General features: G+C 69.3%; 45 protein-coding genes and 2 tRNA genes. 17 read left to right on the top strand and 30 right to left on the bottom strand.

The annotated features are described in order from the left end of the window. Both ABTZ43_RS01710 and ABTZ43_RS01705 read left to right on the top strand, forming a co-directional pair. Positions 1 to 726 (top strand): glycerophosphodiester phosphodiesterase family protein (locus ABTZ43_RS01710; protein WP_350537625.1); only part of this gene is annotated, 726 nt, incomplete at its 5' end. Positions 727 to 850: 124 nt separating this feature from the next. After that, positions 851 to 1,234, top strand: a complete 384-nt coding sequence (locus tag ABTZ43_RS01705) for an RNA polymerase-binding protein RbpA (protein ID WP_056417426.1) — start codon at positions 851 to 853, stop codon at positions 1,232 to 1,234. Here ABTZ43_RS01705 and lnt read toward each other — a convergent pair. The 9 genes from lnt to ABTZ43_RS01660 are packed head-to-tail and all read right to left on the bottom strand — an operon-like array spanning position 1,231 to position 10,946. Then, complete coding sequence (lnt, locus tag ABTZ43_RS01700) at positions 1,231 to 2,754, bottom strand: apolipoprotein N-acyltransferase (RefSeq protein ID WP_350537624.1); 1,524 nt, start codon at positions 2,752 to 2,754, stop codon at positions 1,231 to 1,233. The genes ABTZ43_RS01705 and lnt overlap by 4 nt on opposite strands. An 11-nt stretch (positions 2,755 to 2,765) precedes the next feature. Further along, entirely contained in the window at positions 2,766 to 5,243 is a 2,478-nt protein-coding gene (locus tag ABTZ43_RS01695; protein ID WP_350537623.1) for a DEAD/DEAH box helicase, read from the bottom strand. Then, entirely contained in the window at positions 5,240 to 5,998 is a 759-nt protein-coding gene (tatC, locus tag ABTZ43_RS01690) for a twin-arginine translocase subunit TatC (RefSeq protein ID WP_045255621.1), read from the bottom strand. The genes ABTZ43_RS01695 and tatC overlap by 4 nt, the downstream gene beginning before the upstream one ends. Positions 5,999 to 6,052: 54 nt before the next feature. Then, a complete protein-coding gene (gene tatA, locus ABTZ43_RS01685) occupies positions 6,053 to 6,310 on the bottom strand; it encodes a Sec-independent protein translocase subunit TatA (RefSeq protein WP_045255139.1) in 258 nt (85 codons plus the stop codon). A 27-nt stretch (positions 6,311 to 6,337) separates the two neighbouring features. Then, positions 6,338 to 7,327: a helix-turn-helix transcriptional regulator gene (locus ABTZ43_RS01680; RefSeq protein WP_149423062.1), complete on the bottom strand. Its 990-nt coding sequence runs from the start codon at positions 7,325 to 7,327 to the stop codon at positions 6,338 to 6,340. Next, complete coding sequence (locus tag ABTZ43_RS01675) at positions 7,324 to 8,319, bottom strand: helix-turn-helix transcriptional regulator (RefSeq protein WP_056417413.1); 996 nt, start codon at positions 8,317 to 8,319, stop codon at positions 7,324 to 7,326. The genes ABTZ43_RS01680 and ABTZ43_RS01675 overlap by 4 nt, the downstream gene beginning before the upstream one ends. After that, positions 8,319 to 9,236, bottom strand: a complete 918-nt coding sequence (locus ABTZ43_RS01670; protein ID WP_056419522.1) for a hypothetical protein — start codon at positions 9,234 to 9,236, stop codon at positions 8,319 to 8,321. Before ABTZ43_RS01670 ends, ABTZ43_RS01675 begins: the two co-directional genes overlap by 1 nt. Before the next feature lie 10 nt (positions 9,237 to 9,246). Next, positions 9,247 to 10,266 carry a tRNA (adenine-N1)-methyltransferase gene (locus ABTZ43_RS01665; protein ID WP_045255142.1) on the bottom strand — a complete coding sequence of 340 codons (1,020 nt, stop codon included), beginning with the start codon at positions 10,264 to 10,266 and terminating at the stop codon, positions 9,247 to 9,249. Continuing rightward, a complete protein-coding gene (locus ABTZ43_RS01660) occupies positions 10,263 to 10,946 on the bottom strand; it encodes an HAD family hydrolase (RefSeq protein ID WP_350537622.1) in 684 nt (227 codons plus the stop codon). Before ABTZ43_RS01660 ends, ABTZ43_RS01665 begins: the two co-directional genes overlap by 4 nt. Positions 10,947 to 11,037: 91 nt before the next feature. Here ABTZ43_RS01660 and ABTZ43_RS01655 point away from each other — a divergent pair, with 91 nt between their 5' ends. Next, the gene (locus tag ABTZ43_RS01655; protein WP_056417406.1) at positions 11,038 to 11,886 is read left to right on the top strand and encodes a PAC2 family protein; all 849 of its coding nucleotides are present in this window, start codon (positions 11,038 to 11,040) and stop codon (positions 11,884 to 11,886) included. 15 nt (positions 11,887 to 11,901) lie between these two features. Here the strand turns inward: ABTZ43_RS01655 and ABTZ43_RS01650 are convergent, their stop codons facing one another. Then, positions 11,902 to 12,726, bottom strand: coding sequence for an undecaprenyl-diphosphate phosphatase (locus tag ABTZ43_RS01650; protein ID WP_314094372.1), 825 nt, complete (start codon positions 12,724 to 12,726; stop codon positions 11,902 to 11,904). A 44-nt stretch (positions 12,727 to 12,770) separates the two neighbouring features. Further along, complete coding sequence (locus tag ABTZ43_RS01645; protein WP_350537621.1) at positions 12,771 to 14,066, bottom strand: M20/M25/M40 family metallo-hydrolase; 1,296 nt, start codon at positions 14,064 to 14,066, stop codon at positions 12,771 to 12,773. Positions 14,067 to 14,178: 112 nt separating this feature from the next. On the opposite strand from ABTZ43_RS01645, the gene ABTZ43_RS01640 reads away from it, so the two are divergent. Next, positions 14,179 to 14,261 (top strand) — tRNA-Leu (locus ABTZ43_RS01640). 140 nt (positions 14,262 to 14,401) lie between these two features. On the opposite strand, the gene ABTZ43_RS01635 is transcribed toward ABTZ43_RS01640, so the two are convergent. Next, positions 14,402 to 15,499, bottom strand: coding sequence for a VIT1/CCC1 transporter family protein (locus ABTZ43_RS01635; protein ID WP_350537620.1), 1,098 nt, complete (start codon positions 15,497 to 15,499; stop codon positions 14,402 to 14,404). A 153-nt stretch (positions 15,500 to 15,652) separates the two neighbouring features. Beyond that, positions 15,653 to 17,395 carry a DEAD/DEAH box helicase gene (locus tag ABTZ43_RS01630; RefSeq protein WP_149423069.1) on the bottom strand — a complete coding sequence of 581 codons (1,743 nt, stop codon included), beginning with the start codon at positions 17,393 to 17,395 and terminating at the stop codon, positions 15,653 to 15,655. Between the two features lie 146 nt (positions 17,396 to 17,541). Here ABTZ43_RS01630 and ABTZ43_RS01625 point away from each other — a divergent pair, with 146 nt between their 5' ends. Continuing rightward, positions 17,542 to 18,369, top strand: a complete 828-nt coding sequence (locus tag ABTZ43_RS01625) for an SGNH/GDSL hydrolase family protein (protein WP_056417394.1) — start codon at positions 17,542 to 17,544, stop codon at positions 18,367 to 18,369. Between the two features lie 17 nt (positions 18,370 to 18,386). Here ABTZ43_RS01625 and ABTZ43_RS01620 read toward each other — a convergent pair whose 3' ends face one another. After that, entirely contained in the window at positions 18,387 to 19,187 is an 801-nt protein-coding gene (locus ABTZ43_RS01620) for a TrmH family RNA methyltransferase (RefSeq protein WP_350537619.1), read from the bottom strand. A 99-nt stretch (positions 19,188 to 19,286) separates the two neighbouring features. On the opposite strand from ABTZ43_RS01620, the gene ABTZ43_RS01615 reads away from it, so the two are divergent. After that, positions 19,287 to 20,126 carry a Sir2 family NAD-dependent protein deacetylase gene (locus tag ABTZ43_RS01615; RefSeq protein ID WP_045255159.1) on the top strand — a complete coding sequence of 280 codons (840 nt, stop codon included), beginning with the start codon at positions 19,287 to 19,289 and terminating at the stop codon, positions 20,124 to 20,126. Beyond that, entirely contained in the window at positions 20,123 to 20,710 is a 588-nt protein-coding gene (locus ABTZ43_RS01610) for a histidine phosphatase family protein (RefSeq protein ID WP_056417361.1), read from the top strand. The genes ABTZ43_RS01615 and ABTZ43_RS01610 overlap by 4 nt, the downstream gene beginning before the upstream one ends. A gap of 52 nt (positions 20,711 to 20,762) precedes the next feature. Here the strand turns inward: ABTZ43_RS01610 and ABTZ43_RS01605 are convergent, their stop codons facing one another. Genes ABTZ43_RS01605 through ABTZ43_RS01585 form a run of 5 tightly spaced genes read right to left on the bottom strand, consistent with a single transcriptional unit; the run spans position 20,763 to position 26,741 of the window. Further along, the gene (locus ABTZ43_RS01605; RefSeq protein ID WP_149423072.1) at positions 20,763 to 21,569 is read right to left on the bottom strand and encodes an HpcH/HpaI aldolase/citrate lyase family protein; all 807 of its coding nucleotides are present in this window, start codon (positions 21,567 to 21,569) and stop codon (positions 20,763 to 20,765) included. After that, the gene (locus ABTZ43_RS01600) at positions 21,566 to 22,060 is read right to left on the bottom strand and encodes a MaoC family dehydratase (RefSeq protein ID WP_350537618.1); all 495 of its coding nucleotides are present in this window, start codon (positions 22,058 to 22,060) and stop codon (positions 21,566 to 21,568) included. Before ABTZ43_RS01600 ends, ABTZ43_RS01605 begins: the two co-directional genes overlap by 4 nt. Positions 22,061 to 22,069: 9 nt before the next feature. After that, positions 22,070 to 23,221 (bottom strand): acyl-CoA dehydrogenase family protein, encoded by a 1,152-nt coding sequence (locus ABTZ43_RS01595; RefSeq protein ID WP_350537617.1) that lies wholly within the window; start codon positions 23,219 to 23,221, stop codon positions 22,070 to 22,072. Then, positions 23,218 to 25,182 carry an ATP-binding protein gene (locus tag ABTZ43_RS01590; RefSeq protein ID WP_350537616.1) on the bottom strand — a complete coding sequence of 655 codons (1,965 nt, stop codon included), beginning with the start codon at positions 25,180 to 25,182 and terminating at the stop codon, positions 23,218 to 23,220. The genes ABTZ43_RS01595 and ABTZ43_RS01590 overlap by 4 nt, the downstream gene beginning before the upstream one ends. Before the next feature lie 5 nt (positions 25,183 to 25,187). Beyond that, a complete protein-coding gene (locus ABTZ43_RS01585) occupies positions 25,188 to 26,741 on the bottom strand; it encodes a carboxyl transferase domain-containing protein (RefSeq protein ID WP_350537627.1) in 1,554 nt (517 codons plus the stop codon). Positions 26,742 to 26,854: 113 nt separating this feature from the next. Here ABTZ43_RS01585 and ABTZ43_RS01580 point away from each other — a divergent pair, with 113 nt between their 5' ends. After that, complete coding sequence (locus ABTZ43_RS01580; protein ID WP_350537615.1) at positions 26,855 to 27,448, top strand: TetR/AcrR family transcriptional regulator; 594 nt, start codon at positions 26,855 to 26,857, stop codon at positions 27,446 to 27,448. Here ABTZ43_RS01580 and ABTZ43_RS01575 read toward each other — a convergent pair. From ABTZ43_RS01575 to pdhA, 3 genes are read right to left on the bottom strand one after another with little or no spacing between them, the layout of a single operon-like run. After that, positions 27,441 to 28,811, bottom strand: a complete 1,371-nt coding sequence (locus ABTZ43_RS01575) for a dihydrolipoamide acetyltransferase family protein (RefSeq protein ID WP_350537614.1) — start codon at positions 28,809 to 28,811, stop codon at positions 27,441 to 27,443. The genes ABTZ43_RS01580 and ABTZ43_RS01575 overlap by 8 nt on opposite strands. Continuing rightward, entirely contained in the window at positions 28,808 to 29,824 is a 1,017-nt protein-coding gene (locus ABTZ43_RS01570) for an alpha-ketoacid dehydrogenase subunit beta (RefSeq protein ID WP_253386053.1), read from the bottom strand. The genes ABTZ43_RS01575 and ABTZ43_RS01570 overlap by 4 nt, the downstream gene beginning before the upstream one ends. 2 nt (positions 29,825 to 29,826) lie before the next feature. After that, entirely contained in the window at positions 29,827 to 30,942 is a 1,116-nt protein-coding gene (pdhA, locus tag ABTZ43_RS01565; protein ID WP_149423077.1) for a pyruvate dehydrogenase (acetyl-transferring) E1 component subunit alpha, read from the bottom strand. Positions 30,943 to 31,111: 169 nt separating this feature from the next. Between pdhA and ABTZ43_RS01560 the strand changes: the two genes are divergently transcribed. Next, a complete protein-coding gene (locus ABTZ43_RS01560; RefSeq protein WP_056417336.1) occupies positions 31,112 to 31,585 on the top strand; it encodes an Lrp/AsnC family transcriptional regulator in 474 nt (157 codons plus the stop codon). Here the strand turns inward: ABTZ43_RS01560 and ABTZ43_RS01555 are convergent. After that, entirely contained in the window at positions 31,557 to 32,456 is a 900-nt protein-coding gene (locus ABTZ43_RS01555; protein WP_149423078.1) for an alpha/beta fold hydrolase, read from the bottom strand. The two genes, ABTZ43_RS01560 and ABTZ43_RS01555, sit on opposite strands and share 29 nt — an antisense overlap. Positions 32,457 to 32,535: 79 nt before the next feature. On the opposite strand from ABTZ43_RS01555, the gene ABTZ43_RS01550 reads away from it, so the two are divergent. The 6 genes from ABTZ43_RS01550 (at position 32,536) to ABTZ43_RS01525 (ending at position 36,999) form a co-directional block, all read left to right on the top strand. Next, positions 32,536 to 33,288, top strand: a complete 753-nt coding sequence (locus ABTZ43_RS01550; RefSeq protein ID WP_045255629.1) for an exonuclease domain-containing protein — start codon at positions 32,536 to 32,538, stop codon at positions 33,286 to 33,288. Further along, entirely contained in the window at positions 33,269 to 34,198 is a 930-nt protein-coding gene (locus ABTZ43_RS01545) for a helix-turn-helix transcriptional regulator (RefSeq protein WP_350537613.1), read from the top strand. The genes ABTZ43_RS01550 and ABTZ43_RS01545 overlap by 20 nt, the downstream gene beginning before the upstream one ends. 86 nt (positions 34,199 to 34,284) lie before the next feature. Further along, positions 34,285 to 34,608: a DUF7882 family protein gene (locus ABTZ43_RS01540; protein ID WP_350537612.1), complete on the top strand. Its 324-nt coding sequence runs from the start codon at positions 34,285 to 34,287 to the stop codon at positions 34,606 to 34,608. Between the two features lie 95 nt (positions 34,609 to 34,703). Further along, entirely contained in the window at positions 34,704 to 35,546 is an 843-nt protein-coding gene (locus ABTZ43_RS01535) for a glycosyltransferase family 2 protein (RefSeq protein WP_350537611.1), read from the top strand. After that, the gene (locus ABTZ43_RS01530) at positions 35,543 to 36,373 is read left to right on the top strand and encodes an endonuclease/exonuclease/phosphatase family protein (RefSeq protein ID WP_350537610.1); all 831 of its coding nucleotides are present in this window, start codon (positions 35,543 to 35,545) and stop codon (positions 36,371 to 36,373) included. Before ABTZ43_RS01535 ends, ABTZ43_RS01530 begins: the two co-directional genes overlap by 4 nt. Then, positions 36,370 to 36,999, top strand: coding sequence for a DUF2238 domain-containing protein (locus tag ABTZ43_RS01525; RefSeq protein ID WP_350537609.1), 630 nt, complete (start codon positions 36,370 to 36,372; stop codon positions 36,997 to 36,999). Before ABTZ43_RS01530 ends, ABTZ43_RS01525 begins: the two co-directional genes overlap by 4 nt. Here ABTZ43_RS01525 and ABTZ43_RS01520 read toward each other — a convergent pair. Next, positions 36,997 to 37,070, bottom strand: a tRNA-Ile gene (locus tag ABTZ43_RS01520). The two genes, ABTZ43_RS01525 and ABTZ43_RS01520, sit on opposite strands and share 3 nt — an antisense overlap. Positions 37,071 to 37,099: 29 nt before the next feature. Then, positions 37,100 to 37,636 (bottom strand): gamma carbonic anhydrase family protein, encoded by a 537-nt coding sequence (locus ABTZ43_RS01515; RefSeq protein WP_350537608.1) that lies wholly within the window; start codon positions 37,634 to 37,636, stop codon positions 37,100 to 37,102. 141 nt (positions 37,637 to 37,777) lie between these two features. Here ABTZ43_RS01515 and ABTZ43_RS01510 point away from each other — a divergent pair, with 141 nt between their 5' ends. After that, positions 37,778 to 38,263: a Dps family protein gene (locus ABTZ43_RS01510; protein ID WP_045255174.1), complete on the top strand. Its 486-nt coding sequence runs from the start codon at positions 37,778 to 37,780 to the stop codon at positions 38,261 to 38,263. Positions 38,264 to 38,346: 83 nt separating this feature from the next. Here the strand turns inward: ABTZ43_RS01510 and ABTZ43_RS01505 are convergent, their stop codons facing one another. Genes ABTZ43_RS01505 through ABTZ43_RS01485 form a run of 5 tightly spaced genes read right to left on the bottom strand, consistent with a single transcriptional unit; the run spans position 38,347 to position 43,242 of the window. Beyond that, positions 38,347 to 39,843, bottom strand: a complete 1,497-nt coding sequence (locus tag ABTZ43_RS01505) for an amidohydrolase (protein ID WP_350537607.1) — start codon at positions 39,841 to 39,843, stop codon at positions 38,347 to 38,349. Next, positions 39,840 to 40,481 (bottom strand): FMN-binding negative transcriptional regulator, encoded by a 642-nt coding sequence (locus tag ABTZ43_RS01500; RefSeq protein WP_350537606.1) that lies wholly within the window; start codon positions 40,479 to 40,481, stop codon positions 39,840 to 39,842. The genes ABTZ43_RS01505 and ABTZ43_RS01500 overlap by 4 nt, the downstream gene beginning before the upstream one ends. A 23-nt stretch (positions 40,482 to 40,504) precedes the next feature. Continuing rightward, positions 40,505 to 41,533 carry an Fpg/Nei family DNA glycosylase gene (locus ABTZ43_RS01495; RefSeq protein WP_350537605.1) on the bottom strand — a complete coding sequence of 343 codons (1,029 nt, stop codon included), beginning with the start codon at positions 41,531 to 41,533 and terminating at the stop codon, positions 40,505 to 40,507. 1 nt (position 41,534) lies between these two features. Next, positions 41,535 to 42,020 (bottom strand): ribose-5-phosphate isomerase, encoded by a 486-nt coding sequence (locus ABTZ43_RS01490; protein WP_056417308.1) that lies wholly within the window; start codon positions 42,018 to 42,020, stop codon positions 41,535 to 41,537. Between the two features lie 37 nt (positions 42,021 to 42,057). Continuing rightward, a complete protein-coding gene (locus tag ABTZ43_RS01485) occupies positions 42,058 to 43,242 on the bottom strand; it encodes a ferrochelatase (protein WP_350537604.1) in 1,185 nt (394 codons plus the stop codon). A gap of 124 nt (positions 43,243 to 43,366) precedes the next feature. On the opposite strand from ABTZ43_RS01485, the gene pepN reads away from it, so the two are divergent. After that, entirely contained in the window at positions 43,367 to 45,919 is a 2,553-nt protein-coding gene (gene pepN, locus ABTZ43_RS01480; protein WP_350537603.1) for an aminopeptidase N, read from the top strand. Positions 45,920 to 45,991 lie beyond the last annotated feature (72 nt).

Raw genomic sequence — 45,991 nt, 5'->3', positions numbered from 1 at the left:
CACCGCGGTCTGATCACCGCGGCGGGCGAGGACTCCGGTGTGTGGGACAACTCCGCGGCCGCCTTCGCCGCGGCACATGCCGCAGGGGCGGAGTACATCGAGACCGACTGTCAGGTCACCTCCGACGGCGATGTCGTGCTCTTCCACGATGCGACCCTGCTCCGACTCGCCGGCGATCCTCGTGCCGTGAGTGACGTGCGGACGCGGGAACTGGCGCGTATCCTCTCGGAGCATGGCGGGCTGCTCACCGTGGCGGACGCCCTCGATTCCTTCCCCACCACCCGTTTCAACATCGACGTCAAGACCGACGCCGCGGTGGTCGCTCTGGGGCCGACCCTGACGAACCACACGCACCGCGTGCTCGTGACGAGCTTCTCGGATGCGCGTCGACGAGCCACCGTCGCCGCTGTGCGTCGCGCAGGTGCCGCTCTGCGCCCCGCGACGTCCGCGGGCAGCGGCGTGATCGCCACGGTGCGGATGCTCTCGGCGCTCCGTCTCTCCCCCGCGCGGGTGCTTCGCGACATCGATGCCCTGCAGATCCCCGAACGCCACCGCGGTCTTCTCATCCTCACCCCCGCCCTGCTGCGTGCCGCGCGGCGGCACGGTGTCGAGGTCCACGTCTGGACGGTGAACGATCCGGCCGACATGCGACGGCTTCTCGACGCAGGGGTGGACGGCCTCGTCTCGGATCGCGCAGACGTCGCGCTCGACCTCATCGGCGGCTGAGCGCGCCACGCCGTGGCCCGCCTTCGGCGCTGGGACTCCGCTGTGAATAGCGCCGAGAACCCGCTCCTGTGGATGAAGCGCACAGGCTGGAGCGTTATACCTGACACGACGAGAGGACCACACAATGGCAGATCGCAGCCTACGCGGCATCCGACTCGGCGCCCAGAGCCTACAGAGCGAAGAGGGCGTCGTCTTCATGGAGCGCCGTGAAACCACCTACATCTGTGACACCTGCGCCCATGTCACGAACCTCATGTTCTCGGCGGACGCGGAGCCGCCGCAGACCTGGGAGTGCCGCGCCTGTGGAGCAGAGGCACGCCTGAGCATCGACGGCAAGGCCGTCACGCTCGACGCCACCGACGAGAAGGCCGCGCGTACGCACTGGGACATGCTGCTGGAGCGTCGCAGCCGGGCCGAGCTCGAGGAGCTCCTCGAGGAGCGCCTCGCCTTCATCCGCGCCCGCCGCGGCGCCGGAGAAGACCCGACCCGCGAGAAGATCGGCGCCTAGGGTCGCCGGGCGCGCAGCCACCCGAACAGCAGCGCGCCGATCCCGCCCCACAGCAGCAGCTGCTGGATCCACGGTCCCAGGACCACGCCAGCCGTCAGGCCGGAACGCAGCTCGACATCCTCGAGCAGCGCTCCGGCCTTTCCTGCATCCAGGCTCGACACCGTCGAGCCGTCCGGGCGGATCACCTGACTGGTGCCCACCGTCGAGATGTTCACGACGCTGCGCCCCGTCTCCATCGCACGCATGCGCGCGAACGCCAGCTGTTGCAGATTCTCATCCGTACCGCGGAAGTCCGCGTTGTTCGTCTGCAGGACAAGTACTTCGGCACCCTGCGCGAGGCCGTCGTAGATCACGTCGTCGTAGATGACGTCGAAGCAGATCGCGAGGCCGACGGCCACGCCGTCGACGTCGATCACCGGAGAGTTGGATCCTGGCGTGTAGTCCCGTTGGATGAGACCGATCAGATCGGGGGCGAGGGCGTTGAAGACCGGACGGTCCGGCACATACTCGCCGAAGGGCACCGGGTGGCGCTTGTCGTGGATCTGCTCGGCGGTGCCGTCCTGCTGCCACAGCATCGAGGTGTTGTAGTACAGGCCCTTCCGCTCGGTGGGGGCGTTGGCGAGCAACGGGGCGCCGATCCGTGTGGCGACGAGGGACATCCGCCGCGCGAGCGTGTCGGAGCGGAACGGATCGAGGTCCAGCGAACCCTCCGGCCAGACCAGGAGATCGACGTCCTCGCCGTACAGCGGTTCCGTCGCATCCGTCTGCGCCTGGACGATCGAGTACGGCTCGCGCTGATCGAAGTACCCGCTGGGCCCGTTCCCCTGCACGGCGGCAATGCGCATCGTCCCGCTGTCCGTGGTCGGGAAGAGCGGCGTGAGAAGCAGCACGACCGTGACAATCACCGGGGCGATGAGAGCGGTCGGGCGCTTCCACACCCGTAGGCGCACGGTCTCGATGAGCACCGCGACCAGGAACACCATCAGGAAGCTGAGACCGCTCACTCCGACCCACGATGTGACCGGCGCCAGCGGACTCTCGGCCTGACTCATCCCCAGACGCGCCCACGGGAACCCACCGTAGGGCCAGGTGCCGACGAACAGCTCACGACCGACCCACAGGGCCGCCACGACCGCGGGGAGCATCAGCAACCGCACCGCAGGGTGGGATGACACCCGCGGTATCCAGCGGTAGGCCAGCGTGATCAGGATGAGCGCCAGCGCGGTCAGCATCCCCTCGAGCACGCTCAGCGCACCCCACGGGATCGGACCGAGATAGCGCGAGGTCCATGACACGAGCAGGGCGAAGAAGAGGATGCCGTACACGGCGCCGACGAGCAGCGCTCCCCCGGCCCGACGACCGATGAGGGCGACGAGAAGCAGCGCCGTGGCGGGGAACGCGAGTGCCCACACCGCGACGTCCGGATAGGAGAGATCCATCAGGAGCGCTGCTGCCGCGGCCGCGGGAAGTGCGAGAGACAGGGGCAGCAGAGGGCGCTGTCGCGCGGGGAGATCGGTCATCTATCCAGTTCTCACATCGAGGAGTACGCGACGATGCCCCTGCGGACGCCGTCGAGCGCGGTTCGAGCGGTACGCGCCAACGTGCCGTCCTCAGCCACGATCGAGAGCTGGTCGAGCAGATCGATGGTCTGCTTGGCCCAGCGCACGAAGTCACCGGCGGCCATGTCCGCATCGACGAGGACGCGGTCGAGCATCCCGCCGCGGGCCCAGGAGTGCATCGCACCGGCGAGCCCGGCAGCAAGAGGCTCGGATCCCGGAAGGTGGTGGTCCTTCTCGAGGTCGTCGAGTTCCGCCCAGAGCGTGGTGGTCTTCTCGTAGGCGGTGCGGAAGGCCCCCCGGGGCAGGTCCCGCTCCCCCGCGTTCGCCTCGTCGCGCCGCGGCTCGTACACGAGACAGCAGGCCATGGCGGCGAGTGACGGCGCATCCAGCGTGTTCCACAGGCCCTGGCGGAGCGACTCCGCCACGAGCAGGTCGCGCTCCCCGTAGATGCGGCGCATCGTGCGTCCGGCATCCGTGAGCGTCGTCACGTCGTCCTCGTCGCGCTGGAGGTAGTCCAGGGTCTCGAGGACCTCGACGACGCGGTCGAAGACCCGCGCGACCGTCCCCGTCCTCGTCTCGATCTGGCGGCGCGTGCGATCGGTCTGCCGCTTGAGCTTCCAGTACCGTTCGGCCCAACGCGCGTGCGCTTCGCGATCGGGGCACCGGTGGCAGCCGTGGCGCTGCATCCTGTTCCGGAGGCTCTGGATCTGCTTCATGCGCTTGTCGCGCGATGCCCGCGGCGCATTCGCGTCCTGGCGGTTCTTCTTCTCGAGGTCGCTGAGCTCACGGCGGATCGACGCGTAGTCGAGGAAGTCGCCGTGGTCGCAGGCCATCGCCGCCCGGTATCCCTCGAGCGACTCCTCGGCCTCACGGACCTGTCGGGCGAGCCCGACCACCGCGCGATCGGCCTGGAACTGTGCGAACGAGGACTCCAGGATCTGGCGCGCGCGCACCTTGCCGAACAGGTCGATCAGGTTGACGGCCATGTTGTAGGTCGGTCGGAAGCTGGAGTTCAGCGGATACGTGCGGCGCGAGGCGAGCGCCGCGACCGCCTGCGGATCCATCCCCTCGGTCCACTGCACCACCGCATGACCTTCGACATCGATGCCGCGTCTGCCGGCGCGGCCGGTCAGCTGCGTGTACTCCCCCGAGGTGATGGCCACGCGCGCTTCGCCGTTGAACTTCTCCATCTTCTCGAGGACGACGGTGCGTGCCGGCATGTTGATGCCGAGCGCGAGGGTCTCCGTCGCGAAGACGACCTTCACGAGCTTGCGCTTGAAGAGGTCTTCGACGACCTCCTTGAAGGCGGGGAGCAGACCGGCATGATGCGAGGCGACGCCGCGTTCGAGGTTGTCCAGCCACTCCCAGTACCCGAGCACTCCGAGGTCCTCGTCCTGCAGTGACCGTGTGCGCTCTTCGACGATGGCACGGATCTCGACGCGCTCCTCAGCGGTCGTCAGGCGCACCCCCGATCGACGCACCTGCTGCACGGCCGCATCGCAGCCGACGCGGCTGAAGATGAAGAAGATCGCGGGGAGGAGGTTGGAGCGCTCGAGCAGACGGATGACGTCGGGTCGATCCATCCGCTCGATGCGTCGCACGTTCGCCGCACGCACGGGACGGCGCCCGCCGCGTGGAGGGCGCTGCGCCTGCCTACCCGCGTGCCGATTGCTGCGGTACGACTGCGCGTCGCGGTTGTTGTCGTAGTTCGAACCGGTGAACGAGCGGATGCGCATCAGCTCCTGGTTCACCTGCGCGGTGGCGATGCCCGCGCGGTCGTCGAACAGCGGCAGCAGGTCGTCGCGGACGAGGACGTGCTGCTCCAAGGGCACGGGGCGGATCTCGGAGACCACGACCTCGGTGTCGCCGCGCACGGTGTCGAGCCAGTCGCCGAACTCCTCGGCATTCGAGACGGTGGCACTCAGGGACACGAGGCGCACGTGCGCCGGAAGATGGATGATCACCTCTTCCCACACCGCCCCTCGGAACCGGTCGGCGAGGTAGTGGACTTCGTCCATGACGACGTAGCGCAGGTCGCGCAGCGCGGCGGAATCCGCGTAGATCATGTTGCGCAGCACCTCGGTCGTCATCACGACGATCCGCGCGTTGCCGTTGATGTTGGTGTCACCGGTGAGCAGACCGACGTCGTCGGCGCCGTACACCTCGACGAGCTCGCGGAACTTCTGATTCGAGAGCGCCTTCATCGGCGTCGTGTAGAACGCCTTGTCGCGCGGCGTCTGCATGGCGAGGTGGATCGCGAACTCGCCGACGATCGTCTTCCCGGCGCCCGTCGGCGCGGCGACGAGCACACTGCTGCCGTCTTCGAGCGCATGACAGCCCTCGATCTGGAACGGGTCGAGGTCGAACCGCTGCCGGGCGGCGAACGCCGCCGTCGCCGGGTGGCCGGATGCCTGCCGCGCGGCCGCGTATCGCTCCGACGGAGAGCTCATGCGGTCACTGGCGTGATGCCTGCGGCCTCATCGCGCTTGCGTTTGCGACGATCGAACAGCATCGAGATCAGCGTCGCGGCGAAGTAGAGCACGATCATCGACCCCATCAGCAGCAGCATCGAGAACACATCCGCGGGAGGCGTGGTCACCGCGGCGAACACCGTGCAGACCAGGATTGCGACACGCCAGCCCTTGAGGATGTCGCGGCCCGACACGATGCCCGCGAGGTTGAGCGCGACGAGGAACACGGGGAGGACGAATGCGATGCCGAGCACCAACAGGAACTTGAAGACGAAGTCGTAGTAGATCGCGTAGTCGAAGAACTGGGCCATGCCCTTCGGCACGAAGCCGGCCATGATCTCGATCACGTGCGGGAGCACGAAGAACGCGACCGTGCAGCCGCCGAAGAAGAGCGGGACGGCGGCGCCGAGAAAGCCCCAGGTGTACTGGGTCTCCTTCTTCGTGAGGCCGGGCATCACGAAGGCCCAGACCTGCCACAGCCAGACGGGCGCGGAGATCAGGAGACCGATCGCGAAGGCGATGCGCATGCGGAGGTCGAAGCCACTCGTCACGGTGGTGAAGTTCAGTCCCGTGTACTCCCGTCCCGCCTCGGCGGCGATGGTCCGGATGGGCACGGAGAGCAGCTCGATGATCGGCTCGGTCACGATGAAGGCGACGATCATGCCGACGACGAGCGCGCCGGCCGCGATGAACAGTCTCTTACGCAGTTCGACCAGATGCGCGCCGAGAGACATCCGCCTGTCGCGACCGGGGGCCTCCTGGTCGGCGGAATCGAGAGCGGACACGACCTATGCGGATCGAGGAGGCTGACCCGGATCGGTGTCGCGAGCCGTGACCGTGGTGTCTGCGACGGTGGCCGCAGGCGTCGGTGCGACCGGTTCCGCGGCGTCCGTCGCGTCCTCGTTCTTCATCGCCTTCATCTCGCCCTTGAACACCCGGGCGGACTGTCCGAGGCTCTTCGCCAGTGCCGGCAGCTTCGCAGCACCGAAGAGCAGCAGGATGACGGCGAGGATGATCAGCAGATGTGGCCAACCGAAAGCGCCCATGATTCTCCTTCGTCGTTTCGTGCCAGTCTAACCGGCGTTGTCGCCGTCCGGGTGGCGATACAGCGCGAGTCCCGCGTCCGCCCATTCCCGAGCGGCCGTGCGGGCGATCCCCGGGTCCACCACTTCGAGCGCCCCGCCGAACCTTGCGGCGAGTCTCTTGATCCCGCGGGGGTCGGCGAGGTGGAGCCGCGCGGTGACGATTCCGTCGCGGATCTCGACGTTGTCCGCCGTGAGGAAGTCACCCAGGAGCGGCGCGACGCGCTCGGGCACGCGCACGCGCACCTCGCCCTCGTCGTCGACGGCAGAGAACGCCTCGGGGACGTGCTCCCCCGCGTGAGTGATCGGGATCTCGGTGAGTCGCGCATCGCTCACGCGATCGAGATGGAAGGTGCGCATCGCCTCCCGGGTGTGGCACCACCCCTGGAGATACCACTGCGCGTTCGTGATGATCACCTGCACGGGGTCGACCGTGCGTGTCGTGGGCGCGGCATCCGGCGCCTGATAGGTGAAGGAGACGGCGACGCCCTTCTGGACGCCTCGGGAGACCACCTGACGGACCTCGTCGACCGCGCTGGGCGCGACCACGACCTCGGCAGGCGCGTCGGCCGCACCACGGGACAGCTTCGAGATGAGCCCGGAGACCAGGCCGGAGTCGGACACGGCGGGCACGGCGGCGACCATCTGCAGTCCGGCGAGGAGAGCGGCGGCCTCGCGAGCGGTGAACCGCGGAACGCGGCGGAGGGCGACGTCGTTCGTGATCTCGATGACGTCCTCCTCGTCCAGGAGGTCCCAATTGATGTCGAACATCTCCTGCGGCTGCTGCCAGAAACCCGAATCGCCGGGCAGCCCGATCACGGTCAGCTTCTCGACCATCTGGCGCATCTCGGCGGGCGTCACGCCGAACTCCTCGGCGGCCTCGGCGAGGGACACCTGTCCGTGCTCGAGCAGGTACGGGACGAGAGTCAGGTAGAGCCGGACCCTGTCGGAGGCGAGCAGCGGCTTCGGCTGTGCGCTCATCGCGTCGCTCCGATCTCCGCGTTCGTGTCGACCACGGCACGCAGCCGGTGGACGACGGCGTCCCTGAGGGCGGCAGGCTCGACCACGCGCACCTCGGGGCCGTACGACGCGATCTCGTCGGCGAGGATGTGCAGGTCGACGAACGGCACGAGGATCCCCTGCGTGGGGGCGGGCCGGGCCCGGCGTCCGAGACGCAGGGACGCCTCGGTTCCCGGTGTGACCTCGAGCAGCGCGGAGTTCTGCGCGGCGACGTCCTGGAGTCCCCGCAGGGCCCGCTCCCCCGCGCCTTCGCGGAGTGCCGCATCGAAGGTCGTGGCGGTGATCCTCACGTCTCCGACGATCCTGCTCAGCAGGAACATCCGGTCCTCCTCGATGTCGACATCGACGCCGAACACGTGCCAGCGCGCCTCGTAGTCGACGAGGGCGAGCGGACGGATGCTGCGTCGGCGCGACGCATCCTCACCGGGCTTCAGGTAGTCGAACGTCACGACGCGGCTCTTCTCGATCGCGTCCTGCAACGGGGCGAACGCGGCATCCCGGGCGGTGATGCGCGGCGCGAAACCGATGATCGGCTCATCGCCGTCGATGCCGAGCGCCCGGATCTTGCGGACGCCGGCCTTCGCATCGCCCGACGCCGACTCCGCACTCCACACACTGCCGGCGAGCTGCAGCACGGCGAGCTCGGCCGGTGTGAACTCGATGTCGCCGGGCAGATCGTATTCCGCCTGCGGAATGCGGTAGCGGGCTTCACGGAGATCGTGGGGATCGGCCTGGTCGCCGATCGTCTCGACGGGCACGCCGAGCGTCCGGAGCTCGTCCTTGTCCCGTTCGAACATCTTCTCGAGCGCATCGGCGCGCACGCCCGCATGGGCGCGCTGTCGATACCCCGAGACGTTGTCGAGGATCTGCTGCTTGGTGAGCCCGATCTCCGTGGCCATGAGCGCCACGACGAGGTTCGTCAGGCGCTCCTCCGCGGGGATACGGGCAGCCATCACGGAGCCGGGACGGGGACGATACCGAGGATGTCTACGACGATGGCGGTGGCGGGGTTGCCGTCGGCGGCGGGCGCGACGACCAGCACCTGCGATCCGACCGTCGCACCGACGAGCTCCTTGGCGGCGAGACCGATGTTCGGCTCGGCCCCCCAGGTGGTGGTGGAGACGGTCTTGTCGTCCCAGCCCACGGCCATGATGTTCGTCACGATCGTCGAGCCCTTCTCGACCTTCTCGCCGTCGCCCTTGATGAGCGTCTGCTTCTGGGCGGACGTCGGTGCGGCGCTGTCCGGGATGATCACGCCGGGGGTGCCGTCGGGTGCACGCACCACCGTCGGCATGCCACGGGCGTCGTTGAACTGCGATGCACCCTCGGCGCGGGCCCGGTACACATCGAGGACGTCGATGACCGCGACGACGTTCTCGTCGTCGGCGAGCCCGAAGGCCTCGACGTTGTTCGGGCCGAAGTCCTCGGGGGTCAGCGTCGCCACGACGCGGCTGCCGCCGGTCGCGCACTCCAGGACCGCTTCGAGTCCCGGGGAGCGCTCGGCCCAGTACGAGATGCTGTGCACGCGGCTGGCGTCGCCGTTGTACTCGGACGCGTAGATCTGCTTCCCGTCCTCGCCACCGTAGAACGAGATGTCGAGCACCATCGGCTGCGACGTCGAGGTGAGCACACGCCCGTCGCCCGTCACCACATCGGCGAATCCGGACTCTTTCGCCTTCACCGGCGCGAAGACCTTGACGTCGGGTGCGTCGCCGATGTCGCCCTCGACCGTGACCGAATCCGCGACGGACGCGGTCGATGCCGCGTCGCGATCGCAGGTCGCGCCGGCGAAGGACGGCGCCGCAGCGCATCCGGAGAGAGCGAGGACGGCGAGGCTGAGTGTGGCCAGAACGGCGGACGTTTTACGCACGCGCTCCACTCTATTCCGTCGGGGGCTCGACGTCGCGCGAACCGGAGGCGAGGCGCGCACCTTGCGCGGCCTTGGCGGCTTCGCGGGCTCGCTTGCGGAGATTCTTGTCGTTGATCTCGCGATCGCCGACGGCCCCGGGGGTCCACTGCTCGACATCCGCATCGCCGTAGCTGCTCTTCGAGGCTCGACGCTTGACCTGAGGCGCCACGGCTCCGGGAGCGAGGCGGCGCGCGGTGATGAGGAAGCCGGTGTGCGCGACCATCCGGTGATCGGGCCGGACCGCGAGCCCTTCGACGTGCCAGCCGCGCACCATCGTCTCCGATGCCTCAGGCTCGGTGAACAGTCCGGTGCTGCGGACGTACTCCGCGACGCGCGAGAGCTGCGTGGCGGTCGCGACGTAGCAGAGCACGACCCCGCCAGGGGTGAGCGCGTCGGCGACGACGTCCATGCACTCCCACGGGGCGAGCATGTCGAGCACCACGCGATCGACCGTGCCGTCGGCGAACTGATCGGGAAGGGCCTCCCCCAGGTCTCCGACCACGACGTCCCAGGTGTCGGGTCGCTCACCGAAGAAGGTCTCGACGTTGCTGCGGGCCACGTCGGCGAAGTCCTCGCGTCGCTCGAAGGACACGAGACGCCCCGCGGGTCCGATCGCCCGCAGCAGCGACAGCGACAGCGCACCGGAACCCACGCCGGCCTCGACCACGACGGCACCGGGGAAGATGTCCGCCTGCATCACGATCTGCGCGGCGTCCTTCGGGTAGACGATGGCCGCGCCCCGGGGCATCGACATCGCGAAGTCCCGCAGCAGGGGACGAAGCGCGAGGTAGTCGTGACCGGAGCTGTTCACGACGACGGATCCGTCGGGCAGGCCGATCAGGTCGCGGTGGCGCAGCACGCCCTGGTGGGTGTGCAGCTCGCCGTCCTCCCGGAGCGTGACGGTGTTCAGTCGGCCCTTCGGGCCGGTCAGCTGCACGCGATCGCCTTCGCGGAAGGGACCGCTCGGTCGCTGTGGGCCGGTGGGGGTCATCGGGGGGCTCCCGTCATCGTGGATCTGCGGTCGAACAGGTCGACCAGGTCTGCGGCACCCCTGCCTTCGAGGGTGGGCCAGAGCTCGTGAGCGCCGACGCCCTCGAGCGGGACGATGTGCGGCACGCCGAGGGCGACCGCACCGGAGGCGATACCCGCCCGCAGTCCCGTCGGCGAATCCTCGATGACGACCGCGTCCGCGATGTCGATGTCGAGCAGAGCAGCGGCATGCAGGTAGGGCTCGGGGTGCGGCTTGGGATTGTCGACGTCGTCGCCCGCGACCACGATGTCGAACGCATCGAACTCGATCAGATCGACGACGCTGAGGGCCATGCGACGCAGAGACATCGTGACGAGTCCGGTAGGGATTCCCACGGATCTGAGGTCCTTCAGCAGCTCGCGGGCGCCGGGTCGGAACGGCACTCCCTGGGTGCGCAGCGAGTGCTGCACTCTGTCGGTCAGGAGCGACACGATCGCCTCGGCATCCATGTCGACGCCCGCGTTCTGCAGGATGATCGCGCTGTCGATCAGGCCGTTGCCGACCAACTGCAGCGCGTCCTCATGGCTCCAGGTGCCGCCGAAGGACTCGACCAGCGAGGTCTCCGCCGCCATCCAGTACGGTTCGGTGTCGACGAGGGTTCCGTCCATGTCCCAGAGGATCGCGCGGGGCTGTCTGCTCACCGAACCATGTTACCCGCGGCTCCGCCCGCTCCCCGCGCGCTCGGACTAGCCTGGAGGGATGACGAATCCGGATTCGCGAAGGGAGCCCACGATGGATGTCCTCGGTTCACGCATCGTCATCGTCGCCTTCGACGGGTGGAACGATGCCGGAGAAGCGGCCAGCGGTGCGATCGCCACTCTGCGCGAGTCCACCGACTACGACCTCGTGCACTCCATCGACCCCGAGCTGTACTTCGACTACCAGTACACGCGCCCGTCGACGAAGATGGACGCCGAAGGACACCGCCGGCTCACCTGGCCCGAGGCCGGACTCTGGCGTCCGCGCAATCCCGGTCCCGGTCCGGAGTTCTGGGTGCTCACCGGTGTGGAGCCGGCGCGGACCTGGCAGTCCTTCGCCGCGGAGTTCATCGACGTGGCCCTGCGCGACGACATCACGGGATTCGTCACGCTGGGCGCCATGCTGTCGGACGTGCCTCACACCCGGCCCATATCGATCTTCGCGTCGAGTCAGAACGAGCAGGTGCGTGAGGCGCACGGTCTCGAGCGCTCGTTGTACGAGGGCCCGGTCGGCATCCTCAGCGTGTTCGAGCACTTCGCCGAGAGCGCCGGCATCCCCACGGCGAGCCTGTGGGCGAGCGTTCCGCACTACGTGGCATCGGCCACGCCCTCCCCGAAGGTCACTCTCGCGCTGCTCGACCGCCTCGAGGAACTGACCGGGGTCGACGTGCCGCGGGATCATCTCCGCACCGAGGCAGCGACGTGGGAGGCGTCGATCGACGCCGCCGCCGCCGACGACGAGGACATGACCGAGTACATCCGCCAGCTCGAGCGCACCAGAGACACGTGGGACTCCCCCGATGCCTCCGGTGACGCGATCGCCCAGGCGTTCGAGCGGTACCTCAAGCGCCGCGGCGACGGTCCCGGCGATCACAAGCGCTGATCGCCGGGAGCGCGTTCACGCCGCGATGACGCCCGTGCCGAGCAGGACCAGCAGCACCGTTCCCAGCAGGATGCGGTAGATCACGAACGGCAGGAAGCTGCGCTTCGAGATGTAGTTCATGAAGAACGCGATGACCCCGAGGGCCACGACGAAGGCGATGCCGGTCGCGGCGAGGGTGTCGCCGAACGAGAAGAACGAGGGCTCGTCCCAGCTCTTGAACACCTGATAGAAGCCGCTGCCGAAGACGGCGGGGATCGCGAGCAGGAATGCGTAACGGGCGGCCGCAGCGCGCTCGTAGCCGAGGAACAGCCCCATCGTGATGGTCCCGCCCGAGCGGGAGACGCCCGGGATCAGCGCGAGCGCCTGGGCGAACCCGTAGGCGATGCCGTGCGGGTAGGTCAGCTGGTCGAGCGTGCGGCGCTTGGCGCCGACGTGGTCGGCGATCCCCAGCAGGACTCCGAAGACGATCAGCATGATCGCCACGATCCACAGCGAGCGGAGGACCGTCTCGATCTGATCCTGGAAGAGCAGGCCGAGAAGAACGATCGGGATGCTGCCGATGATGATCATCCACCCCATCCGCGCATCGGGATCGCTGCGCGGCACCCGCCCGGTGAGAGAGCGGAACCACTGCGCGATGATCCGCACGATGTCTCGCCAGAAGAAGACCACGACGGCCGCCTCGGTGCCGATCTGAGTGATCGCGGTGAAGGCCGCGCCGGGGTCCTCGCCCGAGGGCAGGAAGGTGCCGAGGATGCGCAGGTGGGCGCTGGAGGAGATCGGCAGGAACTCGGTGAGTCCCTGGACGATGCCGAGGATGAGCGCTTCGAACAGGTGCATGGAGGAGCTTTCTGAATCGTGGTGCGCGGGCGACGAGCGGACGCTCAGTACGTGCGCAGCAGATCGGCCAGCACCCGCTGACCGAAGACAAGCGATTCTACGGGTACGCGCTCGTCGACTCCGTGGAACATGCCCGTGAAGTCGAGGTCTGCCGGCAGTCGCAGGGGCGCGAAGCCGTATCCGGTGATGTCGAGTGACGCGAGAGCCTTGTTGTCGGTGCCCGCACCGAGCAGGTACGGGATCACCGGCACCCCGGGATCGCTGCGCCCGAGGGCTGCCACCATCGCCTCGACGAGATCGCCGGCGAAGGGCGTCTCCATGCCGATGTCGCGCACGACGGTCTGGATCTCGATGTCCTCGCCGACGATCTGCTGCAGCTCGGCGAGGACGTCGTCCTCCGTGCCGGGGATCACTCGCACGTCGACCAGCGCCTCGGCGGTCTCCGGGATGACGTTGTGCTTGTACCCCGCCGACAGGACGGTGGGGTTGGTCGTGGTGCGGAAGGACGAACGCAGGAAGGCCTCGGCGGGGCCGGCCGCTGCCGCCAGCGCGTCGGGGTCGTCGACCGGACGACCGGTGAGATCGCTGAGCCCCGTGAGAAGCGCCTCGGTGGTCGGTGTGAGCCTCAGCGGCCACCGGGTGCGGCCGATGGCCGCCACCGCCTCGGACAACCGGGTGATGGCATTGTCGTCATGCAGGCGGCTGCCGTGTCCGGCGCGGCCCTTCGCGACCAGGCGGATCCAGATCAGCGCCTTCTCGCCCACCTGCAGCAGGTAGGCGCGTCTGTCGTCCACGGTGATCGAGTATCCGCCGACCTCGCTGATCGCCTCGGTCGCGCCCGCGAACCAGTCCGGACGGTTCTGCACGACGAGCGCAGAGCCCTCGACACCGCCGTTCTCCTCGTCTGCGAAGAAGGCCAGCACCAGGTCGCGCTCCGGCTGTTCGCCCGCACGCAGGATGTCGGCGACGGCCGTGAGGATCATGGCGTTCATGTTCTTCATGTCCACGGCGCCGCGGCCCCACAGCATCCCGTCCTTCACGATGCCCGCGAACGGGTCGACGCTCCAGTCCTCCGCGATCGCCGGCACGACGTCGAGATGCCCGTGCACCACCAGGGCCGGTCTGCTGCGGTCGCGGCCGGCGACGCGGGCCATCACGTTCGTGCGCCGCGGGATCGGCTCGTAGTAATCGACCTCCAGTCCGAGGGACTGCAGGTAGGCGCCGACGTACTCGGCCGCCTCGCGTTCGCCGTTCGCGGTGCCACCGCCGAAATTCGAGGTGTCGAAGCGGATCAGGTCGCTCGCGATGCGGACGACCTCGGGCAGGGACGGATCGGTCATGAGCCCAGGCTATCGAAGCACCGTGGCGCGCCCGGGCGTCGGCGTCGGTTTCTGACAGCCTCCGAGCTCGTGCTAATGTAAATCTTCGTTCGGCAACGGACATCCAACACCTGCGCGGGTGGCGGAATGGTAGACGCGCTACGTTGAGGTCGTAGTGCCCGTAAGGGCGTGGGGGTTCAAGTCCCCCTCCGCGCACAGTGATGAAGAAGGCTCCCGAGAGGGGGCCTTCTTCTGTTTGCGGGTCCTCTGTCTCCGGGCCCTCTGTCGGCGGGTTGTGCCGAGAGCGGTGACCGCGACTCGATGAGGCCGCGGTCACCGCTCTCGGCATCCGCCGCTCAGACCGCGCCCACCCCGAAGAGCAGGCCGAGCAGATACGTGATCGTGGCGGCACCGAATCCGATCGCCAGCTGGCGCAGTGCCCGACGCAGGGGCGGCCCCCCGGACAGGATGCCGACCATGGCGCCGGTCGACAGCAGGGCGATGCCGACGAGGACGAGGGCGACGATCACGGCAGTCGCTCCCTGGAGCCCGAAGATCCAGGGCAGCACCGGGATGATCGCGCCGGAGGAGAACAGCAGGAAGCTCGAGATGGCGGCCGTCCAGTCGCTCCCGACGATGTCGGTGTCGTCGCCAGGGTGCACCCGCACCGGCCCGGTGGCCGTGCGACGAACGCCCTCCTGCGCGGCCTGGACGATGCGGCGGGCCCGCGCGAGCGCCTCATCCTGACCGATGCCCCTCGCACGGTAGACGAGAGCGAGCTCGTTCTCGTCGATGTCGAGGTCGCCGGCGGAGTCCGCGGCGTCATCGTTGGCCTCCGTCGCCGCGAGAAGCTCGCGCTGAGACCGCACCGAGACGAACTCCCCGGCACCCATCGACAGCGCGCCGGCGAGGAGACCCGCCACGCCGCTGAACAGCACGAAACTCGAGCTCACCCCGGTCGCGCCGATGCCGAGCACGAGAGCGAGGTTGCTGACGAGACCGTCGTTCGCGCCGAACACCGCGGCGCGGAACGAGCCCGAGAGTCGACGCCGTCCCCGCGCGGCGAGCCCACGGACCACCTCGTAGTGGACCTTCTCGTCGGCGCGCATCGCCGGAGTCGCGTACTGCTCCTCGTCGTAGGGCGAGCGCGCCTCCGCGCTCTGCGCGAGAGCGAGGACGAAGATCGACCCGAAGCGTCCGGCCATCCATCCGAGAAGCTGCGACCGCGCGCCCGCTCGCGGCAGTCGTCTCGGCTCGTCACCGAGCAGATCGAGCCAGTGCTGCTCATGCCGGCGCTCGGCCTCTGCGAGGCTGAGCAGGATCTGCTGCTCCTCTCCGGTGCGGCGAGCGGCCAGTCGTCGATACACGTGGCCCTCGGCGCGCTCCTCGACGAGGTAGCGCGCCCAACGGCGTCGGTCGGCGGCGGTCGGTTCCGCGGCAGCGGGTGCTGTCATGGGTGCTCCTGAGATCATCGGGCGCGCGGTCGTGGCGCCCGTTCCACGCTAGCCGCGCGCACCGCGCGGACCCGCGCTGTGAGCGGGATTGCCAGCATTTCGGGGATCCGAACACGACGCGGTCCTCCCCGCGGCGTGCCCCGTCTGCCCGACTCAGGAACGGACGCGCTTGCGGAGCACGTCGATGCGCGACTGGAGCTGCGTCACGGTCGCCTGCGCCACGGCAGGTCCCCCGCAGATGCGGCGCAGCTCCGCATGGACCGCGCCGTGAGGCTCGCCCTTCTGCCGGGCGTACAGCCCGACGAGGCTGTTGAGCAGCTGCCGCTGCTCCTTGAGCGTGCGGTGCAGGGGCGCGGGAAGGGTCGAGGTCTCGGTCGGGGCGGCCGAGGCCTCGCGTGCCTCACGCAGACGGGACTGGCGGGACTGGCGCTGCATCAGCAGCTCGTGCACATGCTCCGGTTCGAGCAGTCCGGGGAATCCGATGAACTCCTCCTCCTCGGGCGTGCCGGGCTCTGCCAGCTGGCCGAACTCCTGACCCTCGAAGACCACGCGATCGAAGTGCGCGACGGAGGAGAGCGCCTGATAGCTGAACTCCTGGGTCAGCGCGTCCGAGGTCTCCTCCTCGCGATTCGCACTCTCCAGCAGCGAGTCGTCGAGCCCGTCGTCGTCCGCGGACTGGCGGTCGAGAGCGTGATCGCGCTGTTTGTCCATCTCGTTCGCGAGCCCCATGAGCACGGGAACCTGCGGCAGGAAGACGCTGGCAGCCTCACCGCGCCGCCGCGCGCGGACGAAGCGGCCGATGGCCTGCGCGAAGAACAGCGGCGTCGACGACGAGGTCGCATAGACGCCGACCGCGAGACGAGGCACGTCGACGCCCTCGGACACCATGCGCACGGCGACCATCCAGCGCTGGTCCCCCGCGCTGAACTTCTCGATCCGCTCGGATGCGGTGGCGTCGTCGGAGAGCACGATCGTCGGCTGCTGTCCGGTGATGCTGTGCAGGATCTTGGCGTACGCACGAGCCACCGTCTGATCGGTGGCGAGCACCAGCCCGCCCGCATCGGGCACATGGTGGCGGATCTCGGTCAGGCGGCGATCCGCGGCCGACAGCACCGCCGGCATCCACTCTCCTTCGGGGTCGAGCGCGGTCCGCCAGGCCTGGGAGGTGACGTCCTTGGTGTTGTCCTGCCCGAGATGGGTCTCGAGCTCGTCTCCGGTGCTGGTGCGCCACCGCATCTTGCCCGCGTACATGTGGAACAGCACCGGTCGCACGACGCCATCGGCCAGGGCGCGGCCGTAGCCGTAGTTGTAGTCGGTGCGGGAGATCCGGGCACCGGATTCGTCGGGGTGGTACTCGACGAAGGGGATCGGGGCGGTGTCGCTGCGGAACGGCGTGCCCGAGAGGAGCAGTCGCCGCGTGGCGGGCCCGTAGGCGTCGCGGATCGCATCGCCCCAGCTCAGAGCGTCGCCGCCGTGGTGCACCTCGTCGAGGACGACGAGGGTCTTGGCGTCTTCGGTGAGATGGCGATGCACCGAGGGCTTCGCCGCCACCTGCGCATAGGTGACGACCGCGCCGTGATAGTGCCGGGCCGGAGCCCAGTGGCTGTTGCGGAAACGCGGGTCGAGTCTGATGTGGACGCGAGCCGCCGCGTCGGCCCATTGCGTCTTCAGGTGCTCGGTGGGTGCCACGACGATGATGCGGTTGACCTCGCCCATGCGCATGAGCTCGACCGCGAGCGTCAGCGCGAAGGTCGTCTTTCCTGCACCGGGCGTCGCGGCCACGAGGAAGTCCCGCTGGTCGTCGTGGAAGTACTGCTCGAGGGCCTCCTGCTGCCAGGCGCGCAGCTTGTTGGCGGTACCCCACGGAGCACGCTGGGGAAAGGACGGAGAGAGCATCGAGTCAACGATAATCGCTCCCGCCGACACTGCGGCGACAGCGCCGCCGAGACGCGTGCCTCCGGATCAGCGGGGCGTGAGCGGAGTAGGCTCGGTCACTGCGCGAGGGCCACCGCCGTCGCCGCCCGTCCATGAAGGAGAGCCGGATGACCGACCAGGAGCCGATGAGCACCTCGCATGTCGACAACCCCTCGCCCCATCCGTGGCGTCGCTTCGTCGCCGTCGGCGACTCGTTCACCGAGGGCATCGGCGACCCGTACCCCGACGTGCCGGGGATGCATCGGGGATGGGCCGATCGGGTCGCCGAGGTGCTGACCACCGACGTCGACGACTTCGCGTACGCGAACCTCGCGGTGCGCGGCAAGCTGATCGCGCAGATCGTCGCCGACCAGATCGAGCCGGCGATCGCGCTGCATCCCGACCTCATCTCGATCTGCGCCGGCGGCAACGACGTCATCCGCCCCGGCACGGACCCCGACGCGATCGCCCAGCAGCTCGACGACGCCGTCGCGCGTCTGACCTCCACCGGCGCGACGGTGATCGTCTTCACGGGCGTCGACACGGCCTTCAGCCCCGTGCTCCGTCCGTTCCGCGGAAAGGTCGCGATCTACAACGAGAACGTTCGCGCGATCGCCGACCGGTACGACTGCGTCGTCGCAGACCAGTGGGCGCTCAAGGTCGTGCAGGATGCGCGGTTCTTCGACCCCGATCGTCTCCATTTCAACGCGCTCGGCCACCACGAGGTCGCGCGCATGGTGCTGCGTGCGCTCAACGTCCCGAACTCCCTCGAGTCGCTGCAGCCCGAGACCCTGGCCCTTCGCACCTGGCGCGAGGCCAGGTCGGAAGACCTGGGATGGGCGCGTGAGCATCTCGTGCCGTGGGTGCTGCGCCGGCTGCGCCACCAGTCGTCGGGCGACCACATCGTGGCCAAGCGGCCCGACCCCTCGCCGATGTTCCGGCCGGGCACCGACTGACGCTCAGGGTCGACGGCTCAGGTCGTCACGGCCCACAGCGCGACCGCGGCTGCGGACGCCACGTTGAGCGAGTCCACTCCCCCGGCCATCGGGATGGTGACGATCGTGTCCGCCGCATCGATCACGGTCCGCGAGAGTCCGTCGCCCTCCGATCCCATGACCAGAGCGACGCGCTCGGGACGGTCTGCGACGTAGGCGTCGAGCGTCACCGCGTCCTCACGCAACGCCAGCGCCGCGATGTCGAATCCGGCGGCGTGCAGATCGGCGATCGCGGAATCCCACTCGACGATGCGCGTCCACGGCACCTGGAACACGGTCCCCATGCTCACCCGCACGCTGCGCCGGTACAGCGGGTCGGCGCCGCCCGGCGACACGAGGACCGCGTCGGCTCCGAGGCCCGCTGCCGCCCGGAACGCCGCGCCGACGTTGGTGTGATCGCCGATGTTCTCGAGGATCAGCACCACGGAGGCGCCCTCGATCACCTCGCGCACCGACGGCAGCTCCGGGCGGTGCATCGACGCGATCGTGCCGCGGTGCACGGCGAAGCCGGTCACCGCCTCCGCCACCGCATCGGGGACGACGTACACGGGGACGTCCAGATCGCCCACGATCGCGCGGATGTCCTCCACCCGGCGCTCCTGCACGAGGACGGAGCGCGGACGGTGGCCCGCGGCGACCGCGCGGGCGATGACCTTGGTCGATTCGGCGATGTACAGCCCGCCCGAGGGATCGCTGCGCGTGCGCAACGCCGTGTCGGTCAGTCCGCGGTAGTCGTCGAGGCGTCGATCGTCGGCATCCGTCACAGTCAGCAGTTCCACGACTCCAGTCTGTCACCGACGCCGGATCGCCCGTCGTCCGCACGCGGCCGCCGGGCATCCGGCGTGCGTGCGCACCGTAGACTCGATCGAGGAGGTCATGTGAGCGTGTCGAACACCGCCGAGTTGTCGGCCACCGTCGCCCGCGCCGCCGAGCTGCTGCGCGGAACGCGCATCGCACTGCTCACCGGCGCCGGCCTGTCGACCGATTCCGGCATCCCCGCCTACCGGGGCGAAGGTGCCCCTGCGCGCAGCAACCCGATGACGATCCAGACCTACCTCGCCGACGAGCGCGCGCGACGTCGCTACTGGGTGGGCGGGCATCTGGGCTGGCGGGCCTTCGCGCGCGCGGAGCCGAACGCGGGACACCGGGCGCTCGCAGAGATGGAATCGTCCGGCGTGGTGTCCGGGGTGATCACCCAGAACGTCGACGGCCTGCACCTGCGGGCGGGCAGCTCGCACGTCATCGAGGTGCACGGGACCATGCGCCGCGTGCTGTGTCTGCGCTGCGGACAGGTCTTCGACCGTCGCGACATCGCGGTGCAGATCGAGGAGCTCAACCCCTGGATCACCGTCCCCGAGAACATCGCACTGGCCCCCGACGGCGATGTGCTGCCCGAGACCACCGACGGCTTCGTGATCCCCGTCTGCACGGTGTGCGAGGGGATGCTGAAGCCGGACGTCGTGTTCTTCGGCGAGTACGTGCCGCTCGATCGCTTCCGGGCCGCGGAGTCCCTGCTGCGGTCGAGCACCGCCCTCATCGTCGCCGGCTCCTCGCTGGTCGTGAACTCCGGCGTGCGGCTCGTGGAGCGCGCGCGGCGTCGCGGCATCCCGCTGATCATCGTCAATCACGAGCCGACCAGAGCCGACGCCTGGGCCCATGTCACCATCGCGGCGGGCACCAGCGACGTGCTCCCCGCCCTCCAGGAGATGCTCCGATGACCCTCATCACCCTCGTCCGACACGGTCAGACCGACTGGAACCTCGGCCGCCGCATCCAGGGATCGACCGACATCCCGCTCAACGAGACGGGCAGGGCCGATGCCTACGCGGCCGCGGAGCGACTGGCCGACGGGACGCACCACGCGGTGACCTCGAGCCCTCTCGCGCGCGCCCGCGAGACGGCGCAGATCATCGCCGACCGCCTCGGGCTCCCCCTCGGCGACGCCGTCGCGGACGTGCGCGAACGAGAGTTCGGCGAAGGCGAGGGACTGCTCGTCGAGGAGTATCTCGCGACCTACGGCGACTGGCATGCGGAGGTCCCCGGCGCCGAGACGCTCGACGCGGTCGGCGATCGTGCCCTCGGCGCTCTGCACCGCATCGCGCGCGAATCACGGGAACGCACCGCACCGGTCGCGGAATCGGTGATCGTCGTCGCCCACGGCGGGGTGATCCGCGCGGTGATCGATCGCGTGTCCGGCGGCACCCTGCCCCGGGACGGCGACGTGCTCGCCAACGGATCGGCCCATCGCTTCGAGGTCTCACCGCACTCGGTGCGGCTGCTCGATCAGTTCGCGCTCGTCTGACGGTTCACGTCGCTCTCGGGGCCAGGGTCGGACGAGCGCCGGCAGGCCGCTCTCACTGTGCTCGCGCGACGACCGATCGTGCGTGCCGGAGCACCGGCTCATCGATCATCCGACCCTCGAAGCGGAACACCCCGCGCTCGACGACGGCGGCATCCAGCACGGCACGCGCCCAGGCGAGCGTCGCGTCGTCCGGGCGGTATGCGGCACGGATGACAGCGACCTGACTCGGGTGGATGCATGCGGTGGCCCCGAAGCCGGAGGCGACGGCATCCCTCGCTTCGCTCTCCAGCCCCACGATGTCGTCGATGTCGACGTGGACCGCGTCGATCGCCGCCTTGCCATGCGCACCGGACTCGAGGAGCACCCGCGAGCGGGCGTAGCGGGCCACATCGCGGTAGCCGCCGTCCGGACGCCGGCTGGACGTGCCGCCGAGCGAGGCGACGAGGTCCTCCGCACCCCACATCATGGCGATCACCTGCGGATGTGCGGCGATGCGGTCGGCCGCGTGCACCCCCCGCGCGGTCTCGCACAGCGCGATCAGCGAGAAGCGCGGGTCGAACGGCGCGAGGCTCTCGGGGCTCTCCGTCTTCGCCACCATCACGGTGCGGAAATCGGTCTGCGACAGGGTGGCGAGGTCGGACACGAACGCCTCGGTTCCCGGAGCGTTGACACGCACGACGACCCGATCGGGGTCGATGTCGGCGTCGATGAGATTGCCGCGCGCGGTGGCCTTCGCGGCGGGGAGCACCGCGTCCTCGAGGTCGAGGATCACGGCATCCGCCTTGTCGAGCGCGCCGCGGAACCGCTCAGGACGATCGGCGGGGCAGAACAGGAGCGCGGGTCCGAGTCGGAACGTCATCGCGTGCCGCCGTCCGCATCCGGCCGACGGTGCACGAGCACCGTGCGGGTCGCCGTCGCGACGACCACGTCGTCCTGATTCCGACCTGTGTGCGCGATCGTCACGATGCCCTGCCCGGGGCGGGATGTCGATCCCCGGCTCTCCACGATCACGCTCTCGGTGTAGAGGGTGTCGCCGGCGAACAGCGGATGCGGGAACGCGATGTCGCCGAGTCCGAGCTGGGCGACGAGCGTCCCCTGGGTGAGCTGTGCGACGGAGGCGCCGACCATCGTCGACAGGGTCCACATCGAGTTCATGAGGCGCTGCCGGAACGGCTCCTGCGCCGCGGCGAACGCCGCGTCGAGGTGCAGGCCCTGGGTGTTCATGGTCAACGTCGTGAAGAGCACGTTGTCCGCCTCCGTGGCCGTGCGGCCGGGTCTGTGCAGGTACCGCGCACCCACCTCGAACTCCTCGAGATACAGGCCTCGTTGGACGATGTCGTGCGAGCTCATGCTGCCACGCTACCCGGCGAGTCCGAGCGCGCGGGCGATCACCAGCAGCTGCACCTCGGTGGTGCCCTCGCCGATCTCGAGGATCTTCGAGTCGCGGTAGTGACGCGCCACCGGGAACTCGTTCATGAAGCCGTTGCCGCCGAAGATCTGGGTCGCGTCCCTGGCATTGTCCATCGCTGCCTCGCCCGCGACGAGCTTGGCGATCGCGGCCTGCTCCGCGAACGGCTTCCCCGCGTCGCGGAGTCGGGCGGCATGGTGCCATGCGAGTCGCGCGGTGTGCACGCGGGCCCGCATCCGGGCCAGGGTGAACTGCGCGTTCTGTCGGGTGCTCAGGGCACTGCCGAAGATCGTGCGACTCTTCGCGTACTCCACCGAGGCCTCCAGGCATCCCTCGGCCGCACCGGTCGAGAGCGCGGCGATCGCGATGCGGCCTTCGTCGAGGATGCTGAGGAAGTTGCGAAAGCCGCTCCCTTCCGTGCCCAGGAGGTTGGCCGCGGGCACCCTCGCCCCGTCGAAGGTCAGCGGATGCGTGTCCGAGGCGTTCCAGCCGACCTTGTCGTACGGCGCCTCGACGGTGAATCCGGGAGTGCCGTTCGGCACGATGATCGTCGATATCCGCTTGCGTCCCCCCTCTGTGCCCGTGACGGCGGTGACCGTGACGAATCGCGTGATCGGAGTGCCAGAGTTCGTGATGAACTGCTTCGATCCGTCGATCACCCAGTCGTCGCCGTCCCGGCGCGCGGTGGTCCTGGTCGCCCCGGCATCACTGCCGGCTTCGGGCTCGGTCAGGCCGAAGCCCGCGAGGGCGCGGCCGGCGAGCAGATCGGGGAGGAGCTCCTGCTTCTGCTCCTCGGTGCCGAACCGGAACACGGGCATCGCACCGAGGCTGACGCCGGCCTCCAGGGTGATCGCGATCGACTGATCGACGCGCCCCAGCGCCTCGATCGCGATGCCGAGCGCCATGTAGTCGCCGCCCTGACCGCCGTACTCCTCGGGGAAGGGCAATCCGAACAGACCGAGGTCGCCCATCTGGGCCACCACGTCCATCGAGAGCGTGTGCGTGCGGTCCGCCTCGTAGGCCTGCGGGGCGACGACGGTGTCGGCGAAATCGCGCACCATCGCCTCGAGCTCGCACTCCTCATCGGTCAGCTGTTCGTTCATCGGTTCTCCTCCGTCGTCACTCGGGCGACCGCCTGGTCGCGCCGCACCTGATCGCCCACACCCACCAGCAGCCGCACCACTCCGTCGTGCGGCGCCGTCACCGGGTGCTCCATCTTCATCGCCTCGATCGAGATCAAGGGGGTTCCCGCTGCGACCGACGCCCCCTCGGTCACGTGCACCGCGACCACGCTGCCCGGCATCGGGGCACGGGCCTCGGGCTCCGCGGATGCCGTGCGCTCGTCGCGTGCGGCGAGCCTCCGCCGCATTCGGTCACGCCGCGAGATCGGCCGCAGGCGAGCGGTATGCCCGTCCTCCCCCACCCAGATCGCACCGTCGTCGTCCACGGCCGAGGCGATGCAGCCCTCGGGAGGTCGCGTATCCGAGCCGCTCTCGGCTCCTCCATGGGGCGAAGGTGCGATCAGCACCTCGTCCTGGTCGGTGAGCAGCGACACGGTCCGCACCGCAGTGCGGCTCAGGTCGCGCCATACGGTGCCGGCACGACGGGAGAGGCCCGCGTCGCTCCCCTGCTCCACCTCGCGTCCGAGCGCGAGCGCACCCGCGGCCGTGAGCATGGCCGGCGTCGGCTCCTCGGCGGACAGCGGCAGCAGCGTCTCGATGAGCCCGGTGTCGAGGTCTCCGGCGACGACCCGCTCATCCCGGCACAGACGACGCAGGAACGCGATGTTGGTGTCGACGCCCAGCACGATCGTCGTCCGCAGAGCCTCGTCGAGGCGCCGAAGGGCAGTGGCGCGGTCAGGAGCGACCGCGATGACCTTCGCGATCATCGGATCGTAGAAGCCGGTGACCTCGCTTCCCGTCTGCACCGCGGCGTCGACTCGCACGCCTTCCGGCGGCGCGAACAGCAGGATCCGTCCTGTCGAGGGGAGGAAGCCGCGCTCCGGCGACTCCGCGTACACCCGGGCCTCGACCGCGTGCCCGCGCACGGCGGGCGGCGGGTCGAGCCGTCCACCTGCCGCGACCCGCAGTTGAAGGGCGACGAGATCCAGCCCCGTCACCTCCTCGGTGACGGGATGTTCGACCTGCAGCCGGGTGTTCATCTCGATGAAGAAGACCTCGTCGGGCCGGTCGGCATCGATGAGGAACTCCACCGTTCCCGCGCCCACGTATGAGACGCTGCGCGCCGCCTGGACGGCAGCCTCGAGCAGCCTCTCCCTCGTCGGATCGGGGATGCCGGCCGACGGCGCCTCCTCGATGACCTTCTGATGGCGGCGCTGCAGAGTGCACTCGCGCTCGCCGAGCGCGATCACCGTGCCATGGGTGTCGCCGAAGACCTGCACCTCGATGTGGCGGGGACGGCCGATGAGTCGTTCCAGGATCAGCGCGTCGTCTCCGAATGCGGACGCCGCGACTCGCCGCGCCGACGCCAGAGCAGCGGGCAGCACCGCGGCGTCGGCGACGACCTCCATGCCCTTGCCCCCACCGCCGGCGCTGGGCTTGACGAGCAGGGGGAATCCGACCGAGCCGGCCTCGTCGGCGATCTCGGCGTCCGAGAGGCCTCGGGCGTCGAATCCCGGCACCACGGGAACCCCGGAGCGCATCACGTGGTCGCGGGCCTTGGCCTTGTCTCCCATGATCTGCAGCGCATGCGTCGACGGCCCGATGAAGACGATGCCGCTCTCGGCGCACGCGTCGGCGAGGCCGACGCTCTCGGAGAGGAAGCCGTAGCCGGGGTGGATCGCCTGTGCGCCGGTGCGCCGTGCTGCGCCGATCACGGCGTCGATGTCGAGATACGAATCGGCCGCGGGTGCGGCCCCGATCCGCACCGCCTCGTCCGCCTCGTGCACGTGCGGAGCATCGGCGTCCGCATCGCTGTACACCGCGACGCTGCGGATGCCGAGCCGCCGGAGCGTGCGGATGATCCGTCGCGCGATCTCGCCACGATTGGCGACGAGCACGGTCTCGAAGGGCGGGTCTTCTGCGGTGGTGTGCATGGTGGTCATGTCGATCACATCCGGAACAGGCCGAAGCGGGGCTCGGGCAGCGGGCTGCGGGCGATGACGTCGAGGGCGAGCCCCAGACGGTCGCGGGTCTCGGCCGGGTCGATGATGCCGTCGTCCCAGAGCCGGGCGGTCGCGTAGTACGGCTCGCCCTGGGTCTCGTACGTCTCTCGGATCGGACGCTCGAACGCGGCACGCTCGCCCTCGTCCCAGGTCTCCCCCCTCGCGGCGAGCTGGTCCTCTTTCACCGTGCCGAGGACGGAGGCCGCCTGCGCACCGCCCATGACGGAGATCCGGCTGGCGGGCCAGGTCCACAGGAATCTCGGGGAGTACGCGCGGCCGCACATCGAATAGTTCCCGGCGCCGAACGAGCCCCCGATGATCACCGTGAGCTTGGGCACCCGGGTGCTCGCCACCGCGGTGACCATCTTGGCTCCGTCCTTCGCGATCCCGCCGGCCTCGGCATCGGATCCGACCATGAAGCCGGTGATGTTCTGCAGGAACAGCAGCGGGATGCCGCGCTGATCGCACAGTTCGATGAAGTGCGCGCCCTTGAGCGCCGATTCGCTGAAGAGGACGCCGTTGTTCGCGACGATCCCGATCGGGTGTCCGTGCAGACGCGCGAAGCCGGTGATCAACGTCGTGGCGTATTCGGCCTTGAACTCGTGGAACGAGTCGCCGTCGACGAGGCGGTCGATCACCTCGTGCACGTCGTACGCCGCGTTCACGTCGACCGGCACGACGTCGTACAGCGAACCACCCTCGGCGGGAGCGTGGCTCTCGCGCACCTCCCAGGCCGGGTCACGGGGGGCCGGCAGGGTGGCCACGATGTCGCGGAGGATCTCGAGCGCGTGCTCGTCGTCCTCTGCGAGGTGATCGACCACGCCGCTGCGCCTGGCGTGCATCTCACCGCCGCCGAGCTCCTCGGCCGAGACGATCTCTCCGATCGCGGCCTTCACCAACGGGGGCCCGCCGAGGAAGATGGTGCCCTGATCGCGCACGATGACGGTCTCGTCGCTCATCGCCGGCACGTATGCACCGCCCGCCGTGCACGAACCGAGCACCGCGGCCAACTGAGGGATGCCCGCGGCCGACATCCGCGCCTGGTTGTAGAAGATGCGGCCGAAGTGCTCCCGATCGGGGAACACCTCATCCTGCTTCGGCAGGAACGCTCCGCCCGAGTCCACCAGGTACAGGCACGGCAACAGATTCTCGAGCGCGATCTCCTGCGCACGCAGGTGCTTCTTGACCGTGAGCGGGAGGTAGGTTCCCCCCTTGACGGTCGCGTCGTTGCACACCACCATCACGTGACGTCCGTGCACGAGCCCGATCCCGGCGATCACGCCCGCCGCGGGCGCTTCTCCCCCGTACAGCCCCTCGGCCGCCAGCGGGGAGATCTCGAGGAAGGGGCTGCCCTCGTCGAGCAGCCGCGCGACGCGATCTCGCGGCAGCAGCTTGCCTCGCGCGAGGTGCCTCTGTCTGGACTGCTCCGGGCCGCCCTGCGCGGCCGACGTCAGCCGCCGGCGCAGCTCCGCAGCGAGCTCCTGCTGGGTTGCGGGCATCGTGACGTCCTCCTCGACCCACGGTGCGCCGGCGACATCGCCCTGGCGCACGTCATGCATTCTCGGTTAGTGTGCACTAACCGATGACATCAGGTTAGCGAGGATTAACTGAGATGACAAGCCCCGTCACCGCGCGCGATCGCGCCAAGGCAGAGCGCTCGGACGCGATCCTCCGCGAGGCCGCCCGACTGTTCGCCCGGAGCGGGTACAACGGCGTGAGCCTCGAGGACATCGGGGCGGCGGTCGGCGTATCCGGCCCGGCGGTCTACCGTCACTTCGCGGGCAAGCAGTCGCTCCTCGGAGCCGTGCTGGTGAAGGTCAGCGTCGACCTCGTCGACGGCGGATCGCGCGTGGCGGCGGAGGGTGCGACGCCCGAGGAGCGGATGCGTGCGCTGATCGAGTTCCACGTGGAGTTCGCCCTCGGCCATGCGGATGTGATCCGCGTGCAGGACCGGGATGTGGCGCATCTCGATGCGCGCGACCACGCAGCGGTCCGGCGCCTGCAGCGCGCCTACATCGAGCTGTGGATCGAGACCCTCTCCCCCCTCATCGACGCCGACGCGGACGAGAGACGACTGCGGGTGCAGGCGTGCTTCGGGCTCATCAACTCGACGCCGCACAGCACCAGGGCGGCCGCCAGACAGCGCTCCGCCACCGCGGCCGTGCTGGCCGCGATGGCGGAATCGGCGCTGCGCGCGGTCACCTGAGCAGCATCGCCCGCCCCGGCTGCTCCAGGACGTCGGCGACGTCGCGAAGGAAGCGCGCACCCTCGGCGCCGTCCACCAGCCGGTGGTCGAACGACAGACTCAGCGTCATCATCTGGCGCAGTGCGATCTCGCCCCGGTACTCCCAGGGCTGACGCCGGACAGCGCCGACAGCGAGGATGCCGGACTGCCCCGGGGGAAGGATCGGCGTCCCCGCATCCACACCGAAGACCCCGATGTTGGAGATCGAGAAGGTGCCGCCGAGGAGTTCGGCCGGCGAGGTCCTGCCGGATCGAGCGGTCGATGCGAGAGAGCCCAGCGCATCGGCCAGCTCGAGGAGGGTGAGCGTCTGCGCGTCGCGGATGTGCGGCACGATCAGTCCGCGCTCCGTCGCTGCGGCGATACCGAGATCGACGTAGTCGTAGCGGACGATCTCGCCGGACTCCGCGTCCCACCGCGCGTTCAGCTCCGGGGCCCTCCCCAAGGCGAGGCAGACGGCCTTGGCGACCACGGAGAGCGGGCCGATCCGATGACCGGCCAATGCGCGATCCTCTTTGAAGGACGACAGCAGCTCCATGGTCGCGGTGACGTCGACGGTGTGGAAGACCGTGACATGGGGCGCCGTGAAAGCGCTCTCGACCATGGCGGCCGCGGTGTGCTTGCGCACCCCCCGGATGGGCACGCGCGTCTCGCGTCGCCCCTCGTGCAGGGTCGACGCGGGAGGAACGATGTCCTCGATCACCGTGACGCCCGCGACGTCGGGAGCGGTGCCCCCGACGCGCCGCTCGTAGTCCTCGATGTCATCGCGGGTGATCGCACGATCTCCCACGACCGCGGCGACCAGAGCGAGATCGACGCCGAGGCGCTTGGCATACGCCCTCACCGGCGGCGTCGATCGAGGCCGCTCGACCGTCGTCTCCACGCTCGCGCGAGGAGCTGCGTCGTGCGGAGCCGCTTCCAGGACGGCGGTATCCACGGCTCGGTGTGTCGCCGCGGCACGGCGGGCCCGACGGGCGGGACGGCCCGCGGACGAGGGCGCGGCTCCGTATCCGACGAGGTTCGGCTGCGCCTTCTCCTCCCCCCGCGCCTCCTCGGACGGGGTCAGCGCACCCGGGGCCTCGTCGGATCCCGCGACGTCGAACGCGATGAGGGGCGCACCCACCGGCACGGTCTCGCCCGCCTCCGCGTGCAGCACGGTCACCCTGCCCTCGTAGGGCGAGGGCAGCTCGACCACGGCCTTCGCGGTCTCGACCTCGGCCAGCGTCTGGTTCAGGGCCACCTCGTCGCCCGGCGCGACGAGCCACTGCACCACCTCCGCCTCGGCGAGACCTTCGCCGAGGTCGGGCAGTCGGAACTCCGCGATCATGCGTCCGCTCCCGTCAGGCTATGCGGGCGGTCCAGCACCCGGTCGACCGCATCCAGCAGCCGGTCGAGATCCGGAAGATGGTACTTCTCGAGCTTGGCCGGCGGGTAGGGGACATCGTGTCCCGTGACCCGCAGCGGTGCGGATTCGAGGTACTCGAAGCACCGCTCGGTGATGCTGGCGATGACCTCCGCCGCCACCCCGGCCTCGCGGGACGCCTCATGCGCGACGACGACGCGGCCGGTCTTGCGGACCGACGCCGCGACGGTGCCGTAGTCCACCGGCGACAGGGAGCGGAGATCGACGACCTCGAGCGAGATCCCCTCGTCCTCCGCGGCCTCGGCGGCCTGCAGCGCCGTGGTCACCATCGCACCGTAGGTGATGAGCGTGGCATCCGTCCCCGGGCGCACGACGCGCGCGAGGCCCATCGGCGCGGCATCGGCGAGCGGTGCGTCGAGATCGACCTGCCCCTTGTGGTGGTAGAGCCGCTTGGGCTCGAAGAAGATCACCGGGTCGTCGGACGCGATCGCCTGGCGCAGGCTGCGGTAGGCATCCTCGGGGTTCGACACGGCGATCACCCTGAGCCCCGCGGTGTGCACGAAGTAGGCTTCCGGCGACTCCGAGTGATGCTCGGCGGCACCGATCCCCCCGGCCCACGGGATGCGGATGGTGATGGGCATCCGGACACGCCCCTGCGTGCGGTAGTGCAGCTTGGCGACCTGGGCCACGATCTGATCGAACGCGGGATAGACGAAACCGTCGAACTGGATCTCGACCACCGGGCGATAGCCGCGGAAGGCGAGTCCCACGGCCATGCCGACGATGCCTGATTCGGCCAGTGGGGTGTCGATGACCCGCTTCGCGCCGAACTCGTCGAGCAGTCCGTCGGTGATGCGGAAGACTCCTCCGAGCTTGCCGATGTCCTCCCCGAGCAGCACGACCCTGTCGTCGTCGCTCATGGCCTGTCGCAGTCCCGCGCCCAGCGCCTTCCCGAGGGTCATCTCCGTCGCGGTCATGGTCACGCCTCCCCCTCGAACGACGCGAGGTGCGCCGCATACTCGTCGCGCTGACGATCGAGCCCCGAGTGCGGCTCGGCGTAGACACCGTCGAACACGGCGAGCGGCGGACGCGTCACCATGCCGAGGCACTCCGCCCGCATCTCGCGCGCGATCTCGTCGGCGGCCGCCTGGGTCGCGGCCAGGTGGTCGTCACCGAGTTCCCCGAGATCGCGCAGGTGCTCCTCCAGACGGGAGATGGGGTCGCGACGCCGCCAGTCGTCGAGCTCCGCCTGCGGGCGATAACGGGTCGGGTCGTCTGCGGTCGTGTGGGGGCCCATCCGGTAGGTCACGGCCTCGATGTACGCGGGCCCCTTACCTGCCCGTGCGTGGGCCAGCGCCCACCGCATCGCCGCCATGCAGGCGAGCACGTCGTTGCCGTCGACGCGGACGCTCGGGATGCCGAACCCCGGCGCGCGACCCGCGATCGGATACGCGGACTGCACGCTCACCGGCTCCGAGATCGCCCAGTGGTTGTTCTGACAGACGAACACCACGGGCGCCCCGTAGGACGCCGCGAAGATCATCGCTTCGTTCACATCGCCCTGGCTGGTCGCTCCATCGCCGAAGTAGGTGACCGCCACCTCGTCGGCCTCGTCATGGAGGATGCCGAGGCCGTAGCCCACCGCATGCAGAGTCTGGGCGCCGATGATGATCTGCAGTGGTGCGACGCGCAGAGCCTCCGGGTCGTGCCCTGCGCCTTCCTCCCCGCGCCACATCCGCACGTAGTCGCCGGGCTTCGCACCGCGCGCGTAGATCACGCCCGTCTCGCGGTAGCTGGGGAACACGTAGTCCCTCGCGGCCAGCGCGCGCGCCGTGCCGATCTGCGTGGCCTCCTGGCCCTGACACGGAGCCCACAGCCCCAGCTGGCCCTGCCGCTGCAGCGCGACGCCCTCCGCGTCGATGCGGCGGAGGATGACCATGTCGCGGTGCAGTGCGCGCAGCTGCTCGGCGTCGACGTCGTCGACGAAGGCGTCGAGTCGGGGGTTCGCGACGCGCTGACCGTCCGGCGCGATCATGCGCTCGGTGAGCTCGAGATCCTGCGCGGTGTCGGCGATCGGGGTGACCTGCGGTGACATCGTCGTCCTCCTGGGTTCGTGGCCGCCGGCTCGGGTTCTCCGCACAGCCCCGGCCTCATCGCCGGTTCACTCGAGCGTACGTCCGCTCATCACCTCGCTCAAGCAATGGGGATCGGCTTGAGCATGTTGCCAAATATCGGCCCGACCTGCCCTGCTATGGTTTGGCACTATGGCTGGACTCGACCGCATAGATCTCGAACTGCTCGCCGCACTCGCGGATGACCCGAGGGTCACCATCGTCGCCCTCGCCGAGAACCTCGGGCTCTCACGGAACACCATCCAGGCGCGCATGGCGAGGCTGGAGCAGACGGGCATCTTCCAGTCCTACGAGCGCTCGTTCTCGACGGACGTCCTGGGGTTCCCGCTGCAGGCGTTCGTCAGCATCGGCGTGCGGCAGACCGAGCTCCCCCGCATCATCACGGAGCTCGCGCGGATCCCCGAGGTGGTGCAGGCGCATGGGCTCAGCGGATCGATCGACCTGCTCGCACGCGTCGCCTGCCGCGACGCGCGGCATCTGTTCGACACCGACGCACGCATCCTGTCGATCGAGGGCGTGGAGCGCACGGAGACCTCGCTGGCGATGGGCGAGGTGATCCCGTTCCGGGTCGCCGGTCTCATCGGCCTCGCGAGACGGGAATCCTGAGGAAGCGGCGGACGGCGCCCGCCGCTTCGGCCGGCGTCTCGTAGTGGATCAGGTGTCCGACGTGGGCGATCTCGACGAGGGTCGCCTCGTCGAAACGGGTGGCCAGCTCACGCTCGACCTCGATCGGAGTGATGTCGTCGCGCTGGGCGGCGATCAGCAGTGTGGGGGTGGCGATCTCCGACGCGAACTCGCTGACGTCGTGCGACACGCTGGTGACGAATGCGTCGCGCAGCACATCGCGGTCGGCGAAGCGTGAGAAGTAGGTGTCGTGCTGGTCGTGGATGAAGCGGCGCAGACCCCGATCCGAGGTCTTCGCCATCGTGACGCTCATCACTCTGACGACCGCCCTGTTGCGCAGCAGCGCGGTGCCCAGCTTCTCCGGAAGCCGCGCACCCAGGGCGTAGTAGAGCACCGCGAGGCGGGTCATGATCCCCTTCGGCCCCTCCAGGGCCGGAGCGCCGATCGGGTTGACCAGGATCAGCTTCGGCGTCTCCAGGCCGCCCGCCACCGCAGCAGCGGCGACGATGGACCCGAAGGAATGGCCGAGGATCACGGCGCCGGGCGCGACCGCGTCCGAGAACTCGCGCAGCCATCCGACGTACTCGTCGAGATCGTACGTTCGCCCGCTCACCGGAGCGGTCTCGCCGAACCCCGGGAGATCCGGAGCGATCACACGGACCTCGGGGAGATACGCGAGGACGGGTTCGAGACCGTGGTGCTCCCCGCGGAAGCCGTGCACGGCGATGATCGTCGTCGCGGCGTCGGCAGGACCGTACGTCCAGTAGGCCGTCGTGCCCCCGCGCACCTCCACCTCGTGACGTTCGACCGGAAGTCGGCTGAGGCGGTCGGCATAGGGCGAGGGCACGGGCATGCGTCCAGTGTACGGAGGCCGGGAGCGGCATCCCGTGTCCCTCCGCGCGGATGTCGGAGACCGGATCTACGGTGAAAGCATGCCTCAGGTCTCGTCCCTCCCCCATTGGATCACCCGCGTGGGCGTGTTCGATCTGGAGACGACGGGTGTCGACGTCGAGAACGACAGGGTCGTCACCGCGCACGTCGGCCTCCTCGACGCGGACGGGCGCGAGATCGCCGCGAGGGACTGGCTCGCAGACCCCGGGATCCCCATCCCCGACGGCGCCACCGCCGTCCACGGCGTCACCACCGAGCACGCCCGCCGCCTGGGCAGGCCCGTCGCCGAGGTGGTCGCGCAGGTCACGGGAGCCCTGCGGTCGCTGCTGTCGCAGGGCGTTCCCATCGTCGCCTACAACGCGGCGTACGACTTCTCGCTGCTGGCACACGAGGCCCGTCGACACGGGGTGCTTCCGCTCGAGAACCCCGCACCCGTGATCGACCCGCTCGTCATCGACAAGGCGTACGACAGGTACCGACCGGGCAAGCGCACGCTCGAGGTCGTCGCCGCGCTGTACGCGGTGCCCCTCGACGATGCGCATCAGGCGTCGGCGGATGCGGTCGCCGCGGGTCGCGTCGCCCAGGCTCTGGCCCGCCAGTTCGTCCTCCCCGACACGCTCGACGAGTTGCACACACGACAGATCGGATGGGCGCGCTCCCAGGCCGCGAGCCTCACGGAGTACTTCATCCGGATCGGTCGACTCGATCCTGACGACAGGCTCGACGGCGAGTGGCCCGTGCGGGCACGCCGCGATGCGGAGGAGGTGGATCCGCATGCGCCTGCGCACCGATGACGCCACCCGTGTCGAGAGCACCTGGAAGCAGTACGTCCCGTCAGCCGTGCTCCACGACGTCGACCGACAGCGCTTCTTCTTCGACTGGCATTCGGCAGATCTGACCGGCGCGAGCGTGGTCCGCTACGACCTCGCCGCGGAGGTGCGCTCGACCGTTCAGCCCGAGAACCAGTTCCTCGTCTGCCGGATCGAGGGCCCTGCCGTGCGCATCCGCTCCGACCGGGCCGACCTCGATGCGAGTCGTCCGTGGATCAGCGACGGCGCCCGAGTCCACTCTCACTGGGAGCGCGGAGCGCGGGTCAGCGCCGTCGTGTTCGAACCCACCTCATTGCAGCGACTCGCCCGCACGATCAGCGGCGACGACATGCTCTCTCTGCACGCATCGGACCTCTCGCCCCGGTCGGCCTCGCTGGCGGCGGCCTGGGATCGGATGTTCACCTACCTCGAGCGCAGCCTGGCGGAGCTCGACGATCACGACGAGCTGCTGCGTGCAGAGCTCGATCGTCACGCGGCCGCGGCGACGCTCGCCACGTTCTCGATCGCTGGTGCGCCACGACGTCAGCGGTCGGCGCAGACGTCGCCGGCACCCGTCACGGTGCGTCGTGCGCTCGAGTTCATCGCCGAGAACGCGCACCGACCCATCACCGTCGACGATGTGGCGACGGCCGTGCACATCTCGACGAGGGGACTCCAGTACGCCTTCCGCCGTGCGCTCGACACCACGCCGGCCGAACGCCTGCGCCAGGCGCGTCTCGACGGCGCCCACCGCGAGCTGCGGTCGGGGGCTCCGTCGACCGTGTCCGCGGTCGCCCGTCGATGGGGATTCTCGCACCCGTCGCGCTTCGCCACGGCCTATCGGGAGAGCTTCGGAGTGCTGCCCTCGCAGACGGTCGCCATGCACGGCCGATGACAGTTCGCGCACGACCTGTTCGCGAACCGCGCGCAGGGAGGCCACGTGCCGGGACACTCGAGTCGCGGGCGAATAGATTCTCGACCATGGGTTACCTGTACTACGGCGGATCGGACCCGATCCAGATCGACGACCGCCCGCTCGCGCATCTCAAGGTCGTCATCGCGACGAAGCTGCGCCGCAACGAGAGCTTCACCCTCACCTGGCGACACCCCGACGACCAGCCTCAGGGTCGCTCCACGGTGTGGCTGCACCCCTCGATCCCCCTCCGTTTCGTCTTCGACGAGGCGGAGGCCACGTCACTGAGCCGCCGGTGGATCGAGGCACTCGCCCACTCGGCGAACTCGACCGGCGGCGTGATGCTCGTCGACGAGCTGCTCGACCCGCCCGAGGACGCGTTGAGCGTCTGACACACCGGCGTGTGCCGTCACCCTCATCCACTGTCAAGTCCCTCGCCGCACCGCGGCCACGGTGTCAGACTGTAGGCGATGACAGGACGATCGGTATGACGGGTACCCGAGGGGATGGCGAGGACGTGTGCCGTTCCGACACCGCACGGCACGGGACCGTCACAGTCGCACCGCGAGGCGAGCCGGCCGTCTCGGTGGTCATCCCCGTGAAGGACGATGCGGCGCTGCTGACGCGCTGCCTGTCGGCGCTCACCGCTCAGGATCGACCGGTCGACGAGATCATCGTCGTCGACAACGGCTCCTCCGACGACTCGGCCGATCGCGCCAGAGCCGCGGGGGCGCGTGTCGTGCGCTGCGATGATCCCGGGATCCCGGCTGCGGCGTCCGCCGGCTACGACGCCGCCCGCGGCGATCTCATCCTCCGTCTCGACGCGGACTGCGTGCCGGAGCCCGGATGGGTGCGAGCGATCGTCGGCGCGTTCGCCGCGGACGCGGACATCGCCGCGTTCACCGGTCGAGCGCGGTTCACCGACGGGCCGGCCGCGCTCCGCACGCCGTTGGAGCTGCTCTACCTCGGTGCGTATCGCGCGCTGCTGGGCCTCACGCTCGGGCATCCGCCGCTGTTCGGCTCCAACCTGGCATTCCGCCGCGAGGCATGGGAGTCCGTGCGCGGCGAAGTGCATCGCGACGACCCCGAGCTGCACGACGACCTCGACCTCGCTTTCCATCTCGGCAGGGGGCACCGCATCGGCATGCTGCCGGAGGGCCGTATGGGGATGTCGATGCGACCGTTCACCGATGGCCGGTTCGGCCGTCGGGTGCACCGGGGGTATCGCAGCGTCGTCGTGCATTGGCCCCACGACTTCCCTCCGCGACGGTGGCGACGTCTTGTCACGGAGAGTCTGCGCCGACGTGCGGCGCGGCGGGTGCTCGCATGAGCACTCCTGCGGTCATGGGGCCCGCGTCGGCTCCGGATCTCCACGTGATGTCCTTCAACATCCGTCGCGCGATGGACGGTCCCCTGGTCCGCCGAGCAGACCGGTGGGGCCGGCGCGCCCCGGCCGTCGCGGCGCTGCTCGGAGCGGAGGCGCCGACGATCCTGGGGCTGCAGGAGGTGCGGCCCCGGGCGCTGCGCGTCGTCCGAGAGGCGCTGGGCCCGCGGTACCGGTCGCTCGGTCGAGGTCGCGGGAGACACGGCAACGGCGAGGGCACTCCGATCCTCTACGACACCTCGCGGGTGACGCTGAGGTCGTGGACCCAGCAGGCGCTCTCGGACACGCCCAGCAGCCCGGGATCGATCGGCTGGGGCAACCTGATCCCCCGGATCCTCGTGGCCGCGGAGTTCACGGATGTCGCCACCGGCCGGTCTCTGCTGGTCGTGAACACCCACCTCGATCACCTCTCCCCCGCCTCGCGTGCGCATTCCGCGCGCGACGTCGTGGCGCTCGTCGCCCGCAGCGCCGCACCGGCCGTCGTGATGGGTGACCTGAACGCCGGGGACGGGTCGACGGCCGTGCGGGCTCTGATCGCGGGAGGGCTGGCGGACAGCTGGAGCGAGGCGGAGACGCGACTGACCCCCGAGTGGGGCACGTGCCCGGGGTATCGACCTGCCCGCGCCGAAGGACGCCGCATCGATCGGATCCTCATCACTCCCGGCATCCGCGTGCGGGAGTCCGCCATGAACGACCGATCGTTCGACGGCATCCGCCCCTCGGATCACCTGCCGGTGCAGAGTCTGCTCACGATCGTGGAGGATGGCCGATGACTCTCAGAGACGACTTCCTGCGTCCTCCCCGCACCGCCGCGGAATGGGCGGCGGACGCCCTCCGTGTCATCGGAGTGGTCGCGGTCGGTGTCGCGGCGATCGTGCTCGCGCCGACGGACGTCGGGATCACCGCGCTCGCCCTCCCCGCCCTGATGCTGCCACGGATGCTGGGCCTGCGCGGATGGTTCGATCTGACCACGTGCGTGCTCGTCCTCGCGGCGGCGTGGAGCAACGTCTTCGATCTGTACCGCAGCGTCCCCGGATGGGATCTGCTGCTGCATTTCGCCTGCACCGGCGTGCTCGCGGTCATCGCCGCCGTCGTGCTCACGCGCGCCCGGATCGCGCCGATCACCCGCGGCGACGCGGTGTCGGCTCGTACCCCGCTCGTCCTTCTCCCCCTGATCGCGCTGGCGCTCAGCGCGATGTGGGAGATGGTCGAGTGGCTGGGCCTGACGTATCTGAGCGACGAGATCTTCGTGACGTATCAGGACACGATCGGCGACATGGTCTTCGGCGGTCTCGGTGGTCTGGTCGCGGGCCTCGCACTCGTGTTCGCGCCCGTCGAGCGCGCGGCACGAGAGGCGAGCGATGCAGGCATGGTCGCGTCAGCAGTCGTGCGGGAGTAGGGCGGGCGGGACTTGAACCCGCGATCGTTGGGTTATGAGCCCACTGCCTTAACCAGCTTGGCCACCGCCCCGCGCAGACCAGCCTAGCGGGCTGGCGGAGTCAGACCGGTGTGGCCTCGATGTGCGCGCGCACGTGGCGGAGGTAGGCATCGGCGTTGTCGCGGAGTCCCACCCTCTCGTTGTCGGTGAGGGGTCTGCGCACCGTGGCGGGTATCCCCGCGACCAGGGATCCGTCGGGCACCTGAGTGCCGCCGAGGACGACGGCACCGCCCGCCACGAGGCACCCTGCGCCGATGACCGCGCCACTGAGCACCACGGCGCCCATGCCGACGAGCGAGCCGTCGCCGATCGTGCAGCCGTGCACGACGGCATTGTGTCCGATCGACACGTCCGCTCCCAGGAGCACGGGATGGGCGGCGTCGACGTGGACCGAGACGTTGTCCTGCAGGTTGCTCCGCGCACCGACGGTGATGGAAGCGGAGTCCGCGCGCAGCACGGCGTTGTACCAGACGCTTGAGCCTGCAGCCAGCGAGACCTGTCCGACGATGCGCGCACCGTCGGCGACGAAGACGTCCTGAGCGATCGAGGGCTCCTTTCCCGGAAGTGCGAGAACGGATGCTCCACGTGCGATGACCATGAGGGGAGACTACCCTCACATCCCAGGAATACCGCGTGTTTCCGGGGCACTAAGCCGAGCCTTCGCTTGCTTGCGGAATGTTTTCAGATGAGTAGCGTTGTCTTCATCAGGTACGAGAAGAGCACTTCAGAGGAGCACAGCATGAGCAAGGTACAGACCGTTCCCACCACCGCCAGCGACCCGACCGTGGCAGCCGCAGCGGCTCAGTTCCTCTCCCCCGTCGTCCTGGGACTGCAGGCACTGACGGTCAACGGCAAGCAGGCCCACTGGCACGTTCGCGGAGCGAACTTCGTCGGCGTGCACGAGCTGCTCGACACGATCGTCGCCCACGCCGGTGACTTCGCGGACACCGCGGCCGAGCGGATCGTCGCCCTGGGGCTCCCGATCGACGCCCGCGTCAGCGCCGTCGCCGCCAAGGCCGGAGCCACCTCGGTTCCTGCAGGCTTCACGCAGTCCGACGAGCTCGTGCGCGCCGTCATCGCCGACATCGACGCGATCCTGGTCGATGTCAAGGCCGCGATCGACGGTCTCGACGAGGTCGACCTCACCAGCCAGGACGTCGCGATCGAGGTCATGCGCGGACTCGAGAAGGACCGCTGGTTCCTCGTGTCGCACATCGCCGCCTGATCACCAGACGTATCGACGAGGGCACCGGGGTCATCCCGGTGCCCTCTTTCGTGTCCGAGTGCCCTCTCTCGTGTCCGAGAGTCTCAGCCGCCGTGCGTGACGCGGCCGGCCACGAGCGTCGCGATGACCGGCATGGCGCGCAGATCCGCACCCGAGGCCTGCAGCGGATCGACGCCGCAGAGGGCGATGTCGGCGAGCTGTCCAGGGCGCAGGGCGGTGCGGACGCTGGCCTCGAGCGCCTGCGCACGAGTGAGTCGCTCCTCCGGATGCCACGCGGCGCGATCGTCATCGGTGCGAGTGACCGCAGCGGCGATCGCCTGCCACGGATCCAGCGGGGCGACGGGGGCATCGGATCCGAACCGGAGCTCGACCCCGGCGTCGCGGAGGGCTCTGAGCGGGTAGCCCACTGACGTCTGCCCGGCCCAGTGCGTGCCGACGAGATCTCGGTCGTCGAGAGCGTGCTGAGGCTGCACACTCGCGATCAGCCCGAGGCGACCGAAGCGGGCGAGATCCGCGTGGCGCACGAGCTGTGCATGCTCGATGGTGCCGGCGGCACCGGAGAGGGTGAAGGCGTCGAGGGCTGCGGTGACCGCGCGGTCTCCGATCGCGTGCACGGCGACGCCGAGACCGCCCCCGGTCGCGGCGGTGAGGAGTTCGGTGAGCTCGGCGGGCGGGACCGTGAGCACTCCGAAGTTCTCCGGATCTCCGGGATAGGGGTGCGAACATGCGGCCGTCCGAGTCCCCAGCGATCCGTCGCTGATGACCTTCAGCGGTCCCACGCTGATCAGCCCGCGAGCGGCCTCCGGCGTCTCCGAGTGCTCATGCGGCTCGCCGGATCGCAGTCCCTCGGCGATCGCCCGTGTCAGGTCGGAGGGGTAGATCGCGAATTCCACCCTGTGTGCGGCGAACCCTGCGGCGACGCGCCGTGACCAGGCCTCGGCGTTCCAGGCCATGTCGAAGTCGACGAGCCCGACGACCCCTCGCGCTGCCGCGCGCTCACCCGCCGCTCGGACGGCGATGTCGGCGCGAAGCGGCTCGACGGCGTTCAGCCGTCGCGAGATCTCGAACGCGTCCTGCTCGCGCAGCATCCCGTCAGGGCTCGAGAACCCCTCGAGCCGCAGCGCGGCGGAGTTCAGCCAGGTGCTGTGCACATCGGCGTTGATCAGGTACGTCGGCACGGTGCCGGTGGCGCGGTCGAGCAGCGCGAGTTCGGGAGCGTCCGGCCACAGCGCATCTCGGAAACCGCTGCCGACCTTGCGACCGTCGGGCAGAGGCGCGGCGGCCGCCATGATCGATGCGGCCTCCGCCGCAGACGATGCCCCTCCGAGCGCGACGCGCTCGGTCGCGAGCGCCCACTGCACTGTGTGCACGTGGTTGTCCCACAGGCCGGGGACCGCCCAGGCCCCGTGTCCGTCGAGGACCTCGCCGGACGGGCCCAGCGCTCCTGCCGGCGCGATGTCCGCGATCAGCCCGTCGTCGAGGAAGATGTCGACCGGCTCGTCGTCGATCAGGAACTCACTGCCCGGGCCCGCGATGCGCACGTTCGCGACGGTGCCGATCCGGGATCCGACGCCGCTCATCCGGCGGCTCCGAGACGGGCCTGCTGCGCGCGCCTCATGTCGGCGGCGAGTTCGGGCTGTGCGTACGGCCCGTCGCCCTCGAGATGCGCGATCACCGCCTCGATCGTCTCGGCGTCCTTGTTCTGGCTGAGCTTGCGCTTGGCGACGACGCGCGTCGGTGTGAGGCGGAATCCGACGGTGCCGGCGGCCAGCCGCTCGATGAACGCAGGATCGTTCGGTCGCTCCCACATCCGGCGCGGATCCGGCATCCGCCCCTCGAACCGGTCGACGAGCCGGTCCAGCACACGGAGGTTCTCCTCATCGCTCAGGATCTCGGGGACCCCGGCGAGGTGCATGGCGGTGTAGTTCCACGTCGGCACGGCCTGGACGTCGCCGTACCACCCCGGCGAGATGTAGCCGTGAGGCCCCTGGAGCACGACGAGCAGTTCGCGCTCGCCCATGCCGTGGATCCGGTCATCAGGGCGTCCGACGTGGCCCACGATCGTGAGATCGTCCCTCCCGTCGTCGAGCAGCACCGCATAGTGCGAAGACACGAGGCCCTCAGGGCCGTCGCTCACGATCGTCGCCCACGGATTGCCATCGATGACACGACGGATCTCCTGAACGTCCGCAAGCGTGAAACTGGGATTCTGACGCATCCTCCCAGCCTACGGTCGACGGCTCACGCCTGGCAGCGCGGACACCAGTAGAGCTTTCGCGCCCCGATCTCCTCGAGTGCGATCTCGGTGCCGCAGATCCGACAGGGCAGGCCCGCCCGGTGGTAGACCCAGTGCCGATCGTCGCGGTTCGCCATCGCTGCGCGATACTGCGCCGCGGAGAGGTCGTCCATGGTCATCATCTGACCTGTCTCGACGCCGATGGCGAGCAGACGCACCCAGTCGTGCCAGAGCGCGCGCACCACGTCCTCCGGAACCTCACGCCCAGGCGTGTGCGGGTTCAGTCGCTGACGGAAGAGCATCTCGGCGCGGTACACGTTGCCGATGCCGCTGACGACGGCCTGGTCCATCAGGAGCAGCGCTATCGCGGTCGGCTTCCGGCGTACGGCGCGGACGAACCGCTCCTCGTTCTCCACCGGATCGCCCACGAGCGGATCGGGGCCGAGCTTGGCGACACTCGCCAGCATCTCCTCCGGGGTCTGCAGCACGCACGCCGTGGGTCCGCGCAGGTCGGCCGCGGTGATGTCGGTCATCAGCCGCAGACGCACCTGACCCACCACCGGCGGCGGCCACTCCAGCCCTTCATCGGCGAGTCCCTTGGTCTGCTCCGACATGCGGACGTGCACGCGGGTGCGTCGTGGTGCACCGATGGACGCGAGCGAGTTCTCGCCCGCCTCATCGAGGATCGCGTCATCCGACGCCGCACCGTCGACCGGCTCCTCGTCGATGACCGTGCCCCGCTGGTTCGTCTGGCCCATGCGTCCGTTCGCGGCGGCGATGGTCGGATCGACGATGATGTCGCCGGCGAAGTCCCAGGCCCCGTAGAGGCCCAGGTGCACCCGGAGCCATACGTCGCCCTCCGCTTCGAGGAACATCTGCTTGCCGACGGCCTGCACGCTCAGCGCCTCACGCCCGTCGAGGACGGCGGCGCCCTCGGCGAACCGCCCCTGGGGGCTCGATGCGCTCAGCGACTTGCCGACGAAGTTGCGGTCGAACTGCCGCGCGATGCGATGTACGGAATGCCCCTCCGGCATGTCAGGCCCGAGGGTCCGGCAGCAGCGAGCCGTCGCGCTCGAAGTCCGCGATCTGACCGATCCGGCGGACGTGCCGCTCGTCGTGCGAGAAGGGGGTCGCGATGAACGTGTCGATGAACGAGGTGACCTCCTCGAACGTGTGCTGGCGCGCACCGATCGAGATGACGTTCGCATCGTTGTGCTCGCGGGCGAGCTCGGCGGTCGACGTGTTCCAGACCAGAGCGGCACGCACGCCCGCGACCTTGTTCGCCGCGATCTGCTCGCCGTTGCCCGATCCTCCGAAGACGACCCCGAGGGTCTCGACGCCCGCAGCCTGATCCGCCACGACGGCCTGGGCCGCGCGGATGCAGAACGCGGGGTAGTCGTCGACCGCGTCGTACTCGATCGGACCATGATCGACGACCTCGTGCCCGGCGCCGCGGAGGTGCTCCTGCAGCTGCGTCGAGAAGTCGAGACCGGCGTGATCGGTGGCGATGTGGATGCGCATGGCATCCATCCTAGAAGCGCAGCCCCTCAGCGGATGCTCACGGGGCGATGCCGGAGGCGGCCGGCTTGAAACCCGCACGCACGTTCTCGCAGCAGCCAGGACGACAGACGTCGAACGCCCCGGGGAGAGAGGTCACGTGCGGCCGCTCCTCGTTGGGGCGCCCCTCGAGGCGCTCCACGATCAGATCGACGATGCCGGTGACGAACGAGGGCGCGACACCCGGCGTCGGGGTACGTGTGAAGGCGAGCCCCGCCTCTTCGGCGGCCTCGGCCGCCTCGGTGTCGAGATCCCAGAGCACCTCCATGTGATCGCTCATGAAGCCGACCGGGACGACCGCGACGGCCTTGCGCCCGCGTGCGGGGAGCTCGCCGATCACGTCGCACACGTCAGGCTCGAGCCACGGCTGCGATGCGGGGCCGGAACGGGACTGGTACACCAGCTCCCACGACACCTCCGCAGCCTCGGGGATGCTCTCACGGACCCTGTCCATGACCCAGGCGGCGACCGCGAGGTGCTGAGCCGCGTAGGCGCCGCCCTCTCCCCAGTCGATGTCGCGGGCGCCGGAGCGCTCCGCATCGGCGGTCGGGATGCTGTGGGTGGAGAAGAGGATCTGGATCTCGGCGGGCGCGATGCCCTGACTCATGAACGTGTCGACGGCCTCACGCACACCCGTCTCGAAGGACTCCACGAATCCGGGGTGGTCGTAGAACGGACGGATCTTGTCGATCGTCACCGTCTCGCCGAGATTCGTCTCCTCGAGCACACGGGCGAAGTCCTCGCGGTACTGTCGGCAGCTCGAGAAGGAGCTGTAGGCGCTCGTCGCGAAGGCGAGCAGCGTCCGCTTCCCGTCGGCCGCGGCCTCGGTCACGACCTCCTCGAGGTACGGGCTCCAGTTGCGGTTGCCCCAGTACACCGGAAGGTCGATGCCCCGGCGGGCCAGCTCGCCCTCGAGCGCCTCCTTCAGGATGCGGTTCTGTCCGTTGATCGGGCTCACACCGCCGAAGTGACGGTAGTGGTGCGCGACCTCCTCCAGCCGCTCGTCGGGGATGCCGCGTCCGCGCGTGACGTTGCGGAGGAACGGGATGACGTCATCCTGACCCTCCGGCCCGCCGAAGCCGGCGAGGAGGATCCCGTCATAGGCGACGGGGGTCGTCATATAGGGCGCGCCCGTGGAGGCGGCAGCAGAGGAAAAGCGGACGGTGTTCGGCTCGATCGCGGTCACCCCTTCATTCTTTCACCTCCGGAGAGCGTGACAGGCCGCCGTGCTGGCGTAGGCTGTCAGGGTTGCCGTGGGCGCCAACTGCGCTGGGTTGCGGCAGCATCCCCTCACCCCTGGGAGTACCGCTGTGCCTGGAGAGAACCTCACCCGCATCGAAGCGCAGGAGCGCCGTGACGTCGTCGACACCCAGTCGTACGAAGTCTCGCTCGACCTGACGAAGGGCGCCGAGGTCTTCGGATCCCGCAGCGTCGTGCGCTTCACCGCGACGCCGGAGAGCTTCACCTTCATCGACCTGATCGCTCGTGAGGTGCGCGAGATCTCGCTCAACGGCGAGCAGCTCGACCCCGACGAGGTGTTCGAGGACTCGCGGATCGCCCTCTCCGGTCTGCAGGCCGAGAACGTCCTCGTCGTCGACGCGGACTGCGCCTACACCAACACCGGAGAGGGGCTGCATCGCTTCGTCGACCCCGTCGACGACGAGGTCTACCTCTACTCCCAGTTCGAGGTCCCCGACTCGCGTCGCGTCTTCGCCGTGTTCGAGCAGCCCGATCTGAAGGCCACGTTCCAGTTCACGGTGACGGCCCCGTCGTCGTGGAAGGTCGTCTCCAACTCCCCCACGCCCGAGCCGATCGTGCACGACGACGATTCGGTCGCCACGTGGGGCTTCGAGCCCACTCCCCGCATCTCCTCGTACATCACGGCGCTCGTCGCCGGACCCTACGAGTCGACGTTCTCCGAGCTCACCAGCGCCTCGGGTCGCGTGATCCCCCTCGGCGTCTATGGCCGCAAGAGCCTGTGGCAGCACCTCGACGCCGACTACATCTTCGACAAGACACGCGAGGGATTCGCGTACTTCGAGTCCAAGTTCGGCGTTCCGTACCCGTTCGCCAAGTACGACCAGCTCTTCGTCCCCGAGTTCAACGCCGGAGCCATGGAGAACGCCGGAGCGGTCACCTTCACCGAGACCTACGTCTTCCGCAGCAAGGTCACGGATGCCGTCAAGGAACGTCGTGTCGTCACGATCCTGCATGAGCTCGCCCACATGTGGTTCGGCGACCTCGTCACGATGAAGTGGTGGAACGACCTCTGGCTCAACGAGTCCTTCGCGGAGTGGGCCTCCACCATCGCCACCGCCGAGGCCACCGAGTGGACCGAGGCGTGGACCACCTTCAACGCGATGGAGAAGACCTGGGCGTACCGCCAGGATCAGCTGCCCTCGACGCACCCGATCACCGCCGTGATCAACGACCTCGAAGACGTGCAGGTCAACTTCGACGGCATCACGTATGCGAAGGGCGGTTCCGTCCTCAAGCAGCTCGCAGCCTGGGTCGGCATCGAGGAGTTCTTCGCCGGCGTCTCGCAGTACTTCCAGAAGCACTCCTGGGGCAACACCGAGCTCAGCGACCTGCTCACCGAGCTCGAGGCCACCAGCGGTCGCGACCTGACGACCTGGTCGAAGAAGTGGCTGGAGACCGCCGGTGTCAACACGCTCGAGCCGCTCATCGCCGATGACGCCGACGGCACCATCACGCGTTTCGCGGTGACGCAGACGGCCCCCGCCGACTACCCCACGATCCGCCCGCACCGTCTCGGCATCGGCTTCTACACCCTCGAGGACGGCGCTCTCGTGCGCACGCACTACGCGGAGGTCGATGTCGACGGAGACCGCACCGAGGTTCCGGAGCTCCACGGGCTCACGCGTCCCGATCTCGTGCTGCTCAACGACAACGACCTCGCCTACGCGAAGATCCGCCTCGACGAGAAGTCCCTCGCCACCGCGATCGCGCATCTCGCCGACATCAGCGATCCCCTCGCGCGATCGCTCGTCTGGGGGGCCGCCTGGGATCAGACCCGCGACGCCGAGACCGCAGCCTCCGACTACATCGACCTCGTGCTCGGCAACATCGGACGCGAGACCGAGTCGACGACCGTGCGTACCACGCTCGCCCAGCTGCGCACCGCTGCCACCCTGTACGTCACCCCCGAGAAGCGTCTCGCTGCGCGGCAGAAGATCGCCGACGGCATCTGGGCGCTCGCCGAGTCCGCGGAGTCGGGCAGTGACAGCCAGCTCCAGTTCGTGACCGCCTTCGCCGGATCGCTCGTCACCCCGGAGCACGCCGGCATCATCGGCCGTCTGCGATCCGGCGAGGAGACGCTCCCGGGGCTCGAGATCGACGCCGACCTCAACTGGCAGCTGCTCGTCGGTCTCGCCACGATCGGCGCCACCGACGCGGCATCCATCGATGCCGCACTCGCGGCCGACAACACCTCGAAGGGTGGCGAGTTCGCCGCCCAGGCCCGAGCGGCTCTGCCCGACGCCGCAGCCAAGGACGCCGCCTGGGAGTCGCTGATCGAGCGCGGAGATGCGCCGAACACCATCGTCCGCTCTGCGGCGCTCGGCTTCGTGCACCCGGCAGGTGCCGAGGTGCTGCGGCCCTTCGTGCCGAAGTACTTCGACATGCTGATCCCGATCTGGGAGTCGCGCACCTACCAGATCGCCCAGTACCTGATCGTCGGCCTTTTCCCCACCGCGATCGCCGATGCGGAGCTGCGCGACGCGACGAGGACCTGGCTGTCGGAGAACCAGGACGCCGCCCCGGCCCTTCGCCGTCTCGTGCTCGAGAACCTCGCCGACGTCGAGCGCGCGCTGGCCGCGCAGTCCCGCGACGCCGAGGACTGAGAACCGAAGTCCGATCAGGCCTCTGCGCGGTGCGTCCAGCCCGCGCAGAGGCCTGATCGCTACTCTGGAGGT

The organism is Microbacterium sp. NPDC097977, assembly GCF_040302605.1.
Classification (GTDB): Bacteria; Actinomycetota; Actinomycetes; order Actinomycetales; family Microbacteriaceae; genus Microbacterium.
Note: the sequence above shows the minus strand (reverse complement) of the source record. Positions and strands in the feature narration are given on the sequence as shown.

Bases quoted from the DNA above. Each gene is read 5' to 3' on its own strand.
- ABTZ43_RS01705 (WP_056417426.1), top strand. From the start codon at position 851: ATGGCAGATCGCAGCCTACGCGGCATCCGACTCGGCGCCCAGAGCCTA.
- lnt (WP_350537624.1), bottom strand. From the start codon at position 2,754: ATGACCGATCTCCCCGCGCGACAGCGCCCTCTGCTGCCCCTGTCTCTC.
- ABTZ43_RS01695 (WP_350537623.1), bottom strand. From the start codon at position 5,243: ATGAGCTCTCCGTCGGAGCGATACGCGGCCGCGCGGCAGGCATCCGGC.
- tatC (WP_045255621.1), bottom strand. From the start codon at position 5,998: ATGTCTCTCGGCGCGCATCTGGTCGAACTGCGTAAGAGACTGTTCATC.
- tatA (WP_045255139.1), bottom strand. From the start codon at position 6,310: ATGGGCGCTTTCGGTTGGCCACATCTGCTGATCATCCTCGCCGTCATC.
- ABTZ43_RS01680 (WP_149423062.1), bottom strand. From the start codon at position 7,327: ATGAGCGCACAGCCGAAGCCGCTGCTCGCCTCCGACAGGGTCCGGCTC.
- ABTZ43_RS01675 (WP_056417413.1), bottom strand. From the start codon at position 8,319: ATGGCTGCCCGTATCCCCGCGGAGGAGCGCCTGACGAACCTCGTCGTG.
- ABTZ43_RS01665 (WP_045255142.1), bottom strand. From the start codon at position 10,266: ATGACCCCCACCGGCCCACAGCGACCGAGCGGTCCCTTCCGCGAAGGC.
- ABTZ43_RS01655 (WP_056417406.1), top strand. From the start codon at position 11,038: ATGGATGTCCTCGGTTCACGCATCGTCATCGTCGCCTTCGACGGGTGG.
- ABTZ43_RS01650 (WP_314094372.1), bottom strand. From the start codon at position 12,726: ATGCACCTGTTCGAAGCGCTCATCCTCGGCATCGTCCAGGGACTCACC.
- ABTZ43_RS01645 (WP_350537621.1), bottom strand. From the start codon at position 14,066: ATGACCGATCCGTCCCTGCCCGAGGTCGTCCGCATCGCGAGCGACCTG.
- ABTZ43_RS01635 (WP_350537620.1), bottom strand. From the start codon at position 15,499: ATGACAGCACCCGCTGCCGCGGAACCGACCGCCGCCGACCGACGCCGT.
- ABTZ43_RS01630 (WP_149423069.1), bottom strand. From the start codon at position 17,395: ATGCTCTCTCCGTCCTTTCCCCAGCGTGCTCCGTGGGGTACCGCCAAC.
- ABTZ43_RS01625 (WP_056417394.1), top strand. From the start codon at position 17,542: ATGACCGACCAGGAGCCGATGAGCACCTCGCATGTCGACAACCCCTCG.
- ABTZ43_RS01610 (WP_056417361.1), top strand. From the start codon at position 20,123: ATGACCCTCATCACCCTCGTCCGACACGGTCAGACCGACTGGAACCTC.
- ABTZ43_RS01605 (WP_149423072.1), bottom strand. From the start codon at position 21,569: ATGACGTTCCGACTCGGACCCGCGCTCCTGTTCTGCCCCGCCGATCGT.
- ABTZ43_RS01600 (WP_350537618.1), bottom strand. From the start codon at position 22,060: ATGAGCTCGCACGACATCGTCCAACGAGGCCTGTATCTCGAGGAGTTC.
- ABTZ43_RS01595 (WP_350537617.1), bottom strand. From the start codon at position 23,221: ATGAACGAACAGCTGACCGATGAGGAGTGCGAGCTCGAGGCGATGGTG.
- ABTZ43_RS01590 (WP_350537616.1), bottom strand. From the start codon at position 25,182: ATGACCACCATGCACACCACCGCAGAAGACCCGCCCTTCGAGACCGTG.
- ABTZ43_RS01585 (WP_350537627.1), bottom strand. From the start codon at position 26,741: ATGCCCGCAACCCAGCAGGAGCTCGCTGCGGAGCTGCGCCGGCGGCTG.
- ABTZ43_RS01580 (WP_350537615.1), top strand. From the start codon at position 26,855: ATGACAAGCCCCGTCACCGCGCGCGATCGCGCCAAGGCAGAGCGCTCG.
- ABTZ43_RS01575 (WP_350537614.1), bottom strand. From the start codon at position 28,811: ATGATCGCGGAGTTCCGACTGCCCGACCTCGGCGAAGGTCTCGCCGAG.
- ABTZ43_RS01570 (WP_253386053.1), bottom strand. From the start codon at position 29,824: ATGACCGCGACGGAGATGACCCTCGGGAAGGCGCTGGGCGCGGGACTG.
- pdhA (WP_149423077.1), bottom strand. From the start codon at position 30,942: ATGTCACCGCAGGTCACCCCGATCGCCGACACCGCGCAGGATCTCGAG.
- ABTZ43_RS01560 (WP_056417336.1), top strand. From the start codon at position 31,112: ATGGCTGGACTCGACCGCATAGATCTCGAACTGCTCGCCGCACTCGCG.
- ABTZ43_RS01555 (WP_149423078.1), bottom strand. From the start codon at position 32,456: ATGCCCGTGCCCTCGCCCTATGCCGACCGCCTCAGCCGACTTCCGGTC.
- ABTZ43_RS01550 (WP_045255629.1), top strand. From the start codon at position 32,536: ATGCCTCAGGTCTCGTCCCTCCCCCATTGGATCACCCGCGTGGGCGTG.
- ABTZ43_RS01545 (WP_350537613.1), top strand. From the start codon at position 33,269: ATGCGCCTGCGCACCGATGACGCCACCCGTGTCGAGAGCACCTGGAAG.
- ABTZ43_RS01540 (WP_350537612.1), top strand. From the start codon at position 34,285: ATGGGTTACCTGTACTACGGCGGATCGGACCCGATCCAGATCGACGAC.
- ABTZ43_RS01535 (WP_350537611.1), top strand. From the start codon at position 34,704: ATGACGGGTACCCGAGGGGATGGCGAGGACGTGTGCCGTTCCGACACC.
- ABTZ43_RS01530 (WP_350537610.1), top strand. From the start codon at position 35,543: ATGAGCACTCCTGCGGTCATGGGGCCCGCGTCGGCTCCGGATCTCCAC.
- ABTZ43_RS01525 (WP_350537609.1), top strand. From the start codon at position 36,370: ATGACTCTCAGAGACGACTTCCTGCGTCCTCCCCGCACCGCCGCGGAA.
- ABTZ43_RS01515 (WP_350537608.1), bottom strand. From the start codon at position 37,636: ATGGTCATCGCACGTGGAGCATCCGTTCTCGCACTTCCGGGAAAGGAG.
- ABTZ43_RS01510 (WP_045255174.1), top strand. From the start codon at position 37,778: ATGAGCAAGGTACAGACCGTTCCCACCACCGCCAGCGACCCGACCGTG.
- ABTZ43_RS01505 (WP_350537607.1), bottom strand. From the start codon at position 39,843: ATGAGCGGCGTCGGATCCCGGATCGGCACCGTCGCGAACGTGCGCATC.
- ABTZ43_RS01500 (WP_350537606.1), bottom strand. From the start codon at position 40,481: ATGCGTCAGAATCCCAGTTTCACGCTTGCGGACGTTCAGGAGATCCGT.
- ABTZ43_RS01495 (WP_350537605.1), bottom strand. From the start codon at position 41,533: ATGCCGGAGGGGCATTCCGTACATCGCATCGCGCGGCAGTTCGACCGC.
- ABTZ43_RS01490 (WP_056417308.1), bottom strand. From the start codon at position 42,020: ATGCGCATCCACATCGCCACCGATCACGCCGGTCTCGACTTCTCGACG.